Source organism: Bilophila wadsworthia ATCC 49260, from assembly GCF_000701705.1.
Lineage (GTDB): Bacteria > Desulfobacterota > Desulfovibrionia > Desulfovibrionales > Desulfovibrionaceae > Bilophila > Bilophila wadsworthia.
Genome location: NZ_JNJP01000002.1, coordinates 115344 through 173014, shown reverse-complemented (window position 1 = coordinate 173014; position 57671 = coordinate 115344). Strand labels below are relative to the sequence as shown.

Sequence of the window (57671 nt, the reverse complement as noted above, 5' to 3'; positions counted from 1 at the left end):
GGAGGCCACATCCACCGCAATGCCTTTCATTTTCAGGATTTCTGTAGCTACTATCTGGTTGATATCGTTATCCTCGGCGAGCAGGACCCGGAGCCCGTCGAGCGGCGCGGGCGTGTTGCCCGGCGCGGTGCTTTCGGCCTCCTTGAGGACTGCGGCAGGCCGGCGGAAGCGGAGCGTGAAACTGAATGTGGACCCTTTGCCTACCACGCTGCGCACATGGATTGTCCCGCCCATGTGCTGTACCAGCACCCGCGCTATGGCAAGGCCGAGGCCCGTGCCGCCGTAGCGCCGGGAAACCGACATATCCGCCTGGATGAACGGCTGGAACAGAGAGGGAAGCTTGTCCGCGGGGATACCGATGCCCGTGTCGCGCACGGCGAAACCCAGCGTGACGGTCTGCGGGTCCGTCTCCACGCACCGGACGAAAAGGGTCACGCTGCCTTCATGCGTGAATTTCATAGCGTTCCCCACAAGGTTGAGCAAGATCTGCCCGAGCCGCGTGGGATCCCCCACAAGCGACTGGGGCACTCCTTCCCCAACGTCAAAGCGCAGGGAGAGCCCCTTTTCCCGCACGGCATGGGTGAACATCTGGAGAGTGTTATCAAGCACCTCCGAGAGGTTGAACGGGATTTCCTCGAAGTCCATTTTGCCGGATTCGACTTTAGAAAAATCAAGGATATCATTGATGATCCGCAGAAGGGTCTTGGCGGTGACGTCGATTTTGGCGAGGTAATCCGCAATGGCGGCGGGGCATTCGCGCTGGAGCGCAAGATATGTCAGGCCGATGATCCCATTCATGGGCGTACGGATTTCGTGGCTCATGGTGGCGAGGAACTCGCTCTTGGCACGGGTGGCTTCCAAGGCTTCCTGCTGGCTTTTGAGCAGTTCGGCATTGCGGGCCGCGAGTTCCGCCGTGCGCGTCTGCACCTGCGCTTCAAGTTCAGCGGCGCGCTGGAGGGTATCGAGCGCCTCTTGTTTGCGGGCGTGGTTGTCGATGACGATGCCCACCCGTTCGGCCTTGTGGGTCAGCGGGTTGATCGCTTTTTGCCCTTTGACCAGTATCCACCGCCAGTTCCCGTTGCCGTCCCGCACCCGGTATTCGTACTCCAGCGTGCCGCCGGCGTCTTCGGCGGAAAAGCTTTCAAACACGTTGCGCACGTGCTCCACGTCGTCGGGATGGCACCGGAGCAGAAAATCCGGGAGCGTCATGTGCAGCACGCCTTCGGGCCAGCCCAGCATCCGGCAGACGTGCTCATTGTAGGAAATGAGCCCTGTTTCGAGATCCGTGGACCACAAGGGGATGCTCGCGCTGTCCACAAGGAACTTGAGCCTGTTTTCGCTGGCGGAAACCTGCTGGACAAGCGTTTCCAGCTCGCAGGACTGGCGCTCAAAGGCAAGCTGCGTTTCCTTCTGTTCGGTGACGTCGATGATGACCCATACGCCGATTTGCCCCAGTTCGGGATCGTTCACCTGCCGCCCCCGGATGAGGGCCCATAAGCGGGTGCCGTCCCTCCGCTGGAGGCGGTGTTCGAGCGACAGCATGCCGTTCTGAGAAAGCTGGCTGAAAATCGCTTGCATCGTCGCGTTCCGCTCTTCGGACGCGCAGAGGCTAACGGCCACGTTGCGCTTTTCCTTGCGGAGCTGGCTTCGGGTATAGCCTACCATATTCAGGTAGCCGTCGTTGGCGTAGAGGATGGTGAAGGACCGATCCAGCCTTGTAATGAGCAGGCCACCGAGCAGGTGGGAGGATATGGCGTCAAGTTGGAGATTTTTCTCGCGGATCTGCCGGGTGAGCGAGCTCAGGAGCACCCAGACGAGGAGGAGAAGCAGCAGCCCCGTGGCTCCGCTGATGGTCAGCGTCCCGTCGCGGAGTATGTTGGCCGGGCCGAGGATCTTGTTTTCGTTCACCGCCATGAGGATCCGCCAGTCCGTGGACGGAATGGGGAACCAGATGCCGAGGCTGGTGTGCCGATCCCTGGAGGCGAAACGGATAAGCTGCCCTTCCGGCTGATGGAAAATATTCTGCTTGCCGGGGCTCAGCATGTTGTCTGGAGGCGCCTCGCTGTTCCATGAGGCCAGCACTTTGCCTTGTGCGTTGATGATGTGGAAATAGCCGTCGCTCGGAGCGATGGAGGCTGTGCGTTTCCAGCTTTGCAGAAAATTTTCCAGATCAATGATGACGACAACTTCACCGATGCGTTCGCCGCCGCGTTCGCCGTCGCTGCGGACAGGGGCGCTGACGTAGGCCATGACCTTCCCGTCCCCGTTGGTGGTGCTGCCGAAGGAAGGCCGATCAATATCGGAGAAATCGGTGCGGACACTCCGGGTGATGCCGGGCATGGCCGTGGTGGAGCTGAGGATTATCTGGCCGTTCTTGTTGAGAAGGTTGAGGTTGGGCATATCCGACTGGTGCCGGATGAACAGGCGCGTAAGCCGCCGCGCCGAATCCATCTCTTCCGCCGAATCGGGATTCTTGAGCAGCCGGCGGATGGGGCCGGAGGCGGCGAGCGTCTCGACGTTCTCTGTGATGCCGGTAAAATAGGTGTGGATGGCATCGACGGCGCTTTGGGCGATCATTTTTTGATGGGCGACGAGCTCCTGTTCGAGGATGTCCTTGGCGTTATGGTAGCCGAACCACGCCATGATCCCGATGGACAGGACTACGGCGAGCAGGACGGGAGCGAACAGCGTAAGACGTTTTGGCATGTGGTCGGGGTGCGTTTGCGGACGGCGGGGCCGAGAGCGTTGATGGTGAAATCATTTTAGCCTTTTGACTTGTAGGCCGCAACCGATTTTCGGGGAAGGTGGGAGGAAGGGCTTTGAAAGGGCATAGAGGCATTGGGGAGAGGGAACTTTTTCTGGATAAAGGCTTTTCCTCTCTCCCCCAAGCTTGCCGGCGGGGAGCCCATGCCTTTCCAAAGGCTCCTGTGCCATCGAATCCCCCCACGCAGCTTTTCTGGGGCGATCATATACATTTCTAAGAGGAAAGGCTCTGGTATGGAAGCGGATGCTTCTCTCAGTGGGGCTTCCCGGCAGTGCCCATTGTCATTGCTTCCCGCCGTAACCCGTCCGTTTCACCGGAGTTGCACAGAGCAGGGAAATGCCGTATCCGTTCAGCGGTCAGGCTCCCGTTATTTGCTGTCCGGCATTGCTGGGGAGAGCCCTTGGGGTTCCCAGGAAAATTTTTTCGGCATCCGATCGGGCCGAAGCCGCCGGCTTGCCCAGATTCCCTTCCGGGCGTCTTTATTCTCACAGCGAAGGTCGCATCACTTTTTGTAAGGACGTTTTCCCATGGATGCTTTGCTTGTCCGCATCGCCGAACGCATCACGTCCGGCGCCGATCCGCTTCTGTCACCTTCCGAGGCGCTGGAGCTTGCCCGTCTTCCCGAGTCCGCGACGTTGGACATCCTGTCCGTGGCGGGGCTGGCCCGCGCCGCCCGCAAGCCCGCCGCCGCGTTTACCTGCGGGATCATCAACGCCAAGTCCGGGCGTTGCCCTGAAAACTGCGCTTTCTGCGCCCAATCAGCGCATCATCAAACGGATTCCCCCGTCTATCCTCTCTATGACACGGATACGCTGCTGCGCCGCGCCGAAGAGCTCGCCGCCAACAATGTCGACCGCTTCGGCATCGTGACCAGCGGCACGGCTCCGAGCGATCGCGATTTCGATGCGCTGTGCGAATCGGCTCTGCGCATCGGCCGGGAAGTGAAGATCGGCTTGTGCGCCTCGCTCGGCCTGCTGACGCCCGAGCGGGCCGCCCGGCTGCGCGAGGCGGGTTTTACGTCCTATCATCACAATCTCGAAACCTCAGCGAGCCATTTCCCTTCGATCTGTACCACCCACGCCTACGAGCAGGATCTGGAAACCGTGCGCGTGGCCCGCTCCGCCGGGTTCCGGGTGTGCAGCTGCGGCATCTTCGGCCTTGGCGAGACGTGGGAGCAGCGTATTGAGCTTTCCCAAACCCTGACCGATCTCGGCGTGGACTCCCTGCCGCTCAATTTTCTGAATCCCATTCCCGGCACGCCGCTTGGGGATTCCCCCCTCCTGCCACCTTCCGAGGCGCTGCGGGTGGTCGCGCTCATGCGGCTTCTGCATCCGGAACAGGACGTGCTCATCTGCGGCGGGCGCTCCAAGACGTTCGGCCAGTGGCAGTCGTGGGTTTTCGCCGCCGGAGCCAACGGCGTGATGACCGGCAATTACCTCACCACCAAGGGCTGCGCCTTCTGTGACGATGCCGAAATGTACGAGGTGCTGGGGCTTCGGGAGGAACGGTCATGAAGGGGCTTTTCATCACCGGGACCGATACCGATGCCGGGAAGACCACCGTCACCGCCGCGCTTCTGCGCGCCTTGAAGGTCGCCGGGGTGCCCGCCGCCGCTGTGAAACCCGTACAGACGGGGTGTGTTATGCGGGGGGGAGAGGAAGAGAATCGGGGGGAGGCCGCGTCTCATGAGGGGGCTTTCTCGGCGGGAGGGGATGGAGACTCCTTGCAGACGCGAAAGGAAGACTGTGCTTGTGGCTGCTGTGGGAAAGGTGGTTCCAGTACTCCCGAACACCTGAAGGGTTGGGGAAACGCAGGCATGGGAGGCGTGGGCGCTTCGTTGGGAGTGTCTTCTTCTTCTTCTTCTTCTTCTTCTTCTTCTTCTTCGGCCTCTTCCGCCCTTGTCGCTCCCGACGTGGCCTGCTACGAGGCGGCGGGAGGCGGCGGGATCGTGCTGGAAACCTACGAGCCCGCGTGTTCGCCGCATTTGGCGGCACGGCTGGCAGGGCGTCCGCTCACTGTTTTCGGCTTACGGGAAAAGCTGGAGCGGAAGGCGCCGGACGGGACGTTTCTGCTGATCGAAGGCGCGGGCGGGATTTACGTCCCGCTGAATGACCGCGAAACCATGCTCGACTTCATGCGGGAGATCGATTTTCCGGTCCTGCTCGTCGTGGGGAACAAGCTCGGCTGCATCAACCACGCCCTGCTTTCGCTCGACGTGCTGCAATCGCACGGCCTGCGCGTGTGCGGGATGATCCTCAACCGTCCGATCCCGGAAACGGTATGCGATCCGGGTTCCGGCCCCGATCCGGATGTCGGGAACGAACGCAGGCTGCTGCGCGACAACGCCGAAACCCTCGCCCGCATGGGCCGGGAACGCGGCGTCCCCGTGCTCGCGGAAATCCCCTACCAAACCGGATTCGCAAACAATGCCGAAAACGTATGGTCCAGCCTCGCCGCCCTTGTCGGGCCCGCCGTGGAAGCCCTGCGCCCGTTGTTCTCGGACTGCCTTTCCAATGGAATATGCCCCGACAACGCTTCATCACATATCGTCTCCCCGTCTTCTTCCCATGAACGCGGTCAAACCTCCCCCGCATCTTCATGCTCCAACCGGGAAAGCTCCCGCGTGGCCTCCCCCCACATTCCCTCATCTCCTCTTTCCCCTTCTTCGCTCCTCGCCTTCGACCGGGAACACCTGTGGCACCCGTATACGTCGGCGCTGAACCCGCTCCCGGTGCGGGAGGCGGTGGGCACGTCGGGCGTGCGCATCAGGCTGCGCGACGGGAGGGAGCTGGTGGACGGCATGTCCTCGTGGTGGTGCGCCATCCACGGCTACGGACACCCCGTCCTCATGGACGCCTTGCGGCGGCAGTCCGCGAAAATGGCCCACGTCATGTTCGGCGGCCTGACTCATGAGCCCGCCGTGGAACTGGGGAAACGGCTCCTGCCGCTGCTGCCCGACAATCTGAAACACATCTTTTACGCCGACTCGGGTTCGGTCTCGGTCGAAGTCGCGCTCAAGATGGCGGTCCAGTATTGGGCCTCAAAGGGCAGGCCGGGCAAAACCCGCTTCCTCACCCCCAAGGGCGGCTACCACGGCGACACGCAAGGGGCCATGTCCGTCTGCGATCCCGTAAACGGTATGCATACGCTGTTTACCGGCATCCTGCCGAAACACCTGTTCGTCGAGCGCCCAAACTGCCGTTTCGACAGCCCGTTCGATCCCGACAGCCTCCGGCCCATGCGCGACGCCATCGAGCGTCACGCGGAGGGGCTGGCGGCGGTCATCCTCGAACCCATCGTGCAGGGCGCGGGCGGGATGTGGTTCTATCACCCCGACTACCTGCGCGGGCTGCGGAAGCTGTGCGACGAGCACGAACTGCTGCTGATCGTTGATGAAATCGCCACAGGATTTGGGCGTACCGGCAAGATGTTCGCTTCGGAATGGGCGGGCCTCAAGCCGGATATCCTCTGTCTCGGCAAGGCGCTCACCGGCGGCACCATGACGCTGGCGGCGACCGTTGCCAGCGAAGCCGTAGCGCGGGGCATTGAAGAGGCCGGGCCGGAGCAGGGCGGCGGCGTGTTCATGCACGGCCCCACTTTCATGGGCAACCCGTTGGCCTGCGCCGTGGGATGCGCCAGCCTCGACCTTCTGAACGCCTCGCCGTGGGCCGAGCGCGTGGAAGGCATCCGCCGGGGCCTTGAGGAAGGGCTTTCGCCGTGCCGGGAATTCCGGGGGGTCCGCGACGTGCGGACACTCGGCGCAGTCGGCGTCGTGGAGGTGGACAAGCCCGTGAACATGGCCGTCTTGCAGGATTTCTTCGTTGAGCGCGGCGTATGGGTGCGTCCGTTCAACCGGAACGTCTATCTCATGCCGCCGTACTGCATCGGGCCTGAAGACCTGCAGCGTCTGACGGACGCCATTGTGGACGCCGTGCGCGGGGCCTATTCCTGATAGTGTTCTGCCGGGGAGAGCAGAAGTACGGGCGTACCTTGCGGTGCGTCCGCGCCAAAGCGTGGCGGAGAGCCTCTCCATAGTTCCCGGAAAGGCTGGGGGTATGGTTCTTTTCAGCAAGTGCCTTCCCCGAACCATCCGGCAAGCTTGGCGTCGGCTTTGGCCTTGGCCTCGGCGTCTATATAGGAAGCGGCCATGACCACCGCCGCCGCGAGCACGCCGATGTCGTCGGTGAAGCCCACGACCGGGATGAAATCGGGGATCACGTCGATGGGCGAAATGAAATAGCCGAGCGCGCCGTAAATCACCATTTTCGTCTTGAGCGACATGGACGGATTGTCCAGCGCGTAGAACAGGCGCAGGGCGCTGCGTATGCCCTCGCAGCCGACTTTCTTTGCGTGCCCTTTGATTTTTTCCCAGAGCTTTTCGGGGGAAAACTCGGAAACGTAGGCCGACCACTGGCCGTTTTCCTCTTTCATATCGATGATGTCCTTGTCGCTCATGGCGGCCTCCTGCCCGTGTTTTGTCTGAATGTGGGCACGGCGGGGCGGCGTGTCAAGAAGACGGGAAGGGCGATCACGAAAAGGCGTTGCCGCATCCAGCCATCAGGCCGGGGTGCGGCAACGCTTTTTTGGGGGATGCGGGGGCATCCGGGAGTGGGAGGAGAGGCGCGGGAGCGGGTCGTGCCGGGGTTACATGATGCCGATGAACGTCCAGTAGGGGATGGCGATGACCGCGATGAACGCCCCGGCGACGATGCAGCGGGCGATCATCGTGGGGATGACGTGCTTGAGGGTCACGCATCCGGTGGTGAAGATGTAGAGGAACATGACGCCTTCATAGGGGAAGAAGTACTGATCGAGCCCGTACTCGAAGGCGTAGAACAAGGGCAGCGGGTTGACGCCCATCTGGACGCCGAGTTCGCCGAACGCCGGGGTGAAGGCCACGGTCGCCGCGAAGGGGGTCAGGAGCAGGTTGGTGACCACGCCCGCGAGGTAGGAGCAGAGCACGCCGAGCGTGGGGGGCAGTTCCTTGAGGAACGGGATGATGGATGAGACGGCCCATTTGTTGGCTCCGACTTCGCCCGCCACAAACCCGATGGCCATGCAGCCCGCCACGAAGACGAGGAACACGATGTTCAGGTTGTTGAAGGAGGAGGGCTCCATGATCTTCATGCCGGGCATGTAGCAGAACAGGGCTACGAGGCAAAGCACATACACGGCGTTCACGCCGGTCCACGGCTCGACCATGAAGCCGAGGATGCCGAGGATGGCGAGGACGAGGAGGCGCTTTTCGGAAACCGTCATGGGGCCCATTTCGGCGAGGCGCTCTTCAAGGATGAGCTTGAGCTTCCCGCCTTCGGGGAGCCGCACCTTGCCGCGCATGAAATAGATGGTCAGGAAGGACAGCGCGACATAGATGGTGTTGATGAAACAGGCGTGGTTCAGGTATTCCCACCAGTCCACATTGCCGCCGATGGCCTTCATGAGCACCTGAAACGACCAGATGAAGGACTCCGAGGTGTGCAGGAACTGCATGGTCGGGGCCGCCGCCGCGAAGAAACAGGCGATGACGATGATGGAGGACAGGCGGGACTTGGGATCGATGTCCAGCGCCCTGATGATGCCCACGGCGATGGCGCAGAAGATGACCGTGCGGGCGAACCCGGAGGCCAGCAGCAGGCCGAGGATGATGCCGCCGATGGCGAACCCGATGAGCATCCCGGTGAACGTGCCGCCCGTGAGGAGCATACAGCGCAGGGCCACGCGCTTGGCGAGCCCGGTCTTTTCCATGGCTTCGCCGAAGATGGCCGCGCCGAAGGTGGTCCAGATGAGCACGGTGGTCCACGGCCCGAGCACGACTTCGGGCGGGGCCATGTTGGTCAGCAGGTAGAGGAAGGTCAGCGCGGCGGCGACAGCCACGGCGGGCAAGAGATCGAAGGTCCAGATGATGACCGCTGCGGAGGTCATCCCGAGATAGAGGGGCATTTGAGGCGAAACGTCACGGGGAGCCAGCAGGTAGAACAGGCTGGCGAGGCCGAGCACGGCGAACCACTTTAAGGTCAGGGCACGGTTCATGGGGACTCCTGCGGGAGGCGGGTTCAGAGGTCGGGGAGCCGCGCCGGGATGTGGGATTCCGGCGCGGCGGACGCTGCCTTAGATGGCCGATGTTTTGGGGAAGGCGAAGTTATCCATATAGTAGCGGTGCGGTTTTACCGGATAACGGTCCAGCGGAACGGGGTCGGCACGCAGATCCATGCCGTCGTGCCCGTCGCGGATGACGATCCATGCCGGATCGCCGTGGCGTTCGGGGAAATCCTCGCGGTAATGCCCGCTGCGCGATTCCTTGCGCATGAGCGACGCCTTCAGGTACATTTCGGTGATCAGCGCCATGGAGCGCGCTTCCACGAGCTTGACCAGATAGTGCGGCTCGGGGGCGGTCATGTACGGCAGGATGTTCCGTTTGGCGTCTTCAAGGCGTTCCAGCGAGCGGGTGAGGCCCTTGCCGGTCTTGAGGATGCACACGTCCATCGGGGCCATGAGCTCCTGCATGAGCCGGACCACGTCCTTGGGATAGACGCCGGGCTTGCCGAGCAGGGACAGGGTGGCGCCGAGCGTGCCGGAAGCGTGGGCGTCGTCGAACTGAGGTGCGGAGGTGAGCCCGGAAACGTACTCGCCCGCGCTGTTCCCGGCGATGTAGCCGGTCGTGGTGGTCTTGCAGGTGTCCCAGCCGCCCATGTAGACGCCGGGGGTGACGCTGCGGGCGCGTCCGGCCACGAACAGGCCCGGAACGCCGCTCCAGCCGTCTTTGTCGGCCACGGTGCCGCCGAATGAGGTGAGCACCTGCGGCATCCATTCGGTTTTGCTCTTGAAGAAGTCGATGCCGAGTTCCTTGAGCTTGGTGTCGTTGAGTTTCATCCAGCCGCCGGTGGGGGTCATGATCTCGACGCCTTCCGGGCTCATGGTGCTGGTGTCGAAGTAGATCGGCCCGCGTCCGGCCCGGACTTCAAAGGCCATGCCGCGCACGTTGTAGTGCGGGTCGGCCTTGGCTCCGAGCTTCGGGGAATAGCGGCGCATGAAATCCTCGCCTTCTCCGTTGAGGAAGCGCGCGCCGTAGGGGAGCATCCCGGTCTGTCCTTCCCACGCGAACAGCTTGGGCACGTTCCAGTTTTCGATGAACTCCATGTTGCGCAGGGAAGCGCCCGCGCCGTAGGCCAGCGCCGCGCCTTCGCCCGCGCAGGTGTTCAGCAGGTACGAGCCCTTCCAGCCGCCGTTGTGGGCGGCGAGGATGACGGCCTTGGCCCGGAACAGGCAGGGCGTGCCGCTCTGGGCGTGGAAGCCCACGGCCCCGGAAACGGCGTCGCCGTCCTTGACGAGATCGGTGATCTCGATGCGCCCGATGCGCTGGACGTTGAGCCGCTGAAGCTCGGCATTGAGGATCTGCGTGGTGTGCGCGCCGCCCTTGCCGTAGGGATGGTAGAAGTAATAGCGCATGAGTTCGAGCCCGCGCTGGGGGATGCTCATGAGCCTGCCGGAATCGTCGCGGGCGAACTCGTGGCCCATCTTCTCGTAATCCTTGAAGCGCTCGTAGGACTGGTTGAGGATTTCCTCAAGCACATCCTGCTCGCACAGCCCGTCATAGTAATAGACCAGCTCTTCGACCAGATCCTTGGCGGCGAACTCCGGCTGCTTGACGATCATGTCGCCGCCGGACATCCCGCCGAGGCCGCCCCAGTCGCGGGGGCCCTTGTCGACGATGAGCACGTTCTCCACATGTTGCCGGGCCGTCAGCGCGGCCCACGAACCCGAAAAGCCGCCGCCGATGATCAGCACGTCCGTATCGAAAACAAAAGGTTTCGCGCTCATGGCTAGTCCTCGCAATGGATTTCAAGGGTACGCGGGAGCGGTTCCTTGAAAGGATGCACGTTGATGGCTTCCGCCGGGCAGCGGAGCTCGCAGGTGAAACAGGTCATGCAGTCGTCGTTGTAGGCGATGCGGGCCTTGGCCCCGCAGGTCATGCAGCGCATACCTTCCGCCAGCACGGCATGGAGATCCAGCCCCTGTCGCCGTTCCCCGAATCCGGGGGCGTCGGTCACGGCGCGTTCGTTGCGCGGGGAGAGGAGCACGCCTTCGCCGGGGAGCCTGTCCTTGTCCACGGTTTCGCGGACGGCGGCGCGGTTGGCGAGGATCTGGCCTCCGCGCAGGTAGCGGTCCATCGAGAAGGCTGCCTCGCGTCCCCCGGCGATGGCTTGGATGGCCGAGGCCGGGCCGCTGGCGGCGTCGCCCGCCGCGAATACGTCGGGGCGGGAGGTTTCGAAGGTGAAGGCGGCGGTTTCGATGGTACGGCGGGGCGTGATGGCCACGTCCTCCGCGAAGGGATCGAGATCGGCGGCCTGCCCGATGGCGAAAATCACGGCATCGGCGGGGATGGTGCGGGTTTGCGCCTCATCAAAGGACGGGCGGAACGCGCCGGAAGCGTCTTTGACGGAAAGGCAGGCTTTGACGGCGAGGCCGGAAACGGCGTCCGTGCCTTCGACGCGTACCGGGCCCCAGCCGCACTGAAAATCGATGCCCTCGTCGCGGGCGTCGGCGATATTGTGCGGATAGGCGGGCAGTTCGGCTTCGGACTCAAGGGAAACCATGCTCACGGATGATGCTCCGAGGCGCTTGGCGGAAATCGCCGCGTCGACGGCAACGTCGCCGCCGCCCACGACCACGACATGGCCCGAAAACGTAGGAGCGTGATCGCCGCGCACGGCGCGCAGGAACTCCACGCCCCACAGCACGCCGGGCAGCTCCGCGCCTTCAATGGCGATCCTGCGGCTGAGGCTGGTTCCGGGGGCAAGAAGGAACGCCTTGTAGCCGCGCCGGCGCAAATCGCCGAGAGCTAGGTCGCCGCCCTTGCCGATGCGGGTGTTGCAGCGGAAGCTGACGCCGAGGGCTTCAAGCCGGGCCACATGCGCCTCGACCACGGCGTCGGGCAGGCGGTAAGCCGGGATGCCGTAACGGAGCATACCGCCGGGGCGCGGCGCGGCCTCGAAAACGGTGACGGGGTAGCCCATGCGGGCCATAAAGCAGGCGCAGGAAAGCCCTGCGGGGCCGGAACCCACCACGGCGACCTTGGCCGTATGCCGGACGGCGGGCTGTTCTTCTGGCAGGTCGAGATCGCCGAGGAACTGCTCGACGGCGTTGATGTTTACCGCACCGTCCACGGCATTGCGCGCGCATTCCTTTTCGCAGGGATGGAAGCAGATGCGGCCCGTGATGCCGGGGAATGGGTTTGCCTGACGGAGTTTTTGGGCGGCTTCTTCAAGCTTGCCTTGCTGTACGAGGGCATTGTAGCCGCGAATGTCGGTCCCCGCAGGGCACGCCGCCATGCAGGGCGAAACCTTGCTCTGGTCGGTGTCGAGGCGGAACACGTCGAGGCTGCACGACTTGAAGCAGGTCCCGCATCCGATGCATTTGTCTTGATCGATAACGTTGATCACGTCCTGTCTCCTTGGCGTTCCCCGCGTCGCGGGGGACGGCTATGTGAAGGGTGAGGGGATGGGCGGGCGCGCATCCGCCCTCCGGCTCACTTCCCATTGTGCGAACCTTCACACAGCCGTTCTCAAGAAAATGGCGCATCTGCGCCATTTGTGAAAAAAAGTGGAAAAAAGATGAGATAGGACGAAACAGTATGGATTATATGGGTTTTTCTGTAGATGTTCCGGGTTATTCCCCGGCTATTTTTTGCAGGAGCGCGAGGTCTCCGATACGGAGGCGGTTCTTGGTGAGCTGGAGGAGGGCGCCGCACCCACGCAGGACCCTCAGGGCCCTCACAAGCGTAGCCCTGTGTATCCCAAGGAAAATCGCCAGTTCTTCCTGGGTCATCTGGGGGTTGAAGTCGAGCTTGTCACCGTGCAGACGTGAAAGCCCGCACAAAAAGAGGCAGACCTGTTTCACTGCCGTACCGCCGCCCGTTTCGGAAAGGTTGGCGTGCATCACGAGCACCTTGGTGCTCATGGATACCATCAGGTTGATGATGAGTTCCGGGTATTCGGCAACGAAGCGCGGATCATGGAGCAGCGTGCCGGGGAAGCGGTACAGTTCCACGTCTTCCATACAGTAGAAGCGGCAGTCGGGATCGTCGAATCCGGCCAGTGCCGTGGCCTCATTGAATACATTCCCGCTGCCGATATAGACCATCGCCCGTTCGCGTCCGTTCTCCGCGCCGTGCATGATCCTGAGGCGCCCCTTGGCGAGGTAGTAGAAGTCGAACATGGCGTCGCCCGCCAGTACGAGGGGGTAGCGTTTCGGGTAGGTGTAGCGCGTCGCCAGATGGAGCAGGCGGCTCCACGGCGCGTTCATGTCCTCAAGTTTCCCGGTGCGGGAGGAATCGGCATCCAGCTTGAGCGGTTTCATGGAGCCTCCTGTCGTCACAGCCTTTTGTCGAGTGACGCTCCCTGATAGCCCGTGCGGGTTGGCGAGGCAAGCGATCTCACGGGGCTCCGCCCCGGACCCTGCCGAGGGGCTCTGCCCCTCGGGACCCCGCAAGGGGCGAGCCGCCCCTTGACCCGGCGGCGCGATTACCTTGGCGGCGTTGCCGCCAAGGTAATCGCTTAATATACAATGTAGTTCAATTCATATACCGGAATCTGTCCATGTACTATGTGATAAGCATCTAAATTTGTGTATCCGAAATGTTTGTCCGACGAGGCGATAACCTCCCTTTACAATAAAACCGTCAATATGTTCGCGATGAAACCGTGACGTGCAAAACCCCGCGCATTTTCGTTTCCCTAACATTACCGCCAGTAAGAGTCGCTTCTCGGAGAAGCGTTTTTTTGTATGGGAAACGGAGCGGCGGCTATCCATTGGGGGGAATAGCCGCCGTTTGGGGGAGTGGGGGAGGAGGAAGCCCCCAGGTTGGTGGAGAGGAGATTTTTTTGAGCCCTGCGTTTCCGGAATTCCAGTAAAGGGAGATTCCTTTATGCCCTGAGCGTTTCCTCTGCCGGGGTTCCGAGGGGCAGAGCCCCTCGGCAGGGTCCGGGGCGGCGCACCATCAATACATGCCGAGCGCCTTCGGGAGGAACGTCACGACGTCGGGGAAGAAGATGAGGAAGAACACCACGAGAATAAGCAGGAAAATATACGGACAGGCTCCCTTGGCGACCCGCTCCAGCGGGAGGTTGGACAGGTTCATGGCGATGAACAGGTTGACGCCGAGCGGCGGGGTCAGCAGGGCGATCTCGTTGGTTATCACCCAAAAGACGCCGAAGAACACGGGGTCGATGCCCACGGACTTGATGATGGGCAGGAAGACCGGCGCGAGCACGACGATGGTGGCCAGCGTCTCCATGAACATGCCGAGGAAGAACAGCAGTGCCGCGATGAGCAGCAGGATCAGGATGGGATTGGTGGTGTACAGCATCATCTGGGCGGCGAGCTGCTGCGGGATCTGGTACATGGTCAGGAACCGCCCGAAAATGGTGGACACGCCCACGACGATGAGGATGGTCCCGGTGGAGATGTTCGCCAGCTTCATGGCGTTGAACACTTCCTTCAGGGAAAGCTTCTTGGTGATGAAGAAGCCGACGAAAAGGGCGTACCACACTGCGACGACCGAGGCTTCCACGGGCGTGCATATGCCCGCGTAGATACCGCCGAGGATGACCACGGGAGCCATGAGGGACCAGATGTTCTTCAGGAGCGCCCGCCCGAATTCGGCCATCGTGTAGGAATGCATCGTGCCCTTGTAGCCGTGGCGGCGGGCGATGGTATAGGCCGTGAACATGAGGCAGGTGCCGACCAGCGCGCCGGGTACGAAACCGGCGGTGAACAGCGCGGAAATCGAGACGTTGGCGATGATGCCGTAGACCAGCATGGGGTTGCTCGGCGGGATGAGGATGCCGAGCGTGCCGCCGGTAGCCGAAACGCCGGCGGCGTATTCGGGCGAGTAGCCGCGCTTGATCATGGAGGGGATCATGATGCTGCCCATGGCGGCCACGGTGCCGGGGCCGGAGCCGATCATGGAGGCGAAGAACATGCAGCCGAGGATGGTCACGATGCCGAGCCCGCCGCGTATGTGCCCGACGAGCATGGAGGCGACCTCAACGATCTGGGCCGCCATGCCGCCGCGTTCCATGAGCGCCCCGGCGAAGACGAAGCCCACCACCGCCAGCAGGGGGAACATGTCCGAGACCTTGATAAGGTCAATCATGACGAGCGAAAGCGGGATGTCGCTCAGAAGCAGCACGGTGATGGACGCCATGCCGAGGGAGACGAAGATGGGCGTGCCCATGACGAGCAGGACAGCCAGCGCAATCCAGATGAGGACTTCAAGCGACATCAGAATACCTCCTCGCTGGGAACGACTAAGGGATCGCGCTTGGTGAAGATGCGCCACCAGCGCTCGACGAGGCGGACGGCCTGCAAGGTAAAGGCGATGGGCACCGCCGCGTAGACATAGCGCATATCAAGCATCAGCGCCCCGGAAACCATCGGGCGGTCGCTCATGCTGATGATGAAGTCCGTCCCGACGTTCACCACGATAATGCAGAAGATCAGCCAGATGATGTCCGTCGTAAGGAGCAGAAGCATCTGGCCGAGCTTCGGCAGGAGCTTGAGCTGCGCGGTCACGCGGATATGCAGATTCTTTGAGGCGGCGAGGCTTGCCGCGAAATAGACAAGGTACAGGAACAGGAAACGGCTGACCTCTTCAGACCATGCGATGGACTTGCCGCCGAAGTATCTGTAGCACACCTGCATCATCAAAAGCGTCATGATGACGCCGAGAAGCGCACAGCAAATGTACTCTTCAAGGTTCTTCCAAATGGACGCCAGCTGCTCGCGCATGACTCTCTCCTCACCCGTTGAGGTTTAGCGGCCCGGAGGAGGAAGCCACCTCCGGGCTCGGCAGGCGTTATTGCGGACGCGTACGTCCGAGGGACTTCATCATGGTGTCAAGCAAGGAAATATCGCCGATCTTGTCGTAGAACTGCGGCCATACGCCCATGGCCTTTTCCTGCCAGACGGGTTCGTCTTCGGGCTTGGCGAGGATCTCTACACCCTTGTCCTTGAGCACCTTGACGAGGTCGGTTTCCATTTCGGCAATCATCTTGCGGTTGTTTTCGGTGGCGAGACGTCCGCCTTCGAGGATGGCCTTCTGCACGTCCTCGGGCTGCTTCTTGAACCACGCGGCGTTCACGACGATGGGGCCGATCCACACCTTATAATGGATTTCGGTGATGTACTTCTGCACTTCCTCGAACTTGTTGGAAGCGAACACGGGGTAGGGGTTTTCCTGTCCGTCGACGACCTTCTGCTGGAGGGCGTTGAACGTCTCGTCCCACGCCATGGGCGCGGGTTCGCCGCCCCACGCGCGGAAGGTGGCGATCATGATCGGGTTGTTGGGCACGCTGATCTTGAGGCCCTTGAGGTCTTCAATGGTATTGATAGGACGCTTGCTGTTACTGAGCACGCGGAAGCCCTGCACGAGCCAGCCCACGGCCATGTTGCCGCTCTCGGCGATCATGCGCTTGTTGATCTCGTCCCAGTTCTGGTCGATGAGCTTGTAGCAATCTTCATAGTTGGTGAACATGTACGGCAGGTCGAACACGCCCATTGAGGGGCTGAACACCGTCACGTTGTTGACCGCGAGAGACGCGATCTGAATGACCCCCTGCTGGATGTCCTGAAAACTCCGCTCCTCGCCGCCAAGCTGGCTGCCGGGGTAAATCTGGACGTCCACCTTCCCGTTGGTGGCCTTTTCCACATAGTTCTTGAAGTCGAGGGCCGCCGCGTGATGCGGTTCCTTGACCATCGCGCTGGAGCTGTGGCTGTAGCGCATGACGATTTTTTTCTCGGCCGCACTGGCAGGGGAAACCAGAAGCAGCGCTCCGCAAACCGCCCCTAAAAGGGCCCGGTTGAAGCTTTGCCGGATGTTCATGAAGACCTCCTCATTATGGGTGAACAGTCTAAAATCCATTGCCATAGTCGCGCTTTTTTCTAAGAATGCGCACTGCACATTCATGAAAGAGCGTACTTTTTCACTTGCATGTCGCTTCAAAAGAACGTAGAAATAGAGATAATGGACCTTAATCAATAGTAAAAAACGTTTTCATGCTCTTGCGTTTACGGGCGCTTGCGATGCATGTCCGCCATCATCTTGTCGAGGAGATCGAGATTGCCGATTTTGGGGTAGAGATCAGGCCAGAGAGCCATCGCCTTTTCTTCCCAAACGTTTTCGTCTTCGGGCTTGTCGAGGATTTCGACGCCGGCCTTCTTCATGGCGGGCTTCAGGCGGGCTTCCATAGCCATGATCATTTCGCGGTTGTGCTTGGTGGCGAGGCGTCCGCCTTCGAGGATGGCCTGCTGGATGTCGGCGGGCTGCTTCTTGAGCCATGTGTCGTTGACGACCATGACGATGATTTGGAGCTTGTAGCGCAGTTCGGTCATGTACTTCTGCACTTCTTCAAACTTGTTGGACGCAAAAACCACGTACGAGTTTTCTTGGCCGTCGACGACCTTCTGCTGAAGGGCGTTGAAGGTTTCGTCCCACGCGAGGGGGGTCGGTTCACAGCCCCAGGCCCGGAACGTGTTGATCATGACCGGGTTGTTGGGCACGCGGATTTTCAGGCCCTTGAGGTCTTCGATGGTACGGATGGGCCGTTTGCTGTTGCAGACGTGGCGGTAGCCGAGGTCGAGCCAGCCGATGATGCGGTTGCCGCTTTCCTTGATGGTTTTAGCGTTGAGTTCGTCCCAGTACTTGTCGAGGATGGCCCAGCCTTCCTGATTGGTCCTGAACAGGTAGGGAAGATCGATGACATAGAGGGAGGGGGCGAACACGGCGGCGTTGTTGGAAGCCAGGGAGGCTATCTGGATGACGCCCTGCTGCACGTCCTGAAAGGCGCGTTCCTCGCCGCCGAGCTGGCTGGCGGGGTAGATCTGTACTTCCACTCTGCCCTTGGTTTTCTCTTCAACGTATTTCTTGAAGTCCAGAGCCGCCGTGTGGTGGGGCTCCTCCACCATGGCCGCCGAACTGTGGCTGTAGCGCATGATGATTTTCTTTTCGGCCGCCGCTTGCGCGGGCAGGCACAGGATCGCCCCGATCATCAATCCTACCGTCGCCTTCCATGTGTTGGACAGTTGCATAACGCCCTTCTCCTTGGGGTTATCTGGTTAGGCCTGCGGCCTTCCGGGGTGCCGTGTGGCGCCGGGGTCGCAGACATGAGGCCTAAAGGGTGGATTTCCTTATAACTATGATGCCTGTGAGCGATTTTTGAATCCGTTCTTTTATAAAAAAATATGAATATTCAATATATTGTATGTTATAGTTTATATTAGAATGAATACGTTTTCATTCTATGCGTCAAAAAAATATCTTGTCAAGAGATGGGATGTCTTTTTTTGTGTCCTCAAAACCGTAAAAGACATATTTTTTATAGAATACAGTCTATTAAAAAAGATATTTTTTGCCCTTTCAAGCACTCCCCACAGCACTGTGAAGAGGTTTCCGCCCTCACGGGGTCTGCCGCTGTGGGAGATGCCAGAAATGCATGTGTCCATATAACATATGTAAATACAATATATTTTTTCTTTTTCGGCACGCTCTTTCCCAGTAGATGGAGTGGAGTGAGGTACAAAACCCGGCCTTTGCCGGAGCTGAAGGGGGTGAAAGCAAAAAAACGTTGCAAAGAGGCTTGACAGCGGTTTTATGGGCGGCTAGATTGAAAACGTACTCATTGAAGTACAAAATAAATGGATAATACATTGAAAAGAAACAATAAAATGAATGAAAACGGTTTCAATAACACTCGGGCGACCATAAAAGACGTTGCCGTCAAAGCGAACGTCTCGCTTTCGACCGTATCCCGCGCCCTCCGCGAGCCGGACAAAACGCCCGCGGAAACGGTCAGCAAGGTCAGGGCCGCCGCGGAAGCGCTCAATTACGTCTACAACGCGACGGCGGGTTCCCTCTCCAAAAGGCGCTCGGACACCATCGGCATCCTCCTGCCTTCCCCGACGTATGCGGCGTTCGGCGTGAACCTGATGGCGATCCAGAAAACGTGCTCGGAGCGGAACTATTCGTGCAAGGTGGCCCTGTCGCAGTTCTCTCCGGAGGAGGAGCGCCTCGCCATGCGGCGTTTCCACGAGCAGCGCATCGGCGGGCTCATCCTCGTCGGGCTGGACATGAGCAATGTGGAGTACATGAAAACGCTGGAGGCGGCGGGCATCCCCTGCATCATCCTGTGGGAAGTGCCGGACGAAAGCGTGAACTATATCGGCATCGACAACGCGCGGTCCATCTATACGAGTGTCAAATACCTCATTGATCTCGGCCATAAGCGCATCGGTTTTCTGGTCGGCCCCATGACCTGCGCGCGCCGTACCATCGACCGCATGGAAGGCTACAAGAAGGTGCTTGCCGACAACGGCATCCCCTTCGATCCGGAGCTCATCCGCTCGCAGCCGCCCTCCTACCTGCTCGGCAAGGAATCCATGCGGGCGTTTTTGAAATTGCAGGACCCCCCGACGGCGGTGCTGTGCGTGAACGACTATCTGGCCATCGGGGCCATACGCGCCATCACCGAGGCGGGGCTCAGCGTCCCGGAGGACATTTCGGTCTGCGGCTTCGACGACATCGACATCGCCGCCTACTTCAACCCGCCGCTGACGAGCATCAAGACGCCCTGCTACGAAATGGGCCAGATGGCGGCGAACATCATGATCTCGGCCATTGAATCGCAAACCCCGCTGAAGGTGCAGTACCTGCTCGACACGGAGCTTATCGTGCGCAGGACCTGCGGCAGGGTCAAAGAAAAATAAAAGGAAGGAATCCGCATGAATACTTGTGAAGCTACGCCCTCCGCGGCCCAAGAGATACGCATTCAGAGTCTCGGAACGCCGGAAATCGATTCTCCGCTGTCGCGCAACCTGGCGACGGCGGGCGAGAGGCGCGTGGTCTTCACCGTGGACGAGGAGCTGGTGGACGAAGGCGCCGCGCCGCGCCCCATGTCCTTTGAGCTGGCGGGCCCCCGCGACCGGATCTACTTCGATCCGAGCAAGACGAAATGCGCCATCGTGACCTGCGGCGGGCTGTGCCCGGGCATCAACGACGTCATCAGGGCCATCGTAATGACGGCGTACAACGCCTATCGCGTCCCTTCGGTCCTTGGCATCCGCTACGGCCTGCAGGGGTTTATCCCGTCCTACCGCTACGACGTGCGCGAGCTGGCCCCGCGCGATGTGGAAGGCATCCACGAGTTCGGGGGGACGATCCTCGGGACGTCCAGAGGGCCGCAGTCTTCATCCGAAATCGCCACCGCCCTTGAGCGCCTGAATATAAGTGCGCTGTTCATCATCGGCGGCGACGGGACGATGAAGGCTGCGGCGTCCATCCAGCAGGAAGTCGCCCGGCGCGGCAAGCACATCTCCATTGTCGGGATTCCGAAAACCATTGACAACGACATCAATTTCATCCCCCATTCCTTCGGCTTCGAAACGGCGGTGGACAAGGCCGCCGACGCCATCCGCTGCGCCCATATCGAGGCCGCCAGCGTCTTCAACGGCATCGGCATCGTCAAGCTGATGGGGCGCGAATCGGGCTTCATCGCCGCCAACGCCTCCCTCTCCATGCGCGAAGTCAATTTCGTGCTCGTCCCCGAGGTCCCTTTCAGCCTCTACGGCGAGCGGGGCCTGTTCCCGGCTCTGGAAAAATGCCTTGCCGCGCACTCCCACGCCGTGCTCGCCGTGGCGGAGGGGGCGGGGCAGGATCTGCTTTCCGAGCACGAAACCCGCTGCGACGCCTCGGGCAACAAGGCGCTCGGCGACATCACCGGGTTCCTGCGCGCGAAGATCGCCGAATACTTTTCAGCCAAAAAGATACCTTACTATCTCAAATACATCGATCCGAGCTACATGATCCGTTCCGTCCCCGCCAACGCCAACGACAGGCTGTACTGCGGCTTTTTGGGCCAACATGCCGTGCACGCGGCCATGAGCGGGAAGACGGGCATGGTCGTAGCCAACATCATGGACAAGTTCGTCCATCTGCCGCTGGAGCTGGTAACGCGCAAGCGCCGCACCATGAGCGTGCGCTCCGACCTGTGGCAGTCGGTTCTGGAAACGACGGGGCAGGGGGACGTGATGGGCACGTCCCCCGAACCGGAACAACATCTGTAAGGAAGTCGAGGCTGAACCATGAACGAGCGGAAATTGCGGCAGCTCACCGAGCTGAGCAAGGAAGCGAGGCAGTTGCTCACCAAAATGATCGGCCAGATCGGTGTCGGGCATGTGGGCGGTTCCCTGTCCCTCATCGAAGCGCTGGTCTACCTTTATTACGAGGAAATGCGCGTGCGCCCCGAAGAGCCGGGCTGGCCCGACCGTGACCGCATCGTGCTCTCCAAGGGCCATGCCGGACCCGCGCTGTATACCCTGCTGGCTATGAAGGGCTACTTTGATAAGGAAACCCTCCTCACCCTGAACCAGCCCGGCACCAGGCTGCCGAGCCATTGCGACATGAAGCTGACCACGGGCATCGACATGACCGCGGGCTCGCTTGGGCAGGGGCTTTCGGCGGCGGTGGGCATGGCGCTGGCGGCGCGCATGGAACGCAAGGACTACCGCGTCTACTGCATCGTCGGCGACGGCGAGCAGCAGGAAGGGCAGATCTGGGAAGCGGCCATGTATGCCGGGAGCCAAGAGCTCGACAATCTCGTCGTGCTGGTGGACGACAACGGGATGCAGATCGACGACTACACCGACGCGATCAACGCCGTGCGTCCGCTCGACAAGCGTTGGGAAGCGTTCGGCTGGGCGACCCTGTGCATCGACGGGCACAACTTCTCGGATCTCGAAGCCGCGCTGACCCATGCCCGCACCATCAAGAAGCGCCCCACCGCCATCATCATGGCCACGGTCAAGGGCAAAGGGCTTTCGGTCGCGGAAGGCAAGCTCAGTTCGCACAACATGCCCCTGTCGCCCGAAGACGTCGCCGCCGCTTTGCAGGAACTCCAATAAGGAACGAGGAATGCCGTCATGCTTGAATCTCAGGAAATGCGTAAGGTCTATTGCGATACGATGATCGCGCTTGCCAAGGAGGATCCCCGCATCGTGGACGTCGAGGCGGATCTGACCGGCGCGCACGGCATGAAGCCGTTCAAGGCGGCCTATCCCGACCGCTCCTTCAACGTGGGCATCGCCGAGGCCAATATGGTCGGCGTGGCCGCCGGGCTGTCCGCCTGCGGCAAGATCCCTTTCGTGCATTCTTTCGCCACGTTCGCTTCCCGCCGCTGCTTCGACCAGATCGCCATCTCGGTATGCTACGCCGGGCTGAACGTCAAAATCGTCGGCTCCGATCCGGGCGTCGGCGCGGAACTCAACGGCGGTACGCACATGGCGCTTGAAGATATGGGCATCATGCGTACCCTGCCGGGCATGACCGTGTTCGAGCCCACGGACTCGGTGCAGCTCCGCAAGGCCCTGCCCGCCATCGTCGAGCATGAGGGCCCGGTGTACATCCGGCTGTTCCGCCGTCAGGCCGAAAACGTCTTTGACGATGACTACGAGTTTGATCTCGGCAAGGCCGATCTCCTGCGCGACGGTTCCGACGTGACCCTGATCGCTTCCGGCGTCTGCGTCGCCAACGCTTTGCAGGCCGCCGAAACGCTGGCTCAGGAAGGCGTATCCGCCCGCGTGCTCAACATCCACACCATCAAGCCCATCGACGCCGACGCCGTCATCAAGGCCGCCTCCGAAACCGGCGCGCTGGTTACGGCGGAAAACCACAACGTCATCGGCGGGCTCGGCAGCGCCGTTGCGGAAGTGCTGGCGGAGCAGCGGCCCACGCCGCTGGAACGTGTCGGCGTCAAGGATCATTTCGGTCAGGTGGGCAAGGCCCCCTATCTGATGGGCGTGTTCGGCATCACCGCCGCGGACATCGCCAAGGCGGCCCGCAAGGCCATCGCCAGAAAGTAGCCGCCCCCGGCGTTCCGCCGGAACCATCCCGTTTCACTGGTTTCACCGTTTCCCTGCCCGCTCGGCCAGGGGGGCTGAAGTCATACCTTTTTTCGGACTCAAGCAAGGATTGGATATGGATACCGTAGGCATTGTAGGACTGGGGGTTATGGGAAGCAATTGCGCGAAAAAATTGATGGAAAGCGGGGTTCCCGTGGCCGGGTACGATCCGTATCCGCCTGCCGTCAAACGCGCTTCCGAGGCTGGTGTGGCCGTGTGCGGCTCTCCGGCGGAACTGGCGGGCAAGGCCCGGGTCATCCTGATGTTCGTCCCCGGCCCCGCCGACACGGAAAAGGTCGTGCTCGGCGAGGGCGGGATCGCGTCCGGGGCGCCCGAGGGCACCGTGGTCGTCAACATGAGCACGGTCGATCCGGGCGTGAACATCCGTATGGGCGAGGCGCTTGCCCCCAAAGGCATTGATTTTGTGGACGCCCCGGTCATGGGCAGCCCGTCCGGGGTGGGGAGCTGGGCTTTTGCGCTCGGCGGCTCGGATGAGGCCCTCGCCAAGATCAAGGATGTGCTCCTCGTGCTCAGCGGATCGGAAGAAAAACTGTTCCACATCGGGCCGCTCGGGCACGGCAATAAGCTGAAACTGCTCAACAACATGATGCTCGGCGCGATCGACGCCTGCGCCGCCGAGACCATGGCGCTCGCCGAACACATGGGTCTGTCCCAGAAAACGCTCATCGACGTGGCGGTCGCCGCCAACGCCCGCGTGCTCAGCAACGCCTATAAGGAAATCGGTACCCGCATCGCCGAGGGCCGTTACGACGAGCCCACGTTTACCGTGGATATGCTCATCAAGGACAACAGGTTGTGCCTCGATATGGCCAGGGAATACGGCGCGCCGCTCATTCTGGGCGCGGCGGTGGACTATGTGCACCGGATGGTTTCGGTTCAGGGCTACGGCGCGAAGGACCACGCCGTGTCATGGAAGGCCGTGGCGAAAAACTGGAAGGCGTAGAGCCTGCGGGCGGTTTCGCAGGGTGGGTACGCCGCGAAACGGGGTTTATCCGTGTTTTCCGGGTAAATGGCGCGTTTCAGGCGGCTGTGCCCGGGCGTATTGGGAGTAGTGGCTTCCGAATGGTTCTTCCCAAAAAGCACATGTCATTTGCATAGGGTATAAAGCAAAAACCATTCAGGTGTTAGCACTCTCGCTTCTTTTAGCCGTGGGGCATCCCCGGGGAGGTTTCATGCGTATTCTCGTAACGGGCGGAGCGGGCTTCATCGGTTCCCATCTTGTCCGTGCTCTGCTGCGGCAGGGCGACGAAGTCGTCGTTTTCGACCGTGTTCCGGTTCCTCATCTGTTGCAGGACATTATGGATTCGATCACCTACGTGCAGGGCGACAGCGCTTCGGATCTCGATCTGTACCGGGCGGTGGCGACCAACGGCATCGAGGGGATCTTCCATCTCGGCGCGCTTATGGCGGGCGTGTGCGAACAGAATCCGCCGCTGGCGTTTCAGGTCAATTTCCGTTCCACGCAGGTGCTGCTTGATGCGGCGGTGGCCTGCGGGGTGAAGCGGTTTTTCTTCATGAGCTCCATCTCCCTGTACAGCCCGACCTCCGTCGAACCCGTGCCGGAAGACGCGCCCAAGGATCCCGCCACCATCTATGGGCAGACCAAGCTGGCCGGGGAGCATCTGCTGCGCTGGTATGCCGATAACCACGGCATCGACAGCCGGGGCATCCGTCCCACATGGGTCTGGGGGCCCAACCGTACCAACGGCCTGACCACGCAATATACGACGGGGCTTGTGGATTCCATCGCCAGAGGCGGCGAGGTGCACGTCGACAACCCGGACGAGCGGGGCGACTGGATCTACATCCATGACACGATCAAGGCCATGCTGCTGGTCTGGAACGCCGAAAAGCCCGCGCAGCGCTTCTATACCGTCTGCGGCAGCGTCCACACGCTTCGGGAAGTCGCGGAACTGACCAACCGCCTTTGCCCGGAAACCAAAGTCACCTATGCGGAACACAGCGCGAACACCTCGCCGTATGCGTGCTCGTTCGACGATTCCGCTATCCGGAAGGAACTGGGTTACGCGCCCGAATGGTCCATCGAGGACTCCGTAAAGGACTATATCCGCGTGGTCATGGGAAGAGATTAGCGATTGGGATGCTCTACCGTCGTGGCGGGGAAGGCCTTTTGAAGAAGAGGCTTTCCCCGGCTTCAACCTCTTTCCTTCCCAAGGCTTTTGAAAGGAATGTGTATGGCCGTATTGCTTGGTGTCTGTAATTGGGTGCACCCCCTGCTGCAATCTCCGTCATGCTGCAAGGAGCTGAAGGAAGCGGGGCTCGATGCGATCCAGCTCGATTTGGGTTCTGCGGAGGAAGATTTTCCGCTGTCGTCGCCGGGCATACAGCGGCAATGGAAAGAAGAGGCGGAGCTATACGGCATCCGGCTTGACGCTGTAGCCGTGCTGGCTGTCCTGAAGCACGGCATGACCGCCGAGCCCGGAAGCGAACGGCGCAATACGGCGGAAAAGGCCATTGCCGCCGCCGTGGACTGTGCCGCCGACATGGGCATTCCCCGGATTGTGCTGCCGAGCTTCAAGGCGTCGGCTATCCGTAACAAGGATGATCTGCGTGAGACGGCCCGCTGTTTGCGGCTGGCCTGCGCGCTGGCGAAACACCGGGGCATTGCTGTAGCCACGGAAAATCTTCTTGATGTTACGATGATGAAATCCCTTTTGAATATCGTCGCCTACGACAATCTCTGTTCCTGCCTCGACCTGTCTCATTTTGTCCTGCGTGGGCGGGAAGACGTGTTTGAGGCCTTGCCGGAACACCTCGCCGTGTGTTGCGGCGTGCATCTCAAGGACGGCATGTACGGCGAACCCGGCGTCCGGCCTCTCGGTGGGGGGGCATGCCGCGCGGGTGAGTTGCTCGCGGCTCTGAAGCGGGAAGGGTACGATGGGCCGCTGTTCCTCGAAAACCGTTATACGGAGCCGGTTTTCGGCTCGGATGCCCTGTATGCGCTCAGGCGCGACGCCGAGTATGTCCGTCAGGCTTTTCTGTAACGGCTGTTGCCAGTTTTGGCTGTAACGTATCGCGGCGTTTCGGAAACATGCGGCTTCTTTCCTAAGCGTTTTTTTGAGCGCAACGCCGTTGAGGGAAACGTACCCGCCGGGCCACGGTTTCGCAGTATGGCCTATTGCCCTTGCGGGATTACGGCGCCCCTGGGCGGGGCTGAATCCCGTTTACCGCGGAACGGCGCATGTTTTTTGAAGCGACACGGAACCCTTTGAACAAAGGATAGGTCAGATGCCTCTTACCGGACCTCGGGACATGTTTGCCAAAGCCCTTGCGGGCGGTTTCGCCGTAGGCGCGTTCAACATCAACAATATGGAAACCGTACAGGGCATTTTGCAGGCCGCCGGGGACGAGCGTTCCCCCGTGATCCTGCAAGTCTCCAACGGGGCGCGCCAGTACGCCGGGCGGGGCTATCTCCGTAAAATGGCCGAAGCCGCTTCGGAAGAAACCGATGTGCCTTTTGTGCTGCATCTGGATCACGGGTCCGGTTTCGACATTTGCAAGGCCTGCATCGACGACGGGTTCACTTCGGTCATGATCGACGGCTCACACTTGCCTTTTGAGGAGAATGTGGCCGTCACCCGGCGCGTCGTGGAGTACGCCCATGACAGGGGGGTCTGGGTCGAAGCCGAACTCGGACGGCTCGCCGGGGTCGAGGAAACCGTTTCGTCCCGCGAATCCGTTTATACCGATCCCGAAGAGGCAGAAACATTTGTAGCCCGTACCGGATGCGATTCGCTTGCCATTGCCATCGGGACGAGTCACGGCCCCTGCAAGTTTTCGGGGGAGGCGCGGCTTGATTTCGAGCGCCTTGACGCCATCGCCGCCCGTCTGCCGGGCGTTCCGCTGGTGCTGCACGGCGCGTCGAGCGTGCCGCAGGAGGCCGTGGCTGCCGTCAACGCGCACGGCGGGAATGTAGCGGGAGCCTCCGGCGTGCCCGAAGACCTGCTCCGCCGCGCCGCCGCTTCCGCCATTTGCAAGATCAATATTGATACGGATCTGCGGTTGGCCGTCACCGCCGCCATCCGGACCCTGCTTGCGGAGCGCCCCGAAACCTTCGATCCTCGCGCCTATCTGAGCGCGGGCCGCGAAGCCGTGCGCGAGATGGTCCGGCATAAGATCCGCGCCGTGCTGGGTTCGTCCGGGCAGGCATAAGCGTTCGGCGTCCGACCCCCCGGACGCTGGGCAGGGCGTCCCCGCGTTTGCGAGCCCTCGGGGACGCCCTTTCTTTTTGCCTCCGGTTCATGCTTCCGGAGCGCCTCTTCCCTTAGAAAGAAGCGCCTCGGGGAGACGGTGCTTCCGCCGCATTCCCTCCATCATGGGCTGGAAGTTTTTGTCCGGATACTGGTTTTTTAGGCTGGCCTGAAAGCGCGGTTTTTTTGTTCCGCAATGTGAAGGAGCGTTTTCACTTTTTCAAAGTGGGAACGCTCTTTTGCTGCGCACGGGATCGGTATGCCGTTACCGGGCAATGCGTGTTTTTGGGTGTGAAATCGGTTCGTTCCGTAGCGGGTGGAGTCTCTTTATAACTCTATCATACTAAAAATAATGTTTATTTTATTGACGCACCATACCGTGTGAAGGATAGTATGGGGAAAAAAGGAGACAGTCATGTCATACCGCATAGTCAAAAAGATCGTGACGGGCCGTCAGGCGATAGACGGGGCCGGGGTACATCTGGTCCGCGTGCTCGGCTCAGGGACGATCCGGGACTTTGACCCGTTCCTCATGCTGGATGCGTTCGACTCGCTGAATCCTGCGGATTACGTGCGCGGCTTTCCGCTGCACCCGCATCGCGGGATTGAGACGTTTACATATCTGGTGAAAGGCGAAATCGACCACAAGGACAGCCTTGGCAACAGCGGGCGGATTAAAGACGGCTGCTGCCAGTGGATGACGGCGGGCGGGGGCATCCTGCATCAGGAAATGCCCAAGGCATCCCCCCGGATGCTCGGGCTCCAGCTCTGGATCAACCTGCCGCGCGACAAAAAAATGGTCCATCCCAAATACCGCGACATCACCCCCGACGACATCCCCGTCATCGAGGAGAAGGGCGTGACGATCCGCGTCGTCACCGGAAAATACGGCAATATCGGCGGCGCGACACAAGGCGAATACGTGGACGTGCAGTTCCTTGATGTAGAGATGGGGCCCGGCGGTGCGTGGGAAATGGAGACCATCCCCGGCAATACCGTGTTCTCGTATCTCATGGAAGGTTCGTGCGCCTATGAGCCGGAAGGCGTGATCCAGCCCGCCCGCCGTGCCGTCCTCTTCTCGGAAGGGGACAAGATCCACCTCCATGCCGGTCCCGAAGGCGCCCGTATGGTCATCGTTTCCGGCAAGCCCCTCCGCGAGCCCGTGGCATGGGGAGGCCCCATCGTCATGAATACCGATGAGGAGCTGCGCAACGCGTTTATGGAACTGGAAGAGGGGACGTTCATCCGTCATGGGTAAAATTCTGCGGCTGTTCCGCCGTTGAAAGGTGCGGGCGTCCGTTCCAGCAGCTGCCCGCGCCTCGCCCAAAGCCCTCCTCACGCGATCCTGCGGGATGGGGGCGCTCCAGCCTTGAAAGGCAGCGCCAGCCTGAAAGGAACCCGTTTCGGGGGAGGCGTTTTTCCCCGCCTTTGCCGAACGGGAACCCGCAGGGCTTCCCGTTTTTGACAATACCGGAAGCCGCGCGGCGGCGGGCCTCGCGTTCCGATACACAGAGAAACATCAGGAGGTACAGGATGCACCATTCCCGAGTCATGGCAGGCGCGATGACGCTGTTGCTTTTGAGCGCTCCGGCTTCTTGGGGCGCAGCGCCGCAAAAGGCAAAGGCGGTGCCCACGGCGGAACCGTTTGAAGGGGTCGTTATCGCCGAAGGCCTTGCCGCCCCGTGGGATATGGTCTGGGGGCCGGATAATCATATTTGGGTTTCCGAGCGCGAGGGGAGCCGCATTATCAGCGTGGATCCCAAAACGGGCGAGAAAAAGCTCGTCGGCAGCATTCCGGACGTGAAGGTCGGGCCGCAGCATGAAGGCGTGCTCGGCATCGCCCTTGATCCCGATCTCGGCAAAAACGGCAGCAAGAACAACGTCTATATCGCGCATACATATATGGACGGCGGCAGGGAACACGCCCGCATCGTCCGGTTCCACTATGATCCGCAGACCCGGAAGATTGCCGATCCCAAAGTAATCCTGAGCAACATGCCCGCAGGGGATGACCACAACGGCGGTCGCCTGCGTTTCGGGCCCGACGGCAAGCTCTACTACTCCATCGGGGAGCAGGGGCACAATCAGGGCGCGAACGTCTGCAAGCCCATCGACGCCCAGCGTATTCCCACCAAGGCCGAACTCGACGCGGGCGATCATTCCGCCTATGCGGGCAAGGTACTGCGCCTCAATCCCGACGGCGGCATCCCGGACGACAACCCGGTCATCAACGGCGTCAGGAGCCACGTGTACACCTACGGCCATCGTAACCCGCAGGGGCTTGTGTTTGTGGGTAATCTGCTCTTTGAGGCCGAGCACGGCCCTTCGTCCGACGATGAGATCAATCTCCTCGTGGCGGGCGGCAACTACGGCTGGCCGCACGTCGCCGGGTTCCGGGATGATCAGGGCTACGTATACGGCAACTGGTCGGCGGCCCCTGATTGCGAAAAGCTGGCGAAGAGCTACTTCCCGACCGATATTCCCGCCAGCGTTCCGCAGCAGAAGGAAACCGAGTGGAAGGCCGAGGATTTCCGCGAACCCATCAAGACGTTCTATACCGTGCCGAATTCGTACAACTTCCGCGACGGGCGTTGCGGCGACATGGCCTACCTGTGCTGGCCGACCATCGCGCCGTCGAGCGTCGCCTACTACCCGGCGAACGGCCCGATCCCCGGCTGGGGCAACTCCCTTCTCGTGACCAGCCTCAAGAACGGCGCGCTGTATCGTGTACCCCTCAATGCCGACGGCAAGACCGCGCAGGGCGACGTGGCCAAGTACTTCCATACGCCCAACCGCTACCGTTCGGCGCTCGTTTCGCCCGACGGGAAGACCATTTACGTGGCTACCGACGTGCGCGGCAACGCTCTCGGCAACGACGGCAACCCCGTCAACGACATGAAGAACCCCGGTTCGATCATCGCGTTCATCTACGACGCCAAGCAATAATTTCCGGTAAGGAACGGTACGGAGTTCCTGATGGAGGGAAACCTTTCTGGAGAGAGGTTTCCCTCTTTTGGTTTTCTTCACCTTTGCTGTGGCATCCGGCTGATAGGAAAAGCGGAATGGTAGGAACTTTGTCAGCGTGGAAGCTCCGGAAATGTGATGGAGAGAAGGGGAGGCCACAAAGAAGTATTCGCATGGCTCCCTCTTCTTTTTCCTATGAGAGGAGGCTTGGGGCTTTGGTTCCCATATGGTTTTTTTGAACGGTATCTGTTTGCTTTACAAGGAAAAAAGTTCACTTCCCGAGGGCCCATTCAGCGCCATGTTTCAAGCGGTTCCGTTGGCGGCCTTGCGGTCAAAGGAAACGCGGCTCAGGTCAAGGGTGCTTCCCTTGCCAGCGCATGGCTCTCGCCTTGCGGAGCACAGGGGAAGCGCCCTTGTCAGGGGTCAGGGAGAAGCCTCTGGGTGAGGCCCCGCTTCAGGCTTGCTTCGGTTCGGGCGTCCGTTTGCCGCCCAGTTTGCTGGAAAGGCCCATGAACACCGCATAGAAAAACGGGGCGTACAGCACGGTGAGCAACGCCGTCGCCACCATGCCGCCGAAAACGGCCGTCCCCAGATATTGCTGGTTGATCGCGCCCGCTCCCGTGGCCCAGAGCATGGGCAGGGCGCCCACGGCATAGGCCAGCGAGGACATGAGGATGGGCCGGAATCTGACGCTCGCGGCCTTGTGCGCCGCCTGCATGGCGGTCATCCCCTGCTCCCCGTAACGGCGCGCGTACAAGACCAGAATCAGCGCGTTTTTGCTGGACATGGCGATGAGCAGCAGCATCCCGATCTGTACATAAATATTGTTGTCCATGCCGCGCAGCATGATGGCGGCCACGGTACCGAACAGCGCCAGCGGGATGACCAGCAGCACGCCGAGGGGCAATATCCAGTTGGCATACAGCGCGGCGAGGATCAGGTAGACCAGCAGGATCGCCAGACCGACGGCAATGGCGGCCTGCCCGTGGCTTTTCTCTTCCTGAAAGCTCATCCCCGTCCACTCGTAGCCGAAACCTTGGGGCAGTACCCGCCCGGCGATTTCTTCCATAGCCTTCATGCCAGCACCCGTGCTGACGCCGGGGGCGGCGCTGCCCTGCATGGATGCGGAAGAGTAGAGGTTATAGCGCGTCACGATGCTCGGCCCGCTGACCTGCTGGACGGAAGCGAAACCCGCCAGCGGCACTTCTTCTCCTTTGCCGTTGGGCACGCGCAGGGACAAAAGGTTGTCCGCCGTGCTGCGGTAGCGTTCGGCGGCCTGCACGCGCACCTGATAATTCTGGTTGTATTTGCTGAAGGTATTGATGTACTGGCCGCCGAACGCCGTTTGTATGGCCGTGAAAAGCTGCGGCAGGGCAATGCCTTCCGTCATGGCCTGCGTGCGGTTCACGTTCAGGTAGAGCTTGGGCGTCGAGGCGGAATACAGGGACATGACATGCTCAAGGCGCGGATCTTTCGCCGCCGCTTCCTCGTAGGCCCGGACCGCCGCCTCCAGAGCCTGAGGCCCGCGGCTGGCCCGGTCTTCGATCATCATGTCGAAGCCCCCGGCATTGCCGATGCCCATGATGGGCGGTGGCGGGATGACCATGAATTCCCCTTCGGGGATTTGGCCGAACCCCCGGTAGAGTTCGTCCATGATGGCGTACTGGTTCAGTTTGGTGCCGCGTTTCGCCCAGCTTTCAAAGATCACGAAGGCCGTCACCGCGTTGGGCAGGGCCGCGCCTTCCATCATGGAAAAGCCGCTGATGGTGACCCATGTTTCCACGCCGGGCGTGTTGGCGAACACCTCATCCATACGGCCCGCCAATTCCGAAGTGCGCGGGCTGGCCGCGGCGTCGGGCAGTTGTGCGCTCACAAGGACATACCCCTGATCTTCTTCGGGCAGGAAGCCCTGCGGCAGGGTTATCAGCCCCCAGACGGCAAAGGCGGCGAGGACGCCGTACGTCAGCAGGGCGATGGCGGGCGAGCGCAGGGTGATCCCCACAATGCGCATGGCAAAGCCGTGCAGGGCGTTGTACCCGCGGTTGAAGACCCGGCAAAAGACATTGCCTGTCGTCACGTCGGCCTTGTCTTCCGCGAAATCGGGCCGTTCGCCCTGCGGGGCGTCGAACGAGGCCGGGCGCACTGCTTTTTGCTGGCGGAGCAGCAGGGAACATTCCGTGGGCGTGAGCGAGATGGCGAAAACGGCGCTGAGGAGTGCCGCGCCGCCTATGACCAGCGCGAACTGGCTGTACAGCTGCCCTGTGATGCCGGGGAGCGTGGCCGCCGGGAGGAATACGCTGGCAAAGACGAACATCACCGCCACGATGGAGAGGAACAGATCCCTCATGCCCGCGAGGGCGGCTTCCTGCGGCGTCAGCCCCCGCTCCAGATGGGACATGGTGGCTTCCACAACGATGATCGAGTCGTCCACGATGAGCCCTATCGCCAGCACGAGCGCGAAAAGCGATATCATGTTCACCGAAAAACCGGCGATGTTCAGGAAAACGAACGCCCCCATGAGGGTCACGGGAATGACCACCGCCGGGCCGACCGCCGCCCGGAAGTTCTGGAGGAAGACCAGCACGACCAGCATGACCAGCACAATGGACTTCACAAAGGTCAGATATACTTGCGTCACGGCGATGGAAACGAAGTGCGACGTGTCGAACGGCATTGTCCAGCGCATGTCGGGCGGGAAATCCTTGGACAGTTTTTCCATGGCGCTGCGGATGTTGGCGGCGGTTTCAAGGGCGTTGGCGTCGGGCAGCTGGTAGATGGCGATGAGCGCCGCGTTGTCCCCGCGGATCTGGGACTGCGCCCCGTAGGACTGCGCCCCCATTTCGATTTCGCCCACGTCGCGCAGCCGGATTATCTGGTTGCCGGGCAGCGTCTTGACGATGATGTCGCCGAATGCCGTGGGCGTGTCCAACTGCCCCTGCATGAGCACCGTCAACTGCATGGCCTGCTTGTCGGAATTGGGCCTGCCGCCGACGTTGCCCGCGGCTACCTGGACGTTTTGCTGGCTGATGGCCTGATTGACTTCGTCCACGCTCACGCCGAGGTAGTTGAGCTTGTCGAGATCCAGCCAGATCCGCATGGCGTAGAACCCGGCCCCGAAAGCCTGCACCTGCCCGACCCCCTTCACGCGGGAAAGGACGTTTTCGATTTGCAGGTTCGCGTAGTTGGCCAGAAAAAGGTTGTCGTAGGAGCCGCCGGGGGAATCGAGGGCTATGACCTGCAGGATGGAGGGGGAATGTTTGGTGACCGTGACCCCTTGCTGCTGTACGACCTGCGGCAGCAGCGGGAGCGCGTTGTTGACCAGGTTTTGCAGCAACACCATGGCGATATTGACATCGGTCCCCAGCGCGAAGGTGACGGTGAGGGAATAGGTGCCGTCATCGGCGCTGGTGGAGGACATGTAGATCATGTTTTCCACGCCGTTGACCTGCAATTCTATGGGCGCGCCGACGGTCTTGGCCACGGTTTCCGCGTCCGCGCCGGGATAGCTGGCGGAAACGGCGATCGTCGGCGGGGTGATGTCGGGATACAACGCTATGGGAAGGCGCGTCAGCGACACGATGCCCAGAATGACCGCAATGATGGCAATGACGTTGGTAAAAATGGGATTTTGGACGAACAGGCGTGTAAACATAGGACATTCCTCATACTGCGGGGGGAGGTGCCGATAGCGTGCGGCGGGGCGTCATTGTGCGGTGTTGGTGACGGCCATGCCCTGCCGGATATGGGCCATGCCGTCATAGATAACCAAGGATTCCGGGGTAATCCCGCTGATGACGGCAATGCGGTCACTGCCCACGGCGGGCCCGGTCGCCACGGGGACCATGCGGGCCCGGCTGTCCTGTGCGATGACGTATACAAAGGACTTTCCCTGATTCTCCAGCACGGCCTGCCGGGGGATCACCATCACTTCGTCCTCACGCTCCGTGGGGACCTGAACTCGTACGAAAAGGCCCGGAAGCAGCTTGCCGTCCGTATTGGGGAAAACGCCGCGCAGGGCGAGCGTCCCGGAAGAGGCGTCCACTTGCGGGGAAATGTAGTCGAGCTTCCCCTTGATGGAATAAGGCCCATCGCCGACGGCCAGTTCCAAGGGGATGGATTTGGCGTCGTCGAAGCTGTTCAGAAGCGGCAGGATGCTGTCCGCCGGGGCCGTAAAACTGGCATAGACGGGATCTTGGGAAACGATGGAGGCAAGCGTTCCGGTCTGCGGGCTGATCACATTGCCGACATCCACTTTATGGCGCGACACGCGCCCGGTGAACGGGGCCTTGATGACCGTATATCCCAATTCGATGCCCGCTTGGGTCAGGGCGGCTTGCGCGGCGGCGACCTGCGCTTCGGCATTGCTCAACTGTTCGCGCCAGCTGACCACCGTGGCCTGTGAGGCCGCCCGTTCCGCGTAGAGCTTCTGGTTGCGGGCGTATTCGACCGCCGCCCTGTTCCGCACCGCCTTCTGCGCCGCCAGCGTGGCCTCGGCCTGCTGCCGTTTGGCCTTGTACATCGTGGGATCAATGACGAACAGGGTGTCCCCTTCCTGCACGAGCGCACCGTCCTCATAGGCTATTTTTTGCAGCGTGCCTTCCACCCGGGCAACAATGTCCGCAGTGCGCACGGCCTGCGTCATCCCCGTGCTTTCCACCAGCAAAGGCACGTTCCGCCGCTCCGGTTTGACGGCGGCCACGGGCAGGGGTTCATCCGTTTCCGCCTTATGCGGCGTGTCGTTGCAGCCGGCCAGAACAAGGCAGAAGGCCACAACGATCCCCGGCAGTCCGGGCAGGAGGAACGCGGGCACGCGGGCGGGATTTTGGCGAAGGGATGTTTGGGAGTCGCAGCTGTGCATATCAGTAACCTCTGTGCGTTTCGGCTTGTGGGATCTCGGACTGCCCGGCAACGGGGACGCTTTCCATATCGCGCAACATGCCGCCCCAGTCGGTACGCTTTTTCATCGCGTCGATGGTGGCCTTGGGCAACGGGAGGGGCTGGGGCTGCCAGCCGCCGCCCAGGGCCCGGAACAGGGCCACGGCTTGCAGCGCCGTGTTTCCCGCTGCCGCCGCAACGCTGTTTTCTTGCTGGTATTGCGTGGTCTGGGCCGAGACGACCGTGGTAAAATCGGTGCTGCCCGCGTTGTACTGCTCAAGCGCCAGCTTGGTGGAGCGCCCGGCGGCTTCGGCGGCCTGCTGGAGCAGGGTCAGGCGCTGGCGGGAACGGATGAAGGAACTCATGGCGTTCTCGGCTTCCTGCAATGCCTGTAGCACCGTTTGTTTGTAGGTGACGAGGCTTTGCTGGAAAACGGCGTCCTGCGCGCGTACGGCATTGTACAGCCGCCCGTAGTTGAGGAAGGGCAGCACCAGGGACGGCGAGGCGCTTGCGGTGAAGGCGTTGTGCGAGAAGGTGTCCCCCAGCGTGAAGGCTCCGACGTCGCTTCCTTGGAATCCCAGAAAGCCGCTGATGGAAAACGAAGGGAACAGCGCCGCCTTGTTGATGCCTATACGCGCGCACTGGGCCGCCGCCTCCTGTTCCGCCTGCCGTACATCGGGCCTCCGGCGCAGGAGATCCGCCGGGACGCCTATGGCTATGTCCAGAGGAATAAAGGATTGGGCGGTGCGTTCCGCCGCGTATGGCGTTGCCCCCTGAGGAAGCGTTTTCCCCGCTGTGGGCGCGGAAGACGCCAGCGCTGCACCGGAAGCCGTTTGAGGCGGTTGCGGCACCCAGCCCGGGGCCAGTTCCGGTATGGGGCCGGGGGGGATGCCGAGCAGCACGCACAGGGCATTGCGGTTGGTGATCAGCTGTGCTTCCAGCTGCGGGATGTCGGCTTCCGTATTCTTCTGCATGGCGACGGCTTGATCGTAGTCCCGCCCGCTTGAGGCTCCCAAGCGGAACATGGCTTCGGTCAGGCGTACGGATTCCTTCTGCGCCAAGCTGTTGCGCCGTGCGATTTCCAGCTGTTTTTCCGTCATGCGATAGCTGAAATACTGTTGGGCGACATCGGCGCTGAGCGTTACGAGCGCGAGTTCATAGCCCGCATGGGCGCCTTGCAGGGCGGCTTTGGCGGCTTCGGCGTTGCGCCGGTATTTGCCCCAGATGTCGATTTCCCACGTCGCCTGAAAGCCCAGATTCAGTTGCTGGATGGTGCCGGGCTGCGAGGGCTCGCCCGGTTGGGGCGCGTCTGCGGACCGGCGGCTGGGGTGTTCGGAGCTGTATGTTCCGGTGAGCTCCTGCGTCTGCGGAAAGAAACTGCCTATGGCAATGGCATATTGTGCGCGGTACTGTACGATTTTCAGCAGGGCCGCCTCGATGGTGGGGCTGGAGAGGCGCGCCCGCGTCACAAGCTGGTTCAGGGCAGGGTCGTTGAAACTCTGCCACCATGTATCCAGAGAGACATTGCCGACGAGAGGGTGTTGCGGGTCGCCCGCATTCCATTTTTGCGGCATGTTTTGCATATCGGGTCGCTCGAAATCAGGCCCCACGCTCCATGTGGAGCACCCCGGCACCCCGATCAGGCATAGCGCCACGATGAGTGGCTTGGCGATGCCCGCCCTGAGCCAGTGTGATCGCACTCGAGAGGAACGGCTGTGGAATGGGTAGGGATTACGGGCCAATGCAGTAGAGAATACGTTGTTTGGCATACGGCATCCTGAATGCAAAAGGATCACGTCAAGGCTTCAAGCACTGATGGGGGAAAGGAAGCCCTTTTCTTTTAGGAATAGCTCGTTTTGGGCGAACTCCCATGATTATTTGAATGATTCTCATGAGGTATGGGGGAGGGAACACGTTTCAAGGCGGGAATGCCGCTGGAAAGCATGAACGGATTGACGCAGCGCGCGAAAAAAGGTGCTGCGCTGTTGGAGCGGGGCACCTTGGGAGGCCGTTTTAACGGAATCCGCCGATGAGGGCGCTTCTTTTTGTGTTATCGGAGCAGCAGGATTGCCGCCCCGGTGCAGGCTATGATGGAGCCGATGATGGAGTTGGGGGCGGGGATGCGGCGTTCCATGATGCCGGTGATGATAAGCAGGGCGATGGGTTGAAGGCCGATGAGCATTGCGGCGACGGCGGCGGGAAGGTAGTCGAGGGCGACGCACGAAAGCCAGATGCCCCCGGCGGGGCCGAAGAGGCAGCCGAGCGGGAAAAGCTTGAGGATGCCGGGGTTGGCCTTGAGGTTTCCGAACGCCGGGCGGATGGCTCCGAAGGCGAGGCCTACCGCCCAGATGCCCGCAGTGGAAATGGCGTTGCGGTAGAAAGCCAGAGGCAGTGCCCCGATGCCCTCCTGGAGGGCTTGTTTGGAAAAGACGATGCCGAGCGCGACGAAGACGGCGGCAAGGAGGGAAATGATGACCCCTTTGTTGCGCTGTTTGCTGGATACGGGAGGGTTATGGGCGTCCCGCTGTTCGGAGAGGACCACGAGGATCACCCCGCACGTCGCTACGAACATCCCGAGCCAGCCTTGCAGCCCTATATATTCGTTCAGATAGATGGAGCCGAACAGGGCGGTGAAGCATGAGGACAGCGATTGGCACACCTGCGCCGGACGCAGGCCGATGGTCAGTGCGCCCGCGTACTGGCAGGCGTCGCCTATGATGATCCCGAACACTCCGGAGGCCGCCGCCAGCCAAAACAAATGCAGCGACGGAAGCCATAGATCGCCCATAACCAGGCAAAAGATGCCGAGCACCACGCTCGCCAGCGGCTGCCGGATGAGCATGACCGCCGGTATCCCCACCACCCTTGAGGCCGTCGTATGGACGACGCACCCAAGGGCCCATGAAAAGGCCGTCGCTATAGCCAGAAAAACACCGAATCCGGACATACGACCTGTCCCTCCTGAAGTTCTCGCCTTGCGTAGCACGCCTGTTGCCGCATGTCACCACCTTGTTAGAGCGGTATCCGGGAAAGGCCGGGAGGCCGGTTCAGGAGGTGGGTTCCGGATTCGTATGGAAGGATATGAGCCCTCTCTGAAAGACGGAGAAAGGGCCGTCCGTGGGGCTGGCGATGAAAAGAGCGCGGCGCCGTCAGCTTGTCATTGACGGGCGGAGGGACTCGTGGTGAAAAAGGAAGCTGGAATAACGAATACCAGCAACGACAACGGTGGGAAGGAGTTATGAGTACGCCGCAACAGCCTGTGGGGGCCTCCCTGGTTGTGCTCTTTGACAGGGATCGGAGGCTGCTTTTTGAACACCCCGAAGCGGTGGGGAAAGCCTTTTCCAAGGAATACGTCGAACGGGAACTGTATCCTCGGGCATTCCGGCACACGGAAGGCAAGAGCAACGCAAAGAAACGGGGTTCACTCCCTAAAGGAATAGCGGTCCTTGCCGTGCTGTTTGGAGGCATACATGGCGGCGTCGGCGCTCTTAAAGAGGTCGATGACGGTGCGCCCGTCGTCGGGGTAGACGGAAATGCCGACGCTGCACGAGAGAGGGAAGTTTTGGCCGGGGCCGATATAGGACTTGTGCAGAGTGCTGACCACTTCGCCGGCTTTTCTGGCGAGGACGTCCGGCTTGTCCACATTTTCGAGGAACACAAGGAACTCGTCTCCGCCAATGCGCGCCAGCGCGTCCGTGGGACGGAAGACGGAGCGGATGCCGTCCGCCACCTCGCGCAGCACCGCGTCGCCGAAGACATGCCCGAAGTTGTCGTTGATTGCCTTGAAATTGTCGAGATCAATCATGAACAGCGAATGCCGCCCCTTGTGCCCTAGGCCTTCGAGTGTGGAGGCAATGAGCTCGAACATGGCGTTGCGGTTGAGCAGCCCGGTCAAACCGTCACGGCGGGATTTATCGATGACGGCGTCTTCGCGGCGTCTGCGTTCGTCGATGTCCACCACGTAGGAGATCGCGGTGATCGTGTGCGTGGCTTCGTCTTCGAGGGGGACCAGCGTACCCGCGACCCAGTGATAGTTGCCCGAAGGTTCTTTAATGCGGTATTCAAGGTATGTGACGGGCGCGTCCTCATCCATATTCTGGAGATGCAGGTTCTTGCGGCAGAACGCCGCGCTGAATGTCCCCCTGTCGTCGGGATGGACACACTCCTGCATGAATTCCACACAGCACTGGCTGTAGTTCTCGCCCCGGGGGAACCGGGAAGAGGCTCCCCAGCGCACGTATTCGGACAACACGAGATCGTTCGTGAGATCCACCTGAATGAGCATTTCGCACACGGACTGGAGTGCCCGGCGGTATTGCCGCTCCACGGCGATGCGGCGGTTCTCGATGATCTTTTGTTCTGTATCGTCGATAATGATGCAAACATATTCCGGGACGCCGTCGGCGTTGACCGTCAGCCGGGAACTTTCCATCACCCAGCAGGATGAGCCGTCCGCGCGCTGGATACGGTAACTGAGCCGGTATTCAGGCTGGATCTTGCGCTGCTCATCGAGGTGGGCCACGGTGAAGGCGAAATCGTCGGGGTGGACGATGTTCTTCCAGTTGTTTCCGTAGCGGCCCGTGATTTCCTCGCGGGAACAGCGTAAGAGCCGCAACATGCCGTCACTGACGAAGCGCAGCTCGAAATCCTCGGCACAGCAGAGCAGGCCCCCGGGGAGGTTGTGGGCGATTATATCGATGTGGGGAGCCACGCGCATGAGTTCTTTGCGCCCTTCCTGAATTTGGGAGAGGAAGAGATTGACGCGTTCTCCGAGCAGTCCGAGCAGTCCCGGAGCCTTTTCCGGGCAACGCACGGCGGAATCTCCCCTGCGGAACCGTTCGATGGCTGTGGCAATATGGTGGGTGGGCCGGAGCATCCGGTTGACGTAAAGGCAGAATCCCCCCGCGATCCCGGCACCGGCGAGGATGAGGGAGATAAACGCCGCAAAGACTTGCCCCAAGGGATAGAGCACCAGTGCGGCAATGGCGGGGATCATGGTCATCAAGGTACAGCAGCTAAAGAAAACCAGCTTTGACCGCATCTTAGCTTTTTCAGCCGAGGGATCGGACAACAGGAGGAGCCAGGATTCGTCTTTGCTGTCGATCCTGCTGGAAGAAATGGGGCTATTGGACATGGTTTATATCCTGAAGAGAGTCTGGGGAAAGGGAAAGTGGCTCAGCCCGGAAGGCGGCCCGTGCCCCGATCAGTTTTGGCGGAGTCCAGCTCTCTCTCTCTCTCTCTCTCTCTCTCTCTCTCTAGCATCTTAAGATAATACAACTTTTTTGTTCAAATCCAGTGGGAAAAGCTGCATGTCGGGAGGATATCCCTGTTGTGAGGACAGATCCGGAGGCACAGCCGAAGAACCCGGAAACCGGGGAATGCAGGGTGGTGCGCTCCCTTCAGGAGAGGGGAGCAGTCGATCGGTGGATTGGATACAGGAAGCGGCTGGTTCTCGCTCAGGCCCGAGCCCGGATATGATGCTGTTTTCGGCGGTTCCTTCATCCGGGCACAGCGCCGGACGGGCAGAGAGCAAGGTGGGAGTTGTTGAGGGGCCGGATTGCGCAACGGCGGCATCGCGTCGCCTTTCCCGGTGATCTTGAAGAGCGGCGAGGCAATCGATCCGATACGGCTCCACAAGACCGCTTACCGCTCCATCATGCATGGAAATACCGCAGTTTCCCAGCAGTTCCGTATCTGCCATTTGAACCCTGGGCTCTAGATCGGAAAGCAGGGAAGATACCGCGTCATCCACTATAACAGGGAGAACTTGCCCAGCCTGAAAACCGTGCGGCATCACGTATCTTTTCTCGCCTGCGTGAAAAGACCCGCTCTCCTCATCGCTTCCCCCGGAGGGGCAGGAGCGCAGGCCATTCAGCTTTGGCTGTGTCCAGAGCTCTCTCTCTCTCTCTCTCTCTCTCTCTCTCTCTCTCTCTCTCTCTCTCTCTCTCGGCCTGTCTTCTTCGGGCGTTGGGATATCGTGATCTTCATGTTCCGAAAGCCACGGAACAAGCTGGCCGCCGGGCAGGGGCCGGGCATAGTAGAAGCCCTGTATGCTTGTTGCTCCAAGTTCTGAAATGATTTTAGACTGTTCCGCGTTTTCAACACCTTCGGCGACGATCGCCATATTGAAGTGGCGGGCGATGTCGATGACGGCCTTGCATACCTGCCGGTTGCTTTCGGATGTTTCGAGATTTCTGATGAACGAGCGGTCGAGCTTGAGGGTACTGATGGGAAGGTGGGTCAGATAGCTCAGGCTGGAGTAGCCCGTGCCGAAGTCATCGAGCGCAAACCGGATGCCCTTGTCCCGCAGCTGCTGCATGACGCCCTTGACCTGCTCGAAGGAATTGATGAGCACGCTCTCGGTGATTTCAAATTCAAGCTGCTGCGGGTTGATGCCGTGATACTGGATGATCTCCACGACCCTGCTGACGAAATTGGTCTGGAGAAGCTGGATGGCGGAAATGTTCACGGCGATCTGGAAAGGAAGCCCCGCTACGCTCGCCATGCTCAACAGCTGGCGGCAGACGGTATCGAGCACAAGATACCCGACATCCACGATGAGGCCGGTCTCTTCGGCTACAGGGATGAACTCGGCGGGTGAAATAAAGCTGCCCGCAGCGTCCCGCAGACGCAACAGGGCCTCGGCCTTGCGGAACAAGCCCGTGCTGATCTCGAAGACCGGCTGGAAATGCACCTCAAAGTCGCCGTTGGCCAGGGCGGATCGGATAAGGATCTGGAGCAGCTTCTTGCGGGAGAGGATCTGATCGAGTTCCTTGTTGAACTGGTAGATGCCCCGGCCTTCCTTGCGGGCTTCGGCAAGGGCGAGCTCGGCATGGGTGATGAGGGTGCTTGGATTGGTCCCGTGTTGGGGTGAAATGCTGATCCCGGCGTCGATGTTGCAGGTGTATTCGAGATCCTCAATGGTGAGCACGCGCAGGAAGGAGTTCCTGACGGACTGGGCGAGGCGTTCGGCCTGCGGGCCGTCAGCGCCGGAAAGCAGGACAAGGAAGTCGTCCCCTCCGGAACGGTAGAGGCTGCCTTCAGGCACGAAACGGGCGATGGACAGGCTCACGTCCTTGAGCAGCAGGTCGCCCTTGGCGTGGCCGAAGGTTTCGTTGAACAGCGTGAAATCGCTGATGTCGAACAGGACGACGGCACAACGCTTGCCCTCGCGCAGCATGTGCTGGAGGTTCCTGAGCGCGGCCTGCCGATTGGGGATGTCGAGTAGGGAATCGTGATAGGCCATGTGCTCAAGCTTGCGGGCATGGAGCATACGTTCGGTGATGTCGGTGCCGCTGACGAGGTAGACCATCTCATCGTTGAGCCACCGGATCTTTTTATGGCGGAGCTGGAGATAAATCTGTTGGCCGTCCTTTTCGATAAGGCAATCCCGCCCTTTGAGGATCGCACAGTCGACGCAGGGCTTGTCGAAACGGAAAAAGGAACGGTAGCAGACTGAACCGGGCACACATTCGGGCCGGATGCTGCGGATTTGGCGGTTGGCGAACAGAACCTCATGGCGGAACGGGTGGACGACGAAGAGGTAGGCGTCCACGTTATCCATGATGGTCTGGAGGGCTTCGCGCATTTGCTCTTTTTCGCGGCGCCGTTCCTCTTCGAGGAGCTCCGAGTCAAGCCGGAAACGATCGGCGGCCTGTTTGTCGTAGAAGTTGACGCCCGAACGCTGGCTGCACGCCTGAGCGGCGCGGTCTACGAGTCCGGAAAAAGTGAGGGCATCATAGGGCGCGACGGCGATGCCGATGGAAAATTCCACGGAATCGGATTCGCCGTCGAACGCGCAGACGGCTCCGAGCGTCCGCTGGAGGTTGCGGGTGAGGTCGGTCACCTCACGGAAGGACTCGTACTGATCCGCAAACAGGATGAACGAACCGGCGCGGCAGTGGATGGGAACATCGTTCTCGCGGGCGAGGTTGCGGAGGATGGCCCCCGCGTGCTGGAGAAAAAGGTTCTTCCAGCGATTGCCGTGGCGCTGCTCGATCTCGTCGAGGTTGCGGAAATCCACGAGGATGAGAGCCTGCAGGTTGAGGCCTGTGAGAAGGTTTTTTTCAATAATGGCTTGCCCGGCTTCGAGTGTGTACAACCCCGTCAAGGATGAAATCTGCGCGGGCTGGAGCGACGGGAGATCCCGCACGGCCTTGGGGGTGATGTCCTTGAGTGCGCCGATGATCCTGTCTTCACCGGCCCGGCCGCGCAAGACGACCACCCGAGCCTCGACTTGCCGCCATGTTCCGTCATTATGGCGCATCCGGACGGAGAGGCAGTCGCATCCGGTCAGGCTGCTCACGGCTTTCATGCGTTCGTGGACGATGGCAAGATCACTGGGGTGAAGCAGGCAGACAAGGTCCTCCACGCTCCTGAAGTGGTGGCGCGGATGGCCGAGGAAGCGTTCCACACCGTCGGAAATGGCGAAGCCGCCCCCGGAAACGAAACGTTCCCAGATAATGTCGGATATGAGGGGATCGCGGGATGACGCGATAGCGGAGGAGACGGGAGGAAGGTTGGAGATGCCCTTAAAGCCGCCGATAAGGTAAAGGGGCGTCCTATTGTTGTCGCGCAGGCTCCGGGCGCAGACATCCACGGGAATCCAGCTCCCGTCGCAGCCAAGGGCGCGGATACGGCGCGAAAAAGAGTCTTGCTCTCCGGAATGGAGCGAATCAATGTCGGAACGGAGCAGCGGCTGATCGTCGGGGTGAACCGTTTCGTAAGCTTCTTCGACGGTGAGGCACTTGTTGGCGCAGGCAAAGCGGGGATCACCGGAAAAAATACAGTCTGCATTCGGCGCAGAGGCCTGTTCCCAGACGATTTCGGATGAGCTATCCCCAATGATCTTGTAGAGATTAAGTGAAGATGCGGTCCTTTGCAGGGCTGTATCACGCCGTTGAGAGGAGGCTGCAACCTCAGAAACCTCGTCCGAAGGAGAGGCGCAAGTCAACGGATTCTGAACTTGCCTTGTCATTGAACGTCCTTACAGGTGTGTCTCTTCATGACAGACAGGAATTAACATGCTCCGCGCTAAAGAGCAAATACAGAATAGGTTGTATATATATTCATGTATTGCCGACACACCTGGAGGCACAACATGCCGCGCTTGCCCGGATAAGGGTACAGGCGCTGTTGGGGAGACTGTTGAGGCGGAGAAGAGAGGGTCCTGTTCGGCCACACTCCTTGGGGTGTACGTTGATCATTTGGTAGGGGTTCGGTAGAGTTCTGTTGTCACATCATTTCTCAACCGCCCACGCCCTTTATTAACCATTTTTGGATTATTGTCAATCAAAAATGGAATTTTCCGGCCGGATCCGGAAACGACGATCCGATGGTGCGCCCTGCCGGAGAAAAGCAGAGGGGCTGCGGGCTTTGGATGCACGCTGCCTATGGAATCATTGCAGGAACGGCTGAAGGCCGTACGGGGCGCCATGACACAGAGCGAATTTGCCACACGTCTGCGGACGCCGCTCACCACGCTTGGGAGGTACGAACGGGGCGCCAATATGCCAGATTTGGCGTTTATCATTAATGTATGTACCATTTTTGATGTCTCTCCCGAGTGGTTGCTGTTCGGGCGCGGTGTAATGCGCGAACAATCAAAGGAATATCCTTCTTCAGGATGTGGCTGCCGCCAGTGCCCTCTGGTGCTGAAGGAATTGGATGAGGAACGCACCGAGCGCCGGGAGCTTTCCGTAGAAAACCGTCAACTCTACGCCGAAAACCGTAAGCTGCTGCAGGAAAACGGGCGGTTGCGTGAGGAACTGGCCCGCCTTCGGCCCTTTTCCCTCGGAGCGGGTTGAGGCGGCGCTTTCGGATGGCCCGGCGGCCCGAGGCGTTTTCCACCACCCGGGACTGTGCCCGCGAAGCTTTCCCATCGGGAGCCGTCCCCGCCCAGCGCCGTCGAAGGCGGGGGCTTTTCCCGTGTCCGAAGGCATATGGGGCCTTCGATCTCTGGAGCGGGCAAAACACTCATCGCGGAGGCAGGCCACGGAGTGAGAATTCCCTTTGCAGGCGCGTGCGGACGCTGGATTTTTTCAGGAAGCTGTGCAGGATGCCTTTCGGGACGGGAAAGCGGCGATTCCGGCTAGGGAAGGGATTAAAGCCATTCCGCATGGGAGGGAAGGCAGGTGAACGTTCCCTTGCCGCTTCGTTTGGAGGAGTACAAAGCCGTGTCCGCCATGTGGAGGGCTTCGTCGAATGTGCCGGAAAGCGGGTAGAAACTGACCCCGATGCTCGTACCGTAGGCATAAACCACATCGTTCCCGACGATGCTCCCGTGCTGGGTTTCGAGGAGTTCCCGGGCTAGGGCGGAAGCATCGGAAGGTGTGTCCAGCGGGATGAGCAGGACGAATTCGTCGCCCCCGTAACGGCAGGCCAGCCCGAAGTGGCGTTCCGTGAATTCTTTGAGGGTCGAGGCGAAGCTACGGATGGCCTTATCGCCCGCCTCATGCCCGAGATGGTCGTTGATGGCCTTAAGGTTGTCCATGTCGAGGATGAAGACCCCGAATAGCCTGCCCGGCATCTTTTCGATGGTGTCGTTGACCCGCTGGCGGAAGAGGTTGCGCGTAGGCAGCCCGGTAAGGGCGTCGTACAACCCTTTGCGGCTGATGTTGATGATGTTGAACACATCCTCTTCCGTGATGCTGTCGGCGGCATTGACGCTTCTGTTCAGCTCTTCGACTTGCCGCAGGATGTTGTCCACCGGCCTGAGTTCCTGCGAAATGGCGGTACGCCCGTAGCGATAGAGCACCACGAACAGCAGGGTGTACAGCAGCGTCTGTGTGAAAAAGGCCAGCAGCATGTACTTGACCGTCGGCAGGATTTTGACCCGGTGGATGAGCGTCCAGCCTGTTTCGGGTATGTTCATGAACGCCGTGAAGTAGAGCGTATTCCTAAAAATGCTGATGAACGTCCCCGGCTGATCGCTTTTGATGTCGCGGAGGAAGGTTTCCCGGCTGCTGCCGTAGAGGAACCGTTCGCCCGCGACGTGATCCCTGATGTGCGTAAGGCTCATTGCGGGATTGGGATGCGCGATGAGGGAACCGGTGCTGCTGAGCATCAGGTAGTAGCCGTTTCCCGTATGGTCGCGGCGGGTAACGCGTTCACTGAGCAGGGAAAGGGGCGTGGTGACGAAACAGATGCTGACGACCTTGCCGTCTTTCTTGATGGGCATAAACTGGCTGTAGGTCATGTCCCCGGTGGCCCCGGCGGGGAACGGATCGCTGATTTCCCGTTTTCCAGAAGCCATGATGCGGGGGATGTAGCCGCGCTGCACCTTGCCGGTTTTGGGCCGCAAGGTGCTCGAAATGGTCCCGTCGGGATCGACGACGCCGATCATCCAGAAGCCGAAAGCGTCCGCATACGTTTTCATGGATGCGGCGCGTTCCTGCACGGGGATGGACGTATCTTTGATCAGCGGCTGCTCGCTCATGCCTTCGAGCAGTGAATAGACCGTGTTCAGCTGGGAAGTCAGATCGTCGGCAAGGAAGCGTGTGGATTCCACCGCGGTGCTTTTCATGAACAAATACGTCGTGAACAGAGTCCCGATCAGACTGACGACGAAGATAGCGGAAAAGAGCACCCACAAGTTTTTAAAAAACAAAGAAGAGATGGTGCCTGTCCTGCTTAAATTGTAAGCGGTGGTGTCTGGCATGGGTAAAGGCGGTTGATGTTGAGATAGGATAGACTCCTTTTTAGAGTAGGCCCGATTGCCGGAAAGGTCTAGAAACTTTTGAGCGAACAGGGCTATTTTCGTTGCATATCGTTTTTTTGTGCCTGAAAAAGAAAAAGCCCACCAAAAAATTTGGCTGGCCGTGTTTTTTTATGAAAGCAGGCAAAAGACGGCCGGAAGGCCGAATATGGGGCCAATGCCCTTGGTTTTTCCCGCGGGTTCACCCATGAAGGGCGCCCGGCGTGGCTAGAGCGGGAACAGCATCCTGACCAGAAGCCCCCCTTCCGGGCGGTTCATGAGGAGCACCCTGCCTCCGCTCGCTTCCACGAGGTTGCGCACGATGGACAACCCAAGCCCATGCCCGCCTGTTTTCCGGTTACGCGATGTCTCCAGTCGCACATACGGCTCCAATACGAATTCAAGCTTTTCTTCGGGGATGCCCGGCCCGTTGTCCCGGAAGTCGATGTACAGCCACTCCCTGCCTTCGGAGTCTCTTTCGTGGTGGACCTCAATGTCGGCGCAATCCCCATAGCGCAGCGCGTTGTCCACGACATTTTCAAAGGCGCTCCGCAACCGGTTCCAGCTTAAAAGCACGGCGGCCGTGTTCCCGTTCAGCGTTACCTGCTCCCCAATGCCCTGCCTGTCCTCCACCAGAGCTTCCAGCAGCGGCATCACCGCAATCGGCCGCCGGACGTCTTCAATGCTCCGCGCGCTCCGCAAAAACGTAATCGTACGGTTCAGCGTATCGGTCAAATCGTCCACGTCGGCGCACAGCTTTTCCCGCAGATCGTCCTGTGCCACCTGTTCGAGCCGCAACCGCAGCCGGGTCAACGGGGTGCGCAGGTCATGCGAAAACGACGTCAGGAAGCGTTCCCGTTCCTCGAATGATCGCTGAATACTCGAAAACATCCTGTTGAACGCGGATGCGGCCTCGCGTACTTCCACGGGCCCGGAATCCGTCCGCAGCGGCGTGATCTCCTGCGTCCTGCCGAAGCGGTCGGTTGCCGCCACCAGCTTGCGCAAGGGCCGCAGCAGCCAGTTCAGCGCCAAGGCCACCCCGCTCATGACCAGAAGGAATTCTATCGCCAGCGCCGCCGTATTCAGCCACAGCCGGTTTTGCGGCATGATTTCTATCTGGTGCTTGGCGTAAATCCAGATCCCGTCGGGCCTGCGCAGGGCGATTTCGGCCTGCATATAGTGGTGCGTCAAAAACGTTTCGAGATCGCTGTACTTTTCTTCACTGCCCATGACCGTGATCGGTGCATGTGACACCACGATCCGGGTCAGGAGGTCCGTATACCGGATGTTTTCCTGCTTGAATGCCCGCTCGAGGCGTCTCCGCAGGCTCTGCGAGCAGTTCGAGCCGTCCCGCGGCATATCCGGCGGCAAGTGCGAAACCCGGATCGAGAATACGTCGTCATTCGGATTGAACAGCCCGTTGCGCTCGGCAATCGTGGGCAGTTTGTCCAGCAGGCGGATATGGGTGAGGAAGAGGCGGCTTTCGTTCGAGGCCACCATGCGGAACAGGGCCTGGTTGCGCCAGTAGTTGGCCATGGGCTGGATGAGCAGCCAGAACAGCGCGAGGCTGATCACGTTGATCAGGAAAAAGCGTCCGAAGGAGGTTTTCGGAAGCAGGCGGTCAAGGTTCACGCGTCGTGCTCCACGTCGACGGAAAGCATGTACCCGCCGCCGCGTACGGTCTTGATGATTTTGGACGTGCCCGTATCCTTGAGCACCCCGCGCAGTCGGCTCACCTGTATGTCGACGCTGCGATCGAATACATCGGCGTCGCGCCCCTGCGTTTGCCGCAACAGATACTCGCGGCTCAATACGGCGAACGGCTCGTCAAGGAACACGAGCAGCAGCCGGTACATCGCGTCGCTGAGGGCAATCCGCTCGTCACCCTGCGAAAGCTCGCGGGAGCGGACGTTGAGGGTCCATCCGGCGAAACGGCGTATATCTGACTGCGCCGCGGCCTGCCCCTTGTCGGAAGCGCGGCGGAGGACCGTGCGAATGCGGGCGAGCAGTTCGCGGGGATCGAACGGTTTGACCACATAGTCGTCCGCGCCGAGTTCAAGCCCGACGACCCGATCCGTGGAGCTGTCCAGCGAGGTCAGGAAAATGACCGGGATCGCCGAGGTTCCCCGAAGGCGGCGGCACAAGCTGAGGCCGTCTTCGCCGGGGAGCATGATGTCGAGAATGATGAGATCGAAGTGGGCATGATCGAGCTTTTCGAAAAGCCCCGCGCCGTCCGCCGCGGTTTCGACGGTCATGTCGTAACGGGCGAGGTAGGCGGAGAGCAGTTCACGGATGTCCGCGTCGTCGTCAACGACGAGAAGGCGTGTTTGGTCTGGCACGGTTTACCTCCCATCCCGCCGGGCCTTCCGATCCGCCAACGGTGGCCGTGTCGCCGGATGGCCCTGTCCGGGGCAATCCGATCATGCTCCATTTGCAGGCAAAAAGAAAGATTCCTCTTGGACGGAACCGGAGATGCCTTGTCTTCGGCCCGTCCGGAGGTGAGGGGTTCCTCAGCGCCCCCCCTTGAGGATGGCCCGTTACGACCGAGGGGACGCGGGGAACTTTCCCGGAGGACGGCATTTTCCCCCGGAAAGGGCTACTGGCAGATGCCGCAGTTCTTGGGATCATGGCCGGGCTTGTCGGGATGCCTCGACACATCGGCACCCATGCCCTCCCAGTCAAGGATGCCGGGCCGCTTGCCGGTCTTCGGATCGGGCGCGATCTTGTCGGTATCGCTGCTGGTGTTGATGGTGGAACCGGGCCACGTGTAGGACTGGCTGTCCAGAGAAGGCATTTCAGCGAAAGAGGCGGTGGAAATCCCCATTCCGAGGACGAGAGCCCCGGCGACGATCAAAGATGTATGCTTCAACATGGTAGTTGCTCCTTTAGGGCTCGTTGCCCTGTGGAAGCGAAACTACCCGTGGAATGTTTCATGAGGATGTGCCGAATGCAGCGGAATGTAACAAAGTGTATCGGGGTTGCCGGAAAAGCCGCGCCGTGCGGGGGAGCGGGGCCATCCCGCGTCCAAGGCTTGCGCGGTACTCCCGATGCCGCGTGCAACCAGGAAAAAGAAAAGGCCAGCGGGCGATGCTTTGCGAACCATCGCTAGCTGGCCTTTTGGGGCTTTCGCTTCCGTCATCCCATTTTGCCGATGAGGTTTTCCAGATAGCGGGATTTGAGCTGCGCCACGGCGAGCGCCCTCGGCGCGCCGGGAAGCTTCATGATCGCCCCGATGACCGCCGCCATGATCCGATGATTGCCCATCGCGTCGTTGTCTTCGAGAAGTTCCTTGATCATGCCCCGTTCGGCGGCCATGGCGACCACGCGGTTCACGGTATTGAGGGGGGTGATGGCGCGTTCGGGCCGGGCTTCGAGCGTAAGCTGGCCGAAGGCACAGGAACGCACGCACACGCCGCACCCGATGCAGCGCTCGGGATCGACGAAAGCGAAGCGCTTGCCGGCCGGACCGTCTTCCATGTGGATCGCATTGACCGGACAGACCTTTTCACACTTGCCGCACCCCCGGCAATCGTTCCCGGCGCGGGCGATGAAGTTGGAATGGATGGTCCGGGCGATGGCGAACCGCTTGATCGCCAGCAGTGCCTCGCAACAGCACCCGCAGCAGTTGCAGATGAAGTTCACGCCTTCACGGGCGTTTTCGCCAAACTGGACGAGGTTGTGCCCCTGCGCCACGGCGAGCAGATCAAGGCACTCGGCGGCGTCCACCTGTCGGGCGTGGCCGTATTTGATGAGCGAGCGGGCCGAGGTGTTGAAGGTCATGCAGATGTCCATTGGGGCATCACACGCCCGCCCGAGATGCTGCATTTTATGGCGGCAGTAGCACATGCTGACGCCGATGTGCGAGGCCGTCTTGATGATGTGTGAAGCGCGCTCGTAATCGAGGACCTCGAGCTTGCCGTCCTGCGGGAGCGCGGCTTCCTGTACGAAGATGCGGCCAAGCGGCGTCCCGTTCTCGACGAACAGCGCCTTGACGAAATCCTCTTCGACATTGAGATACTGGTAATACAGTTCCGCCAGCGCTTTTTGGTTGACATCGCCGCGCACGCGCATCATGGAAAATTCAAAGAACCCGGCCATCGGCGGGGGCAAGCAGAACATCTGCTGGCCGTTTTGCTCCATGTCGAGCAGCATGGCCCGTCCCGCCAGGTCTTCCAACATATTCTGGGCGGTGGCCTTGTCGAGTTTCCAGATTGCGGCGGCGCGGTCTACGGTGAAGGGTTTGATGGGCAGCTGCGCCACCAGCCCGGCTTCTTTTTCGGAAAAGAGGATTTTCAGAATGGCAAAGAGGCTGTCGGAAAGCGGCGCGCCCTGCGGGAACTGGTTCAGCCGATCCGCAAGGCGGTCATAAAGGGAATTGGAATAATGATGAGCCATATCGCACCTCGTATCATGTCATGCGTAAAAACGCCCATTCCGTGTTCCCGCAAAATCGATTTTGGGTCAAGGGTGCTATTGGGTGGGTTTTCCGTGTTCCAGCACCAATTTGGGGCTGTTACGCACTGTTGCGTTCTTGGGCGCAATATCCGCATTTGCCCATTGCGCCGACTGCTTTCACAGAAGCGGCTTGCCCGCCTTCGCCCCCGGCATGTCCCGCCTCATGCCGCAAAGTTCCCGCACGTACCCTTCCCTTTTGACGCTATCATAGTGTTCTTGTTGATAAAGCAGCTTTCTTTTCCGCCCTGTTTTCCCCCGGCCCGTTTTGGAGTATGCTGCTGACCGGCGCTCTCTGTGCCGTGCAACCGAACAAGGAGTTTACCGTGTTTGTAAAATGGCTTCCCGCTCTGGCCGTCCTCGGCGTTCTGTACGCGTATCCGGCTCATGCCGCAGAACCGCTGGAAGATGCTTCGGAAGCGCTGGAGAACCTTGACGACCTGGTCAAGTCCGTGGACAGTGTCGGGCATTCGTTTGGGCGCATCGTGCAGCCGCGGCAATACGGCTTCCGCTGGAATGGCGGGGAAATCGGCCGGGATTCCAATCCGTCGCGTATGCCAAGGAACTCCCGTTCCCAGGATGATCGCCGCGACGATGACCGCGATGACGATTAACACGCTCTCCGATCTTTTCCGCAGCTAAGGCCCTTGTCCCGGCGTTTTGCGGGATGGTCTTTTGTTGCGGGGTTTCCCGGTTCGGGATATCGGGATTGCGGGACCCGCGGTTCCGCGTTTTCTGGTCACATTTTGATTGTATAAGGATTTGTTTTCATGGCTATTGCTCCACTTATGGGCGTGTGTTCCAGCGCGCTCCAGTATGATATCACCGATGACGGCCGCGTGACCGGCATCCGTTTCGCGGGCGGTTGCCCCGGCAACCTTGAAGCCGTCGCCCGCCTTGCTGAAGGGCTTCCCGCCGAAGCCGTCATTTCCCGGCTTGAAGGGATCCAGTGCGGCAGCAAGCCCACGTCCTGCCCTGATCAGCTCGCCCGCGCCCTTAAGCGTGAGCTTGCCGCGCGCGGGGCGTAACGAAGAGAGAAGCGGGGGAGGGGGAAGGGAACCTTTTTAAAGGTTCCCTTCCCCCTCCCCGGACCCCCCTCATCCCTCTAAACTCTTCCCCTTTTATTGAATCCCCTGATGGTTTTTTTCCCTTGATTTCTCGTGTTGAGGCAGGGCGTTGAACGTTTTGGCGTTGGCGAACATTGAGGGGATATGAGGAAAGTCGTTGGAAAGAGCAATAAGAGAGGCACCCGATCCCTCGGATCGGGTGCCTCTCTTATTGGAGGAAAGGTTTTCTTCCTTATTTCCGCGTTTCCGCTCATGCAGGGAACACGGTGGAGCCTTCCTTTCCATGTTTTTTGTAGCCTTCGGTGGTTGCTTCTATCCGTTTGGAGGCCCCATTTCGTGTTGGTGTGCGAAGAACGGGGATGGTGCGGATACGGAAGATACCTCCCGGAAAACGCGGATGGGAGTTTTATTTCAGCAACCCGATTTCGCGGTAGTACTTTTCAGCGCCGGGATGGAGCGGGATGCCGGAAAGATCGCTGACGGCCATTTCCTTGGTGACGGTTTTCATGACGGCATGGGCCTTGCCGAGAGAATCAAGGTTTTCCCAGAAGGTTTTGGCAAGATCATACACCACATCGTCGGGCATGGAAGCATCGGTGAGGAGAAGCATCTTGACGGCCGTGGTCTGGACGGGTTCGGTCTGCCCGTCATAGGTTCCCGCCGGAATGGTGAATTTGGAATACCACGGATACTTCGCCTGTACCTTGGCGATCAGCTCGTCGTCCATGCCCACGAGCTTGCCGTTGGCGGTGGAGCACATTTCCGTGACGGCGGCGGTGGGCATCCCGGCCATGATCCATACGCCGTCAAGCTGCTTGTTGCGCATCAGGTCGATGGATTCGGTGAAGCCCACGAAATGGGCTTTGATGTCGTCGGGATACTTGAGCCCCGTTTCGGTGAAGTGGATGCGGGATTCCACTTCGGTCGTACCGCCCGCCGCGCCCGGCGCGAAACTTTTGCCCTTGAAGTCCGCCAGCGAAGCCACGCCGCTGTCGGTACGGGCCACGACCTGGTTCGGGTTATAGTACAGGCCCGCCAATACGCGGACGTCCTTGTAGGCGCGGTCCTTGAACCCGCGTTCGCCGTTGAGCGCCTCATAGGTAATGCTCGACACGGCGAATGAAACCTGCGCGTTCCCGGCTTTGAGCAGGTTGAGGTTCTGAATGCCGCCGTTGGAGGCCTGCACCCGCGCGTTCACATAACCAAGCTTGGTATTCCACAAATTGGCGATGCCCGCGCCGAGGGGGTACAACGCCCCGGTCGTCGCCGCCGTGGGAAAGCTGATATTCACTTTCTTGCGCTCCGCAGCTTGAAGGGGCGAGGCCAATACGCACGCGCACGCCGCAGCAGCCAAAAACATGGACCATTTTTTCATGACGTTCTCCTCGTTTTGCATGTTGCATTTGTTATCGGGATATCCATAAAGCTCCGGCTCCTCTCGGCACGGAAGACTTCCCACCCGGCTCTTTCCATAACTTTCCCATCCCCGCCTACACCTTCATCTGACAGGTTTTTTCATTCCAGCTTTTCTATGAGGCGACAGGGACTCCCTTCGCGCCGCCTCCCCTCCAATTCCCACTAATCCCTACCCCTTCCCTCTCTCCTTCCAACTCCACACCCCTGCCACGGCGCACAGGGCGAGCGCTGCAAGGTCCGTCTTGAGGCCGGGATCGATGGCGAGAAAGGCCGCCACAAGCAGCAGGCCGCGCATGACGGAATTACAGGGCCCGAACAGCCAGCCCTGCAACCCGGCGGCCAGCGCGCTCACCCCGAGACAGGCCGTGGCGAACGCCCACAGCGTCGCCAGAGCCGGATTGGCCGAGCTGTACAGCAGGAGTGGGTTGTTCAGGAAAAAGAAGGGCAGGATGAATCCGGTCAGGCCGAGCTTTACCGCAATGAGGGACGTGCGGGTCTGATCCGAATGCGCAATGCCCGCCGCCACATAGGACGACATGGCGACCGGCGGCGTGATGTTGGAGAGGCAGGCGTAGAACAAGCAGAACATGTGCGCCGCCATCGGCATCACGCCCACGCCCGTGAGCACCGGGACCGCCACGGCCGCAACGATGACATAGGCCGCCACGCCGGGCACGCCCATGCCGAGGATGGTGCTCATGATCATGACGAACAGGCCGCCGAGGTAGAGCTGGCCTTCGCCCACGTACTTGAGTACCTCGTACCCGAAGGTCAGGCCGAGTCCGGTGAGGGATACCGTGCCGATGATGATGCCGATGATCACGCAGGCCGCGCCCACGCCCACCGCGCCGCGCGCGCCTTCGTCGAGCGCTTGGACCACCACGCGGGGAGTCATGCGGTACCGAGCCGAACACCACGCGGAAGCGAGCACGCACAGAGCTGTGAGGATCGCCGCGCCAAGGCTGAGGAGCCCAGAGAGGGCCAGACCTCCGAGGACGGCAAGCAGCAGGACGAAGGCGAAGGTGCGGGCTGTTTTCGTCCGCAGCAGCCCGATGAGGGAAGGCAGCCATGTAGCCCCGACGGTGGCGAAGATGGAAGCCGCCGCCGCGAACAGGGGGGTGTAGCCGTCGAACATCAGCCAGAGCAGCACGATCAGCGGGATGAACAGATGCCCGCGTTCGCGCAGGACTTTGCCCGCCGCCGGGATGTGCTCGGGGGAAAGCCCCTTGAGGCCGAGCTTGCGGGCCTCGAAGTGCACCGCCATGAGCAGCGTGAGATAATACAGGAACGCCGGGATCGCCGCTGCGAGCATGACCTTGGTATACGGGACGCCGAGGAATTCGGCCATGATGAAGCCCACCGCGCCCATGATGGGCGGTGCGAACTGTCCCCCGGTGGAGGCGACTGCCTCGACGGCGGCGGCGAATTCGGGCTTGTACCCGGTCTTTTTCATGAGCGGGATGGTGATCGCCCCGGTAGTGGCGACGTTGGCGAGGGCGCTGCCGTTGATCATGCCCATGAGCGCGCTGGCCACCACGGAAACCTTGGCGGGGCCGCCAGCCGTGCGCCCTACGAGGGTGAGCGCGAGATCATTGATAAAATCGCTGAATCCGCTGTATTTCAGGAAGGCTCCGAAGAGCACGAACAGGAAAATGTAGGTGGCGGACACGCCGACGCCCACGCCGAGGAGCCCTTGGCTGCCCCAGAACATGTGCTCGACGACACGGTCCCACGAAAACCCGGTATGCCCGAACGCGCCGGGAATCCATTCCCCGGCGAAGTTGTAGAGGAAAAACACGCCCGCCAGCGCCGCAAGGCTGCCGACCACGCGCCGGGCCATTTCAAAGCAGATGATCACGCCGACGGAGGCCACGAAGTAGTCGACGGGCAGGAAATAGCCGCCGCGCAAGGTGATTTCCGTATAATTGAGGATGAGATAGCCGAACGAGAACAGCCCCGCAGCGATACACAGGGCATCGAACAGGGTGGGGCGGGTACGGCTGCGGCGTTCGCCCTTCCATGCCGGATACATGAGGAAGGAGAGCACCAACAGGAAAATGATGTGCCACGAGCGCAGGGTCATGGCGTCGAAGGCCGAAAAGGTGGACGCGTACATTTGGAACAACGAGAAGACCACCGCCAGTGCGGAGATGGCCGCTGCCCACGGGCCTTTACCGTAATGCCGGAAGCGTGATTCGCTTTCTTTTTCCTCTACCAGCGCTTGCGCCGCGGCCTGCTCCACGGCGTGCACGTGCGCCGTGTTGGCGGCCTGTTCCTTTGCATCGTTGCCGTTCATGTTTCCCCCTCGTCTGTGCGGTGCCCCGGTGACTGGCCGGGGCGTTCCCCTGTTGTACAATCCCGCGAATCCGTTTTCCGGTTTTGCGCCGTCCTGCGGGGGACGTTCCCCCCGGCCACTTCGCTCTCTCCGGCACGTTCCGCCATTTTCGCCTAAGCCACTTCCCTTTGGGAAGGGAGGCGGGCATTTTCCGTTCTTGTAATAAAAAAGCCGCGGACTGTTCGCCCGCGGCCTTCACTTCTGCGCTTGATCCATACCGTCAGGCGCGGAGCGAGCCGCTTTTCCGCATAAAGTAATAGAAACCGAAATGCCCTTCGGCATCGGCGGAAAAGAGGGTGTGCAGCGTGGCGGAAATGATCATGAATGGCTCCTGTATCTCCGCGTTAGATACGCGCGAGCTGTTTGGGTTGTCAATCAATTTTTCGGAGGCGAAGGACACATGCCGGAAGATGAGCCGGTATGTTTCACAAAAATGTAAGCATACCCGGTGTCCGGGGCGTCAGGCTTGGGTCTGGAACTTGGCAAGGTGGGGTTGGAGTTTTTCCAACAACCTGTCGAAGCCGTCCATACCAACAGCCATGAAGGAACGGACGGAGGTGCACGGCTTCTTCAAGCAGGTTTCGGCAGGCGTCAGCAATGGCGTGCGGATCAAGGGCGGCGGTGCAGCGCCGGAAGGCCGCGTATGCCTATGGCGGGGGAATCCGTTTCAGCTTCCTTGAATGTCCCGAGTAACGCGCCTCGCCGCTGGCGGAATGCTTTCCGGCGGGCGATATCACGATGTTACTCGCGCTATCGCGGTTGTGGGAAGCATCCGGATAGGTTGTTTGCGCTGACGTCCGTGGGGGCTTGCGCAGACAAGGGGGACAGCCGCATGTGTCGTTAGTATCTGTCCATGTGAGGTATACAGCATAGCATCCTTGAACGAAAGAAAGCCCAAAGAAGGGAGGCGGCCAAGGTCTTTTCATAGCGATCTGTCTATGAATCGCTGGAAGGTGGAACGGTTTTTCTCTTGGCTGAACAACTTTCGTCGTTTGGCGACTCCTTTTGAACGGTTCTGCATGATGTGCCTTGGTTTTACTCAGCAGGGTTGTGCCATGCTCCTGCTCAGAAACGTTTTGAAATGATCTCTAGCACCTAGACGAATATTCTCAAAGAGCCCCGGCCGGATTGGGGCGAAAAAAGACGCCGGAGAAATTCCTCCAGCGTCTTCCTGATATTATGCGTCCTGCTTACTTGTTGGCGAGACGCGTGTAGTTGCTGCGGCGGGCTTTAGCATCTGCTTCGGCCTTTTCGTACAGCATCTCCGCACGTTCGGGGAACTGGCGCTTGAGGGAGGAATAGCGCACTTCGGACAGCAAGAATTCCCTGAAGCCGTTGGAAGGCTCCTTGGAATCGAGCACGAACGGATTCTCGCCCTGTCCGATACGGCGGGGATCATAATGGTACAGCGACCAGTAGCCGGCTTCCACAGCACGCTTGGCCTGCATCTGGCTGTTGCCGAGGCCGCCCTTGATGCCGTGGTTCAGGCATGGGGAATAGGCGATGATGAGGGAAGGGCCGGGATAGGCTTCCGCTTCGGAGATGGCCTTGAGGGTCTGTTCCTGGCTGGAGCCCATGGCGATCTGCGCCACGTACACGTTGCCGTAGCTCATGGCCATGAGGCCCAGATCTTTCTTGCGGCTCATCTTGCCGTTGGCGGCGAACTGCGCCACAGCCCCGGTGGGCGTGGCCTTGGAAGACTGGCCGCCGGTGTTGGAATAGACTTCGGTGTCGAAGACGAGGACGTTGATGTCTTCGCCGCTGGCCAGCACGTGGTCGAGCCCGCCGTAGCCGATATCGTAGGCCCAGCCGTCGCCGCCGAAGATCCAGTGCGAACGCTTGACGAAGAAGTCGCTTTTCTCGCGGAGGGCCTTGAGTTCGGCGTCATCCTTTTCCGCCAGAGCTTCGTCGAGGGCGGCGG

General features: G+C 60.6%; 39 protein-coding genes (2 of these 39 cut by a window edge). 15 read left to right on the top strand and 24 right to left on the bottom strand.

The features are described from left to right. Nucleotides 1–2706, bottom strand: the 5' portion of a protein-coding gene (locus T370_RS0101915) for a response regulator (RefSeq protein WP_029434549.1). It extends 261 nt beyond the left edge of the window; the window shows 2706 of its 2967 coding nt (coding positions 1–2706); the start codon lies at nt 2704–2706; its stop codon lies beyond the left edge, outside the window. A gap of 585 nt (nt 2707–3291) precedes the next feature. On the opposite strand from T370_RS0101915, the gene bioB reads away from it, so the two are divergent. Continuing rightward, complete coding sequence (bioB, locus tag T370_RS0101910; protein ID WP_005023929.1) at nt 3292–4278, top strand: biotin synthase BioB; 987 nt, start codon at nt 3292–3294, stop codon at nt 4276–4278. Further along, nucleotides 4275–6716 carry an adenosylmethionine--8-amino-7-oxononanoate transaminase gene (bioA, locus tag T370_RS24050; RefSeq protein WP_029434548.1) on the top strand — a complete coding sequence of 814 codons (2442 nt, stop codon included), beginning with the start codon at nt 4275–4277 and terminating at the stop codon, nt 6714–6716. Before bioB ends, bioA begins: the two co-directional genes overlap by 4 nt. A gap of 113 nt (nt 6717–6829) precedes the next feature. On the opposite strand, the gene T370_RS0101900 is transcribed toward bioA, so the two are convergent. The 9 genes from T370_RS0101900 to T370_RS0101860 form a co-directional block, all read right to left on the bottom strand. Then, nucleotides 6830–7219 (bottom strand): YkvA family protein, encoded by a 390-nt coding sequence (locus T370_RS0101900; RefSeq protein WP_029434547.1) that lies wholly within the window; start codon nt 7217–7219, stop codon nt 6830–6832. A 189-nt stretch (nt 7220–7408) separates the two neighbouring features. Next, nucleotides 7409–8794: an SLC13 family permease gene (locus T370_RS0101895; RefSeq protein WP_005023936.1), complete on the bottom strand. Its 1386-nt coding sequence runs from the start codon at nt 8792–8794 to the stop codon at nt 7409–7411. 78 nt (nt 8795–8872) lie between these two features. Next, entirely contained in the window at nt 8873–10582 is a 1710-nt protein-coding gene (locus T370_RS0101890) for an FAD-binding protein (protein WP_029434546.1), read from the bottom strand. Nucleotides 10583–10584: 2 nt separating this feature from the next. Beyond that, entirely contained in the window at nt 10585–12204 is a 1620-nt protein-coding gene (locus T370_RS0101885) for an FAD-dependent oxidoreductase (RefSeq protein ID WP_029434545.1), read from the bottom strand. 226 nt (nt 12205–12430) lie between these two features. Then, nucleotides 12431–13120 (bottom strand): Crp/Fnr family transcriptional regulator, encoded by a 690-nt coding sequence (locus tag T370_RS0101880; protein ID WP_029434544.1) that lies wholly within the window; start codon nt 13118–13120, stop codon nt 12431–12433. Between the two features lie 640 nt (nt 13121–13760). After that, complete coding sequence (locus tag T370_RS0101875; protein ID WP_009380538.1) at nt 13761–15047, bottom strand: TRAP transporter large permease; 1287 nt, start codon at nt 15045–15047, stop codon at nt 13761–13763. Continuing rightward, nucleotides 15047–15553: a TRAP transporter small permease gene (locus T370_RS0101870; RefSeq protein ID WP_005023948.1), complete on the bottom strand. Its 507-nt coding sequence runs from the start codon at nt 15551–15553 to the stop codon at nt 15047–15049. The genes T370_RS0101875 and T370_RS0101870 overlap by 1 nt, the downstream gene beginning before the upstream one ends. A gap of 67 nt (nt 15554–15620) precedes the next feature. Beyond that, nucleotides 15621–16646 (bottom strand): TRAP transporter substrate-binding protein, encoded by a 1026-nt coding sequence (locus tag T370_RS0101865; RefSeq protein ID WP_029434543.1) that lies wholly within the window; start codon nt 16644–16646, stop codon nt 15621–15623. Nucleotides 16647–16831: 185 nt separating this feature from the next. Beyond that, nucleotides 16832–17851 carry a TRAP transporter substrate-binding protein gene (locus T370_RS0101860; RefSeq protein ID WP_005023951.1) on the bottom strand — a complete coding sequence of 340 codons (1020 nt, stop codon included), beginning with the start codon at nt 17849–17851 and terminating at the stop codon, nt 16832–16834. 636 nt (nt 17852–18487) lie between these two features. On the opposite strand from T370_RS0101860, the gene T370_RS0101855 reads away from it, so the two are divergent. The 10 genes from T370_RS0101855 to T370_RS0101805 all read left to right on the top strand — a co-directional run bounded on the left by T370_RS0101855 (nt 18488) and on the right by T370_RS0101805 (nt 29892). Then, complete coding sequence (locus T370_RS0101855) at nt 18488–19525, top strand: LacI family DNA-binding transcriptional regulator (protein ID WP_005023953.1); 1038 nt, start codon at nt 18488–18490, stop codon at nt 19523–19525. A gap of 15 nt (nt 19526–19540) precedes the next feature. Continuing rightward, entirely contained in the window at nt 19541–20881 is a 1341-nt protein-coding gene (locus T370_RS0101850) for an ATP-dependent 6-phosphofructokinase (RefSeq protein ID WP_005023955.1), read from the top strand. A gap of 18 nt (nt 20882–20899) precedes the next feature. Further along, nucleotides 20900–21718: a transketolase gene (locus tag T370_RS0101845; protein WP_029434542.1), complete on the top strand. Its 819-nt coding sequence runs from the start codon at nt 20900–20902 to the stop codon at nt 21716–21718. Between the two features lie 18 nt (nt 21719–21736). Further along, nucleotides 21737–22675, top strand: a complete 939-nt coding sequence (locus T370_RS0101840) for a transketolase family protein (protein ID WP_029434541.1) — start codon at nt 21737–21739, stop codon at nt 22673–22675. A gap of 115 nt (nt 22676–22790) precedes the next feature. Continuing rightward, nucleotides 22791–23678: an NAD(P)-dependent oxidoreductase gene (locus tag T370_RS0101835; protein WP_029434540.1), complete on the top strand. Its 888-nt coding sequence runs from the start codon at nt 22791–22793 to the stop codon at nt 23676–23678. Nucleotides 23679–23907: 229 nt separating this feature from the next. Next, complete coding sequence (locus T370_RS0101830; protein WP_005023963.1) at nt 23908–24828, top strand: NAD-dependent epimerase/dehydratase family protein; 921 nt, start codon at nt 23908–23910, stop codon at nt 24826–24828. Between the two features lie 102 nt (nt 24829–24930). Then, the gene (locus T370_RS0101825) at nt 24931–25740 is read left to right on the top strand and encodes a sugar phosphate isomerase/epimerase family protein (protein ID WP_029434539.1); all 810 of its coding nucleotides are present in this window, start codon (nt 24931–24933) and stop codon (nt 25738–25740) included. Between the two features lie 244 nt (nt 25741–25984). After that, entirely contained in the window at nt 25985–26908 is a 924-nt protein-coding gene (fba, locus tag T370_RS0101820) for a class II fructose-1,6-bisphosphate aldolase (RefSeq protein ID WP_029434538.1), read from the top strand. Between the two features lie 453 nt (nt 26909–27361). Next, nucleotides 27362–28204 (top strand): pirin family protein, encoded by an 843-nt coding sequence (locus tag T370_RS0101815; RefSeq protein ID WP_029434537.1) that lies wholly within the window; start codon nt 27362–27364, stop codon nt 28202–28204. 275 nt (nt 28205–28479) lie between these two features. Next, complete coding sequence (locus T370_RS0101805; RefSeq protein ID WP_029434535.1) at nt 28480–29892, top strand: glucose/sorbosone family PQQ-dependent dehydrogenase; 1413 nt, start codon at nt 28480–28482, stop codon at nt 29890–29892. Nucleotides 29893–30364: 472 nt separating this feature from the next. On the opposite strand, the gene T370_RS0101800 is transcribed toward T370_RS0101805, so the two are convergent. The 6 genes from T370_RS0101800 to T370_RS0101775 form a co-directional block, all read right to left on the bottom strand. Continuing rightward, entirely contained in the window at nt 30365–33562 is a 3198-nt protein-coding gene (locus tag T370_RS0101800; protein ID WP_005023973.1) for an efflux RND transporter permease subunit, read from the bottom strand. A 51-nt stretch (nt 33563–33613) separates the two neighbouring features. Then, nucleotides 33614–34768, bottom strand: coding sequence for an efflux RND transporter periplasmic adaptor subunit (locus T370_RS0101795; protein ID WP_029434534.1), 1155 nt, complete (start codon nt 34766–34768; stop codon nt 33614–33616). 1 nt (nt 34769) lies between these two features. Continuing rightward, nucleotides 34770–36554: a TolC family protein gene (locus T370_RS0101790; protein WP_029434533.1), complete on the bottom strand. Its 1785-nt coding sequence runs from the start codon at nt 36552–36554 to the stop codon at nt 34770–34772. Between the two features lie 281 nt (nt 36555–36835). Then, the gene (locus tag T370_RS0101785) at nt 36836–37732 is read right to left on the bottom strand and encodes a DMT family transporter (RefSeq protein WP_005023978.1); all 897 of its coding nucleotides are present in this window, start codon (nt 37730–37732) and stop codon (nt 36836–36838) included. A 474-nt stretch (nt 37733–38206) separates the two neighbouring features. Next, nucleotides 38207–39919 (bottom strand): sensor domain-containing diguanylate cyclase, encoded by a 1713-nt coding sequence (locus T370_RS0101780; RefSeq protein WP_029434532.1) that lies wholly within the window; start codon nt 39917–39919, stop codon nt 38207–38209. A 129-nt stretch (nt 39920–40048) separates the two neighbouring features. Further along, nucleotides 40049–43762 (bottom strand): EAL domain-containing protein, encoded by a 3714-nt coding sequence (locus T370_RS0101775; protein ID WP_029434531.1) that lies wholly within the window; start codon nt 43760–43762, stop codon nt 40049–40051. A 457-nt stretch (nt 43763–44219) separates the two neighbouring features. Between T370_RS0101775 and T370_RS0101770 the strand changes: the two genes are divergently transcribed. Next, nucleotides 44220–44591, top strand: coding sequence for a helix-turn-helix domain-containing protein (locus T370_RS0101770; RefSeq protein ID WP_237911852.1), 372 nt, complete (start codon nt 44220–44222; stop codon nt 44589–44591). Nucleotides 44592–44887: 296 nt separating this feature from the next. Here the strand turns inward: T370_RS0101770 and T370_RS24045 are convergent, their stop codons facing one another. The 5 genes from T370_RS24045 to T370_RS0101740 form a co-directional block, all read right to left on the bottom strand. Beyond that, nucleotides 44888–46309 carry a sensor domain-containing diguanylate cyclase gene (locus tag T370_RS24045; RefSeq protein ID WP_162177127.1) on the bottom strand — a complete coding sequence of 474 codons (1422 nt, stop codon included), beginning with the start codon at nt 46307–46309 and terminating at the stop codon, nt 44888–44890. 399 nt (nt 46310–46708) lie between these two features. After that, entirely contained in the window at nt 46709–48112 is a 1404-nt protein-coding gene (locus T370_RS0101760; RefSeq protein ID WP_029434529.1) for an ATP-binding protein, read from the bottom strand. Continuing rightward, the gene (locus T370_RS0101755) at nt 48109–48819 is read right to left on the bottom strand and encodes a response regulator (RefSeq protein WP_005023991.1); all 711 of its coding nucleotides are present in this window, start codon (nt 48817–48819) and stop codon (nt 48109–48111) included. Before T370_RS0101755 ends, T370_RS0101760 begins: the two co-directional genes overlap by 4 nt. Nucleotides 48820–49076: 257 nt before the next feature. Beyond that, nucleotides 49077–49352 carry a hypothetical protein gene (locus tag T370_RS0101750; protein ID WP_005023993.1) on the bottom strand — a complete coding sequence of 92 codons (276 nt, stop codon included), beginning with the start codon at nt 49350–49352 and terminating at the stop codon, nt 49077–49079. Nucleotides 49353–49615: 263 nt separating this feature from the next. Continuing rightward, a complete protein-coding gene (locus T370_RS0101740; protein ID WP_005023995.1) occupies nt 49616–50875 on the bottom strand; it encodes a 4Fe-4S dicluster domain-containing protein in 1260 nt (419 codons plus the stop codon). A gap of 383 nt (nt 50876–51258) precedes the next feature. On the opposite strand from T370_RS0101740, the gene T370_RS0101735 reads away from it, so the two are divergent. Next, complete coding sequence (locus T370_RS0101735; protein ID WP_005023997.1) at nt 51259–51546, top strand: hypothetical protein; 288 nt, start codon at nt 51259–51261, stop codon at nt 51544–51546. Between the two features lie 156 nt (nt 51547–51702). Beyond that, nucleotides 51703–51960: a TIGR03905 family TSCPD domain-containing protein gene (locus T370_RS0101730; protein ID WP_005023999.1), complete on the top strand. Its 258-nt coding sequence runs from the start codon at nt 51703–51705 to the stop codon at nt 51958–51960. Between the two features lie 445 nt (nt 51961–52405). Here T370_RS0101730 and T370_RS0101725 read toward each other — a convergent pair whose 3' ends face one another. From T370_RS0101725 to nifJ, 3 genes are all read right to left on the bottom strand, one after another. Further along, a complete protein-coding gene (locus tag T370_RS0101725) occupies nt 52406–53374 on the bottom strand; it encodes a TAXI family TRAP transporter solute-binding subunit (protein ID WP_029434527.1) in 969 nt (322 codons plus the stop codon). Nucleotides 53375–53584: 210 nt separating this feature from the next. Further along, on the bottom strand, nt 53585–55711 hold the full coding sequence (locus tag T370_RS0101720; RefSeq protein WP_005024004.1) for a TRAP transporter permease: 2127 nt from the start codon (nt 55709–55711) through the stop codon (nt 53585–53587). Between the two features lie 1229 nt (nt 55712–56940). Further along, a protein-coding gene (gene nifJ, locus T370_RS0101705) for a pyruvate:ferredoxin (flavodoxin) oxidoreductase (RefSeq protein WP_029434525.1) crosses the window boundary here: on the bottom strand, nt 56941–57671 show its final stretch. 2791 nt of this gene lie beyond the right edge of the window; only the last 731 of its 3522 coding nucleotides appear in the window; its start codon lies beyond the right edge, outside the window — the gene reads right to left on this strand; the stop codon is at nt 56941–56943.

Coding starts and splice junctions, on each gene's coding strand:
- bioB (WP_005023929.1), top strand. CDS start 3,292: ATGGATGCTTTGCTTGTCCGCATCGCCGAACGCATCACGTCCGGCGCC.
- bioA (WP_029434548.1), top strand. CDS start 4,275: ATGAAGGGGCTTTTCATCACCGGGACCGATACCGATGCCGGGAAGACC.
- T370_RS0101900 (WP_029434547.1), bottom strand. CDS start 7,219: ATGAGCGACAAGGACATCATCGATATGAAAGAGGAAAACGGCCAGTGG.
- T370_RS0101895 (WP_005023936.1), bottom strand. CDS start 8,794: ATGAACCGTGCCCTGACCTTAAAGTGGTTCGCCGTGCTCGGCCTCGCC.
- T370_RS0101890 (WP_029434546.1), bottom strand. CDS start 10,582: ATGAGCGCGAAACCTTTTGTTTTCGATACGGACGTGCTGATCATCGGC.
- T370_RS0101880 (WP_029434544.1), bottom strand. CDS start 13,120: ATGAAACCGCTCAAGCTGGATGCCGATTCCTCCCGCACCGGGAAACTT.
- T370_RS0101875 (WP_009380538.1), bottom strand. CDS start 15,047: ATGTCGCTTGAAGTCCTCATCTGGATTGCGCTGGCTGTCCTGCTCGTC.
- T370_RS0101870 (WP_005023948.1), bottom strand. CDS start 15,553: ATGCGCGAGCAGCTGGCGTCCATTTGGAAGAACCTTGAAGAGTACATT.
- T370_RS0101865 (WP_029434543.1), bottom strand. CDS start 16,646: ATGAACATCCGGCAAAGCTTCAACCGGGCCCTTTTAGGGGCGGTTTGC.
- T370_RS0101860 (WP_005023951.1), bottom strand. CDS start 17,851: ATGCAACTGTCCAACACATGGAAGGCGACGGTAGGATTGATGATCGGG.
- T370_RS0101855 (WP_005023953.1), top strand. CDS start 18,488: ATGAATGAAAACGGTTTCAATAACACTCGGGCGACCATAAAAGACGTT.
- T370_RS0101850 (WP_005023955.1), top strand. CDS start 19,541: ATGAATACTTGTGAAGCTACGCCCTCCGCGGCCCAAGAGATACGCATT.
- T370_RS0101845 (WP_029434542.1), top strand. CDS start 20,900: ATGAACGAGCGGAAATTGCGGCAGCTCACCGAGCTGAGCAAGGAAGCG.
- T370_RS0101840 (WP_029434541.1), top strand. CDS start 21,737: ATGCTTGAATCTCAGGAAATGCGTAAGGTCTATTGCGATACGATGATC.
- T370_RS0101835 (WP_029434540.1), top strand. CDS start 22,791: ATGGATACCGTAGGCATTGTAGGACTGGGGGTTATGGGAAGCAATTGC.
- T370_RS0101830 (WP_005023963.1), top strand. CDS start 23,908: ATGCGTATTCTCGTAACGGGCGGAGCGGGCTTCATCGGTTCCCATCTT.
- T370_RS0101825 (WP_029434539.1), top strand. CDS start 24,931: ATGGCCGTATTGCTTGGTGTCTGTAATTGGGTGCACCCCCTGCTGCAA.
- fba (WP_029434538.1), top strand. CDS start 25,985: ATGCCTCTTACCGGACCTCGGGACATGTTTGCCAAAGCCCTTGCGGGC.
- T370_RS0101815 (WP_029434537.1), top strand. CDS start 27,362: ATGTCATACCGCATAGTCAAAAAGATCGTGACGGGCCGTCAGGCGATA.
- T370_RS0101805 (WP_029434535.1), top strand. CDS start 28,480: ATGCACCATTCCCGAGTCATGGCAGGCGCGATGACGCTGTTGCTTTTG.
- T370_RS0101800 (WP_005023973.1), bottom strand. CDS start 33,562: ATGTTTACACGCCTGTTCGTCCAAAATCCCATTTTTACCAACGTCATT.
- T370_RS0101795 (WP_029434534.1), bottom strand. CDS start 34,768: ATGCACAGCTGCGACTCCCAAACATCCCTTCGCCAAAATCCCGCCCGC.
- T370_RS0101790 (WP_029434533.1), bottom strand. CDS start 36,554: ATGCCAAACAACGTATTCTCTACTGCATTGGCCCGTAATCCCTACCCA.
- T370_RS0101785 (WP_005023978.1), bottom strand. CDS start 37,732: ATGTCCGGATTCGGTGTTTTTCTGGCTATAGCGACGGCCTTTTCATGG.
- T370_RS0101780 (WP_029434532.1), bottom strand. CDS start 39,919: ATGTCCAATAGCCCCATTTCTTCCAGCAGGATCGACAGCAAAGACGAA.
- T370_RS0101775 (WP_029434531.1), bottom strand. CDS start 43,762: ATGACAAGGCAAGTTCAGAATCCGTTGACTTGCGCCTCTCCTTCGGAC.
- T370_RS0101770 (WP_237911852.1), top strand. CDS start 44,220: ATGACACAGAGCGAATTTGCCACACGTCTGCGGACGCCGCTCACCACG.
- T370_RS24045 (WP_162177127.1), bottom strand. CDS start 46,309: ATGAAAAGCACCGCGGTGGAATCCACACGCTTCCTTGCCGACGATCTG.
- T370_RS0101750 (WP_005023993.1), bottom strand. CDS start 49,352: ATGTTGAAGCATACATCTTTGATCGTCGCCGGGGCTCTCGTCCTCGGA.
- T370_RS0101740 (WP_005023995.1), bottom strand. CDS start 50,875: ATGGCTCATCATTATTCCAATTCCCTTTATGACCGCCTTGCGGATCGG.
- T370_RS0101730 (WP_005023999.1), top strand. CDS start 51,703: ATGGCTATTGCTCCACTTATGGGCGTGTGTTCCAGCGCGCTCCAGTAT.
- T370_RS0101725 (WP_029434527.1), bottom strand. CDS start 53,374: ATGAAAAAATGGTCCATGTTTTTGGCTGCTGCGGCGTGCGCGTGCGTA.
- T370_RS0101720 (WP_005024004.1), bottom strand. CDS start 55,711: ATGAACGGCAACGATGCAAAGGAACAGGCCGCCAACACGGCGCACGTG.